Genomic DNA, 57,008 nt, shown 5'->3' with positions numbered 1-57,008 from the left:
GCACCGGGCAATGCGGGCCGGGCAAGTCGCTTCGCGGCAGACCGATGAAATGAGCGGGAAAAGTGCAGGCTTCTGTTGCCAGGTGCCTGCGAACCCCGCCTTACGCTGCTAGGCGCAAGGACTTAAGTTTCGGCAACCCGGACTGCTTAAGCAGCCAGAGCCATAGCCGGAGCACGGTTGTCGTTGGCAACTGTACAATTTTGGACCGATATCGGTGGTACCTCACCGAGACAAAGCCACCTCTTTACACGTTCGTCGATCCTGTTTCGGCCCCATCTGCCCCCAACGAGGGATGTTTGGTGGAGCCGCCGGGTACCGCCCCCGGGTCCGATCCGCTTATTACAGGCGCGTTTATGTCCATAGTCCCCGAAGGAACATGGCGAATATAGGGGGGCGGGCCCGGCTTGAAAAGGGGGCCGCGCGCGAAAGCGCGGCCCCCATCCCGGATCAGAAGCCGGACTTGATCATCTCGAAGGTCTCGGCGTGCTGCTCGCGCAGCGCGTTCGAGATCGGCAGCTGCGCCAGCACCGGCACCTCGATCTGCTCGAGCCCCGAGGCGGTCAGCGTCGCCTCGTCGATCTCGCCCAGCGCCGCGGCGTTGGCCGAACCGAAGCCCGCCTCCAGGAGCGGCATCGCCGCCTCGGGGGCCAGCATCGCGTTGATGTAGTCATAGGCGAGATCCTCCTCGCCCGGCGCATCCTTCATGTTGACATAGCCGCACAGCCACAGCGACGAGCCCTCAGCGGTCTCGCGCTGGAAGCCGATCGGGCGGCCTTCCTCGACCATGGTCGGATAGGTCTCGTTCCAGGCCCAGCTCACCAGCACCTCGCCGGTGGCCATCAGCTGGCTCAGCTCGGCCGGGTCGGTCCAGTAGGTGCGCAGGTTCGGATGCACCTCGCGCAGCCAGTTCGAGGCGGCCTCGAACTCGGCCTCGCCGGCCTCGGTCCAGTCCGTGGTGCCGGTGGCCAGATAGGCCAGCGCATAGGCGTCGTCGACATTGTCGGGCAGCGCCATGCGGCCCGCAAATTTCGGGTTCTTGAAGACCTCGAGCGAGGCCACGTCCTCCTCGGCGACCTCGTCGGGGTTGTAGGCGATGGCGGTGGAGCCGAAATCGGTCGGGATGAAATAGACCTCTTCGGTTTCGCCGCCGACCTGCTGGCCGGTCAGGTTCTGGTCGAGCGTGTCCCAAGCCTCGATCCGCGACGTGTCCCAAGGCTCGATCAGCCCGCTCTCGGTCCATTTGGTGACCGAGCCGGCGCAGATATGGGTGATGTCGGCCTGGAAACCGGCGCGCAGTTTCTGGAACGCCTCCTCCTCGTCGCCGAAGAAGGAATAGGTCGGCTCGCCATGCGCTTCGCCATAGGCGGGATGGAAGGACGGCTCCTCGAAGCCCGGGTAGTCGAGGATGGTGAGATTGCCGTCCTGCGCGGCGGCGGCGGTGGCGAGGGCGGCGAGGGACGCGGCTCCGAGAAGGCGAGATAGGATCATGCAATCGCTCCAGTTGGTTGCGCGGCTCCCGCGCATCTGCCGAAGCCTAGAAGCGGCCCCTCGCCGCATCAAGAGCGATGAGCGCCCCGGCGATTGCGCCGTGCCGCGCGACATGCATTCATGCCCGCAACGACAACGCGGCCCGAGGGAGGATTCCGATGTTCAAGGCGCTTTTGGTCGAGAAGGACGAGGCGGGCGCGACCCATGCCTCGGTGCAGGAGCTCGATGACGCCCGCCTGCCGGAGGGCGACGTGACCGTCGCGGTCGAATATTCCACGCTCAACTACAAGGACGGGCTGTGCATCGGCCCGGGCGGCGGGTTGGTGCGCAATTACCCGCATGTGCCGGGCGTCGATTTCGCCGGCACGGTCGAGGCCTCGGACGATGCCCGCTACAAGCCCGGCGACAAGGTGATCCTGACCGGCTGGCGCGTCGGCGAGGCGCATTGGGGCGGCTACGCCACTCGCGCCCGGGTCAAGGCGGACTGGCTGGTGCCGCTGCCCGAGGGGCTGTCGACCCGCGACGCGATGGCGGTGGGCACCGCCGGTCTCACTGCGATGCTCGCAGTGATGGCGCTCGAGGCGCACGGGTTGAAGACCGGGCAGGGGCCGGTGCTGGTCACTGGGGCGGCGGGCGGCGTCGGCTCGGTCGCCACCGCGATCCTCGCCTCGCTCGGCCACGAGGTGGCCGCGGTGACGGGGCGGCCGGAAACCGAGGATTACCTGCGTGATCTCGGCGCTGCCTCGATCGTGCCGCGCGCCGAGTTGAACGAGACCACAAAGAAGCCGCTCGAGAGCGAACGCTGGGCGGGCTGCATCGACGCGGTCGGCGGGGCGATGCTGGCGCGGGTGCTGGGCCAGATGAACCACGGCGCCTCGGTGGCGGCGGTGGGTCTGGCGGGCGGCGCTGACCTGCCGGCCAAGGTGATCCCGTTCCTGCTGCGCGGCGTGAACCTGCTGGGGATCGACAGCGTCATGCAGCCTTATGAGAACCGCGTCACCGCCTGGGAGCGGATCGCCCGCGAGTTGCCGATGGAAAAGCTGCGCGCGATGATCCGGCCGGCGCGGCTGGGCGATCTGCCCGAGCTGGGCGCGGAGATCCTCAAGGGCCAGGTGCGCGGCCGGGTCGTGGTCGACGTCGCCGGCTGAGACGCGGTGCCGACACGCATCGGTTGACCCCGTGACGCGAGGCGTCACGGGGTCGCATTCCGTGATATCATGTGACAGACACACGTTTTCTTGACCTCGGCCCCCCGGGCCTAGGTCTTCGTGTGACATCAAGCATGGGGGTGACGATGACGACGCCGGACACCGATCCAGACGCCGCGGAAACGACGCGGCTTATCGACGAGACCGATTACGAGGTCGGTCAGGACAACATTCAGACGCAGATCGGGCCTTTCGGGCTCGACATCCACAACCCGGTCTTCCTGATCGCGGGCCTCGGCATCGTGGCCTTCGTCTTGGGCACGCTGATGGTGCCCGAGGCCGCGACCGCGCTGTTCGAGAGCGTGCGCGACTGGCTTACCGCGAACTTCTCGTGGTTCTTCATCCTCGGCGGCAACATCTTCGTGCTGTTCGGCCTGTTGCTGATCGTGACGCCGCTGGGCTCGGTCCGGCTGGGCGGCGCGGCGGCGCGGCCCGATTACGGCTATGCGGGCTGGTTCGCGATGCTCTTCGCCGCCGGCATGGGCATCGGTCTGATGTTCTACGGCGTCTCCGAGCCGCTGTCGCATTTCTCGACCTCCTTCGCCGAGGGCGCGGGCAGCCCCGAAAGCTGGGCGCCGCTGTCCGGCGCCGAGGGCGACGCCGAGGCGGCGCGGCGGCTGGGCATGGCGGCGACCATCTACCATTGGGGCCTGCACCCCTGGGCGATGTATGCCGTGGTGGCGCTGGCGCTGGGTCTGTTCAGCTACAATCAGGGCCTGCCACTCACCATCCGCTCGGCCTTCTACCCGATCTTCGGTGAGCGGGTCTGGGGCTGGACCGGCCACATCATCGACATCGTCGCGGTCTTCGCCACGCTGTTCGGTCTCGCCACCTCGCTGGGCTTCGGCGCGGAGCAAGCGGTCGCGGGGATGGATTTCCTGTTCGGCACCGGTGACACCGCCGAGAACACCCGTTCGGTGTTCGGCCTGAGCTACAACAATCCGCTGTTGAACCCCGAGGGCGACGAGATCGGCCGCACCGGCGCCGGTCTCAAGATCCTGTTGATCCTCGGCATCACCGCCGTGGCCACGGTCTCGGTCATGGCCGGTCTCGACGGCGGCGTGAAGCGCGCCTCCGAGATCAACATGGTGCTGGCCTTCCTGCTCTTGCTGTTCGTGCTCTTCGTCGGCCCGACCGGCACCATCATCAGCACCTTCTTCGCCTCGCTCTGGGCCTATGTCACCAACTTCCCGGCGCTGAGCCAGCCCTTCGGGCGCGAGGACGCCAACTTTTCGCAGGGCTGGACCGCCTTCTACTGGGCTTGGTGGATCTCCTGGTCGCCCTTCGTCGGCATGTTCATCGCCCGGGTCAGCCGCGGCCGCACCGTGCGCGAATTCATGATCGCCGTGCTGCTGGTGCCATCGATGGTCTGCATCCTGTGGATGAGCGTCTTCGGCGGTACCGCGATCACCCAGGTGGTGGTGGACGGCTTCCAGGGCGCGGCCGAGGCGGCGCTGCCGGTGCAGCTGTTCGAGATGCTGAGCCAGCTGCCGCTGGCCACGATCACCTCGTTGATCGGCATCATTCTGGTGATCGTGTTCTTCGTGACCTCGTCGGATTCGGGATCGCTCGTGATCGACACCATCACCTCCGGCGGCAAGGTCGACGGCCCGCTGCCGCAGCGGGTGTTCTGGTGCGTCTTCGAGGGTCTCGTGGCGATCGCGCTGCTCTTGGGCGGCGGTCTCGCGGCGCTGCAGGCGATGGCGGTGGCCACTGGCTTCCCCTTTGCCTTCCTGCTTCTGATGATGTGCGTGGCGATCTTCATCGCGCTCAAGAACGAGCGCAAGAACCCGACGCCGTGATGAAAAACGGAGCGGCCCCGTCTTCGGGGCCGCTTCACGCGCCGCGCTTCGCCGCATTGCGGCGAAAAGGCGCCTGCGGGGGTTTTCGGCGCGAAGCGCGCGCCTATCATCCCGCCGCATGATGCTATTCCAGACCTTCTCCGATGTAGGCCTTGGCTGGCTGCCGGCCTGGGCCGTGATCCTGATCGATTTCGGCCTCGCCATCGCGCTGGCCTGCCTCGTCCATGCGCTGATCTACCGCGCGCTCGGTCGCTGGGCCCAAGGCAGCGCGATGTTCCGCCGCGAACTGGTGCGGCAGACGCGCGGACCCGCCCGGCTCGGCCTGATCTTCTTCTTCATGGCGCCCGCCGCCGCCGTCGCGCCGCTCTCGCCGTCGGATGAGCGGGGGCTGCAGCACCTCGTGCTGGTGGGGACGATCCTGCTCATCGGCTGGATCGCGCGGGTGGTGCTCGATGTCTGGGCCAAGCTGCATCTGCGTCGCTACACGCTCGACGCCGAGGACAATCTCCTCGCGCGCAAGCATGTCACCCAGACCAAGATATTCCTGCGCGTCGCCTCTGTCCTGATCTCCATCGTCGCCATCGCCACGGCGCTGATGACCTTCGAGGAGGTACGCCAATACGGCGTGTCGCTGCTGGCCTCGGCGGGGGCCGCTGGCATCGTCGCGGGCCTCGCGCTGCAGCCGGTGCTCAAGAACCTCTTCGCCGGGATCCAGCTTGCCATGACCCAGCCGATCCGGATCGACGACGCGCTGATCGTCGAAGGCGAATGGGGCAATGTCGAGGAGATCACCTCGACCTACGTGGTGATCCGGATCTGGGACTGGCGGCGGATGATCGTGCCGCTGAGCTACTTCATCGAGCAACCGTTCCAGAACTGGACCCGCGAGAATTCGACCCTGATCGGCTCGGTGCTGCTCTATCTCGACCATTCCGCGCCGATCGACCGGATCCGCGACAAGGCGCGCGAGATCACCGAGGCGAGCGCGCTGTGGGACCGCGACGTGTTCAACCTCGCCGTCACCGATTTCCGCGAACGGGTGATGGAGGTGCGGGTGCTGGCCTCGGCCCGCAATGCCGGGCGCGCCTTCGACCTGCGCTGCGAGATCCGCGAAAAGCTGGTGGCCTGGATTCAGGCCGAGATCCCGCACGCGCTGCCGCGCACCCGCGAGGAGCTGACGGTGCAGACCGCGCGGGCGGAGCATCCGGCCGAGCCGCTGCGACGCGACGGCGCGGCTTGATCGGCACGGCGGGGCGCTAGCTCGGGGCAAAAGCGCCGAGGAGTGACCCCATGCCCGCCCCGATCCTTCTGTGGTTCCGCCGCGACCTGCGGCTGGCCGATCACCCGATGCTGGCCGAGGCGGTCGAGACCGGCGCGCCGCTGATCCCGGTCTTCGTGCATGACGAGGTGGTCGAGGGGCAGGGCGCCGCGCCCCGTTTCCGGCTCGGTCTCTCGCTCGAAAGCCTCGCGCGCGATCTGGACGGCATCGGCTCGAAGCTGATCCTTCGGCGTGGCCGTGCGCTCGACAGCCTGCGGACACTGGTCGCGGAGACCGGGGCGCGGGCGGTCTGGTGGAGCCGCGCCTACGACCCCGAGGCGCGAACACGCGATGCCGAAGCCATGGAAGGTCTCGACGCGGAGGGCATCGAAACCCGCGATTTCACGGGCCATCTGTTGTTCGAGCCCGAAAGCGTCGAGACCAAGACCGGCGGTTACTACAAGGTCTACACCCCATACATGAAGGCGGTGCGCAGCCGCGATCCGGGCGACCCGCTGCCCACGCCGGCACGGCTGCCCGCGCCCGAAAGCTGGCCCGACAGCGAACGCCTCGACGACTGGCGGATGGGCCGCGACATGCGGCGCGGGGCGGACGTGGTAGCGCGCTACCTCATCGTCGGCGAGACGGCGGCGCGGGCGCGGCTCGACCGCTTCGTCGCGGAGCGGGTCGAGGATTACCACATTGCCCGCGACCGGCCCGACATCGAGGGCACCTCGGGCCTGTCCGAGAACCTCACATATGGCGAAATCTCGATCCGCAGCTGCTACCGCGCCGCGCTCGGCGCGCGCGAGGCGGGGGCGGGCGGGGCCGAGACCTTTCTCAAGGAACTGCTCTGGCGCGAGTTCGCCTATCACCTGCTGCACCACACGCCCCGGCTGATCACCCGCAACTGGCGCGCCGAATGGGACCGGTTCCCGTGGTCCGAGGATGGCGACAGCCCCGAGGCCACGGCGTGGAAGCGGGGCCGGACGGGGATGCGCTTCGTGGATGCCGCGATGCGCGAGCTCTACGCGACGGGGCGGATGCACAACCGCGCCCGGATGATCACCGGCTCCTATCTTACCAAGCACCTGATGACGCATTGGAAGATCGGCCATGACTGGTTCGCCGACTGCCTCGTCGACTGGGACCCGGCCAACAACGCGCTGGGCTGGCAATGGATCGCGGGCTCCGGTCCTGATGCCGCGCCCTATTTCCGCGTCTACAACCCCGAGAGCCAGCTCGAAAAGTTCGACCCCGACGGCGCCTATCAGCGCGCCTGGATTGCCGAGGGCCAGGCCGATCCGCCGCGAACCGCGTGCGACTTTCTCGAGGCGGCGCCGCGCCGCTGGGGGCTGTCGGCGGACATGCCCTATCCCGACCCGATCGTCGGCGCGGCGGAGGGGCGCGACCGCGCGCTCGCGGCCTATAAGGGGCGCGATAGCTGAGCCTTGCCATGCATTTGCCGGTCACGCGCCAGGTGACAAGCCCGCTTCGATCCGTAATCTGGATCGTGAGAACGGGGAGGCGCGCGACCGATGATCCTGACCGGCACCGAGGGGCAGAGCGGGCTGCCACGCTATTTCGCGCAGGTGTTCGAACTGACGCGATCGATCCGCCGCGGCCGGCTCGACATCGTGCTGCCCGACGGCCGCCGGTTTCGCGCCGAGGGCGAAGCGCCGGGCTTCGCCGCCGAGATCGCCGTCCACGACCCGGACTGCTTCGCGCGGTTGATCCGGGAAGGCGATCTCGGATTTTCCGAAGCCTATGTGGACGGGGCCTGGTCCTCGCCCGATCTGCTGGCGCTGCTCGACCTCGTGCATGACGAGGTGGATGTGCTGTTCGACGGCTTCCCCGGCCACCGGCTGCTGCGCGCCTATGAGCGTCTGCGCCACTGGCTGCGCTCCAACACGAAGTTTCAGGCCAAGCGCAACATCCGCCACCATTACGATCTCGGCAACGAGTTCTACGCGCTCTGGCTCGACCCCTCGATGACCTATTCCTCGGCGCTGTTCGAGGGCAGCCAGCAAAGCCTCGAGGCGGCGCAGCGGCGCAAATACGAAAGCCTCATCGACCGCATGGGGGTACGCCCCGGCGACCACGTGCTCGAGATCGGCTGCGGCTGGGGCGGTTTCGCGGAATACGCCGCCGCCGAGCGGGGGCTGAAGGTCACCGGACTGACCATCAGCCAGGCGCAGCTCGACTTCGCCCGCGCCCGCATCGACCGGGCCGGGCTGTCGGACCGGGTCGAGCTGCGGCTGCAGGATTACCGGGATGCGGACGGCCAGTATGACGGCGTCGCCAGCATCGAGATGTTCGAGGCGGTGGGCGAACGCTACTGGCCGGTCTATTTCGACCGGCTGAGCGCCCGGCTGCGCCCGGGACGCCACGCGACGCTGCAGGTGATCACCCTGCAGGATCAGCGCTTCGAGAGATACCGCGACGGCGTCGATTTCATCCAGAAATACATCTTTCCCGGCGGCATGCTGCCCAGCCCGGGTATCCTGCACCGGCTGAGCGAGCAGGCCGGGCTGCGGGTGACCGGTTCGCTCAATTTCGGCGAAAGCTATTCGCGCACGCTGCGACAGTGGCACCACAGCTTCAACACGCGCTGGGACGAGGTCGCACGGCTTGGCTTTGACGAAAGATTCAGGCGAATGTGGAATTTCTACCTGTGTTCCTGCGCCAGCACCTTCCGTTCCGGAAATTGCGACGTTACCCAGATCACCGTGACCCGTCCGGGCTGAACGCACCGCATATCGAGGAGAGCCGCCATGCCCACTGCGTCCAAGCTGGTCGGGGCCCTGCTGTTCGCGGCGCTGGGTTTCGTCGCATCGGTGCTGGCGCTGCCGCTTCTCGAGGGGCTGACGGTGAACCCGAACACGCCGCAGATCAACGCGGTGATCGGCTTTTGCATGGGCTGGTTTATCGCCGGGCCGCGCGCCGGGGGCGGTCTTCTCGACGGCGTGAGCAACGGGGTCACCACGACGGTCATCGGCCTTCTCACGGTGCTGGTGACGCATGGCGCGATCTTCGCGCTGCGCGCATCGTGGCGGGGCCGGTTTCGCGACCCGACGGATGCGATGGAGGCGATGGTGGATTTCATGCTGCAAAGCGCGCTTCGGCTCGTCCAACCGCAGGAAATTCTGCTGTTGGGGCTGGGCGGGATCGGCATCGGGCTGCTGCTCGAATTCACCCATTCCCGGGCCAGCTGAGCATGTCGGATCTGTTCGTCTTCGGGCCGCTCGCCGAGGCCGCGACATTCGAGGCGGTCACGGCTCGGCCGCTCGACGGGGTGCCGGCGCGGTTGCCGGGATACGCTCTGACCGGCGCGCCGGACGCCGACCCGTCGCTCGTCGCGCGCGAGGGGGCGGTGGTCGAGGGGCTGTTGGTCTCGCCGCTGCCAGAGCATGCGCGTGTCCGGCTCGATGCCTATGGCGTGGCGCTCGGCCATGAGACATTCGAGGCGCAGGTGGACTGCGTGGGCGGGGCACCGCGCATGGCCGAGATCCGCGCGCGGCGGGGCGGGGCGACCGGCCCGGACTGGGACGTGGCGGCGTGGCGGGACGGGCAGGGGGTACGATGGGCCCTCATGGCGGGCGAGATCGCCGATCATGCGCCACCTCTGAGCCCGACCAGCTTCGCCCGTCAGAAAGCGATGATCGCGGCCCGCGCCAGTTCCCGGTTGCGCGCGGCGGCCACGCCGGCCCCGGCGACGCTGCGCCACGAGGCGCAGGCGGACGATGTGGCGCTGCGTCTCGACGCCCCGCTTTCGGGCGAATTCTTCAAGCTCGCCACGATGCGCCTGTCGCATCGGCGCTTCGACGGAGGGCGCGCCGAGGCGCTGCCGCGCGAGGTGCTGGTGGGTGTCGATGCGACGCTGGTGCTGCCCTATGATCCGCGCCGCGACCGGGTGCTGCTGGTCGAGCAGTTCCGCAGCGGCCCGGCCCGGCGCGGTTCGACCAACCCCTGGAGCCTCGAGCCGGTGGCGGGCATCGTCGATGCCGGCGAGACGCCCGAGCAGGCCGGGTTGCGCGAGGCGCGAGAGGAGGCCGGGCTGCGGCTCGACGCGCTGATCCCGATCTTCGGGGGCTACCCCTCACCGGGGTCGAGCACCGACCATTTCCACTGCTTTCTCGCGCTGGCCGACCTGCCGCGCGAGGAAAGCTGGCGCGGCGGGCTCGACGAGGAACACGAGGATCTGCGGCTGCACGCCGTGCCCTTCGACCGGGCCATGTCGCTGACGCAGACGGGCGAGATCGACGTCATCCCGATGCTCGCCATGATGTACTGGCTCGCGCATCATCGTGCGCGGCTGCGCGCCGAAGCGGAGGGCGACGCGGCTTGAGTTCCTGAGCAGCGCTGCATATTGCTCGGGACAACACAGGAAAGGCTGCCCCATGGACATCAAATCCGATCTCGCCGCCGCCGTCGGCAAGACCCCCCTGATCCGGCTGCGCGCCGCCTCCGAGGCGACGGGCTGCGAGATTCTGGGCAAGGCCGAGTTCCTGAACCCCGGCCAGTCGGTCAAGGATCGCGCGGCTTTGTGGATGATCCGCGACGCGGTCGAGAAGGGCACGCTGAAGCCCGGCGGCACCATCGTCGAGGGCACCGCCGGCAATACCGGCATCGGTCTGGCGCTTGTCGGCGCCTCGATGGGCTTCAAGACGGTGATCGTGATCCCCGAGACCCAGAGCCAGGAAAAGAAGGACATGCTGCGGCTCGCGGGCGCCGAACTGGTGCAGGTCCCGGCCGCGCCCTATCGCAATCCCAACAACTATGTCCGCTATTCGGGCCGTCTCGCCGAGGAGCTGGCGCGCACCACCCCCGAGGGCGTGCTCTGGGCCAACCAGTTCGACAACGTCGCGAACCGTCAGGCGCATATCGACGGCACCGGCCCCGAGATCTGGGAACAGACCCAAGGCAAGGTCGATGGCTTCATCTGCGCCGTCGGCACCGGCGGTACGCTGGCGGGCGTCGGCATGGCGCTGCAGCCCAAGGGCGTGAAGATCGGCCTCGCCGATCCCGAAGGCGCGGCGCTGCACAGCTTCTACACCACCGGCGAGCTGAAGGCCGAGGGCGATTCGATCACCGAGGGCATCGGCCAGGGCCGGATCACTGCCAATCTCGAGGGCTTCACCCCCGATTTCAGCTACAAGATCCCCGATGCCGAGGCGCTGCCGATCGTCTTCGACCTGCTCAAGCATGAGGGCCTCTGCCTCGGCGGCTCTTCGGGCATCAACGTCGCCGGCGCGATCCGGCTGGCGCGCGAGCTGGGGCCGGGCCACACCATCGTGACGGTGCTGTGCGACTACGGCACGCGCTACCAGTCGAAGCTGTTCAACCCCGACTTCCTAAAGTCCAAGGGTCTGCCGGCGCCGGATTGGCTCGATCGCGGCCCTTCCTCCATTCCGGGCGTCTTCGAGGACGCATGAGCGCCCACGCGGCGGCCCGCAAGGGCGCGCGCCTTGCCCGGCGGCTGATGCTGCCGGCCTGGCTCCTGCTCGGGGCCGGTTCCGCCATGGCGCAGGGCATCGCCCCCGCGCCGGGTGGGCTGTTCGACGCGCCCGCCGATGCGACGACCGAGGCGCAGGCGGGCGAGGCGGAGCCCGTACCCTCCGATGCCCCGGCCGCCAGCGTCGAGGAGGCCCTGAGCCCTGAGGTAACCGGCGAGGCAGAAGGCGAGGCAGAGGGCGAGGGTGCCGAGGCAGAGGCCCCGGAGCTGACACCCGCCACGGCCTATGGTCCGGCCGATGCGACGCTGCCGGGGACCGGTCCGCTGGCCGAGGTGCTGGCCGAGGACGACGTGAACTGGGAAAGCTGGGAGCGCACGGCGGCGCGCAGCGAGGCCTTGTCCGAGCGCGGGCAGGGCTCCGATTTCGCGCTGCAGCGGCTGCGCGGCGATCTGGTGGTCTGGCGCGACCGGTTCCAGCAGGCGCGCGGCGCCAATAGCGGCCGCATTGGCACCGTCGAGGCGCAGCTCACGGCGCTGGGCGCCGCGCCCGAAGCCGGCGGCGAGGACGAGTCCATCGCGGCGCGCCGCGCCGCGCTGACCGAGCAGCTGATGCGGCTGCGCGCGCCGGTTCGGTTGGCCGACGAGGCCTATGCTCATGCCGACGGGTTGATCCGCGAGATCGACCGGCTGATCCGCGAGCGACGGGGCAGAGCGCTCGGCGATCGTGGGCCCTCACCGCTCAATCCCGGGCTCTGGCCTTCCGCGCTCGTCGTCGCCTTCGAGCGCGCCGAGGCGCTGCGGGCCGAGCTCTGGGCCGGCTGGACCTCGCCCGCGCGGCGGGTGGCGCTGGCGGGCGTTCTGGCCGAGGTGCTTTTCCTCGGGCTGCTGGGCGGCATCCTGATGCGTGCCGGCCTCTGGGCCCGGCATCTGCGCCGCCGCATTCTCGCAGCCGACCGGCGCGGCTCGCGGGCGCTGGGCTTCGGCGTGTCGCTGGCGCAGGTGGCGCTGCCCTTCGCCGGGCTGGTGCTGGTCGCCCGCGCCCTCGATCTTGCCGGGATGAACGGGCCGCGGGCGGGCGCACTGCTGGAGGTGCTGCCGCTGGCGGGTCTCGCGGTGCTGCTGGCGCGCTGGATGGCCGGGCAGTTCTTCGGCCCCGAGGCGGCGCAGCCGATCGCCGGCATCGCCCCGGCCCGGCAGACTCGGGCCCGAAGGCAGGCGATGCTGCTGGGCGGGACCATCGCCCTGACGCAGGTCTCGCAGGCGCTGATCGCCACCGCCGACGCGCCGGAGGGCGCCGAGGCGGCGCTCCTGTTCCCGCTGCAGCTTCTCGTCGCGGTGCCGCTGTTCCTGCTGGGTCGCACCCTGGCCGGGGTAGTGCATGACGGCGCACCCGCCACCGCTCCCGCCACGCCGCAGCCCGAGACCGCGCGCCGCGACACCACCAGCGTCCGGCAGGGGCTCCTGTCGCTTCTGGGCAAGGTCGCGATGGCGGTGGCGGTGATCTCGCCGGTGCTCTCCGTGCTGGGCTATGCCGCGCTGTCCGAGGCGCTTCTGGTGCCGGCGATCAAGACCATGATGCTGATCGGCGTGCTGGTGCTGCTGCAGCGGCTGGTCTTCGACCTGTGGACCGTCGCCACCGGCTCCGAGGATCTGGCCCGCGACGCGTTGGTGCCGGTGCTGATCGGGCTGTTCCTGATCCTTGCCGCGCTGCCGGTGCTGGCTTTGGTCTGGGGCGCCCGACCCGAGGATCTGGCCGAGGTCTGGACCCGGTTCCGCGAAGGCTATTCTTTCGGCGAGACGCGCCTTCAGCCCACCGACCTGATGTGGCTTCTGGTGATATTCGTGATCGGCTACGCGTTGACGCGGCTGGTCCAGCGGGTGCTGCGCTCGGTGGTGCTGCCGCGCACCAAGCTCGACCTCGGCGGCCAAAACGCCGTCGCGGTGGGCTTTGGCTATGTCGGCATCACCTCGGCGGCGATCCTTGCGATCACCACCGCCGGGCTCGACCTGTCGAACCTCGCCATCGTCGCCGGTGCGCTCTCGGTGGGCATCGGTTTCGGCCTGCAGAACATCGTCTCGAACTTCGTCTCGGGCATCATCCTGCTGATCGAGCGACCCATAGGCGAGGGCGACTGGATCGAGGTGAACGGCCAGTCGGGCTATGTGCGCGACATCTCGGTGCGTTCGACCCGGATCGAGACCTTCGACAAGACCGACGTGATCGTGCCCAACGCCGATCTGGTCTCGAACCACGTTACCAACTGGACCCGCGGCAACTCGGTCGGTCGGGTCATCGTGCCGGTCGGCGTGGCGCATGGCAGCGATCTCGAGAAGGTGCAGGAGATCATGCAGGAGGTGGCGGATTCCCATCCCCTCGTGCTCGCCAACCCGGCGGCGGCGGTGCTGTTCCGCGGCTTCGGCCCCTCGAGCCTGAACTTCGAGATCCGGGCCTTCCTGCGCGACATCAACTTCATCATCGCGGTGCAGTCGGAGATGAATCACGAGATCGCGCGGCGCTTCAGGGCGGCGGGGATCACCATCCCCTTCCCGCAGCAGGATCTGTGGCTCAGGAACCCCGAAACGTTGCGCGCGGCTGAAAACGCGGCAGAGGGGGGCGGCACGGGCTGAGGCCCCGCCGCCACGCCCGGATCATTCGGCCGCCTCGTGCCGCGAAGGGGTCTCGCGCGGTTCGGTCTCGGGCTCTGGCAACCCCTCGCGCGACAGCAGGATCGCGATCGGCCTGAGCGCCGGGATCTCCGAGCAGACGATCATCGCCGCCACGGTGATCGGCACCGAGAGGAACATCCCCGGGATGCCCCAGACCGCGCCCCAGAAGGCGAGGCTGATGATGATCCCGAACGAGGACAGCCGGAGCGCCCGACCCATCATCATCGGGTCGAGCACGTTGCCATTGATGAACTGGATCACCCCGGTGATCGCGAAGATCGCCCCCGTCGTCGCCGGATCGCCGAGCTGCACATAGGCCACCAGCGCCACCAGCGCCGTGGCGACGATCGAGCCGATATTGGGGATGTAGTTCAGGATGAAGGTGAGGATCCCGAGCGCCACCGCGAGATCGAGCCCGAACAGCCCCGCCAGCGCCCAGACCATGACCCCGGTCATCAGCGACACCAGCGTCTTGACCGCGAGGTAGCGGTTCACCCGGCGGATGATCGAGCCGATGATCCGTCCCACCCGGTCGGCCCGCACCGGGTCGCCCACGAAATTGACCAGCTTGGTCGAGAACCAGACCCGCTCGGCGAAGAGAAAGCCGACGAAGAGGATCACCAGCACCGTGCCCTGCATCAGGTTGCCCGCCTGGCTCGCCAGCGCCCTGATATAGCCGCCGAGCTCGACCGTCTGCAGCGAGTTGAGCACCGCGGCCTCGGTGTTCTGGCCAAGCCAGGAGAACAGCGCCGCGATCGCCTCCGGCGCGCGGTCGGCATAGCTTAGCGTGGTGAGCAGCACCGTGTTGATCTGCGCCAGCACGATCGAGGTCAGCGTCAGCAGCGTCGCCGCGATGGCGACGACGGCGGCGACGGAGGCGAGCCAGTTCGGGATCGCCAGCGGCCCGATCCGGGCCCGTGCGATGAAGCTGATCGCGTCGCTCATCAACGAGAAGATGACGATCGCGGTCACCAGCGAGATCAGCAGGAACCGCGCCTGCACTAGGAGAAACAGCACCACCGCGAAAGCGATGATGATCAGGGCCACGTCCTGCACGCGGTGCGGATCGCGCGGCAGGCGCATCCGGCTCGGCTGGGATTGCAGTGGCGTGCGGGGTGGTTCGGTCATCAAGGCGCTGTCTCGTCCGGTCTGTGCGGCATCCACTATGCGGGAGCCTTGCGGCGGGGGCAATCAAAGGCCGAAATTGCCGGGGTCAGGCCCTTGCATTGGCGCCGAGCCTTGGCTACTGAGCCCGCAACGGAGCGGTGGCCGAGTGGTCGAAGGCGCACGCCTGGAAAGTGTGTAGGCGGGAAACCGTCTCGAGGGTTCGAATCCCTCTCGCTCCGCCACTAACTCACAAATCTTCCTGTACACTCAGCGCGGTAAGTCGACCGTCGCCGAATGATTTGGAGCACGAGGGCCTGATGTTGCCCCGCGTGCCCAGCTCGTTGCCAGCAGGTCTTGCCCCGAGTGAAGGATCCGCATGCCCTGCGGCTCGCGGCTCTTCATGGGGGCGTAGCCCACGGTCGGCCGCGTCGCCGCCTCGTTGATCGCCCCGGCATCGTTCGTCAGCTTACGCGACCCCACTGGGTCACGGACTGCTTCGCTACCCGTCTTGCCATGATGCACGTAAGGTTTGACATGGGCGGGTTGTAGCAGCCGCACCTCATGTCCGAGCGCGAGAGGCTCTAGTCCCCGGTGGCAATGGATGCGTAATCTTCCACGGCGGCGAGAAAGGGGGACGCAGGCGAAAGGACGACAGCACTTCACTGCGGCAGAGTTTTAGCCTGCGCCATCGAGGTTCGCTGCATGGCTTGGGAATACCCGCCCCGCGAGATCGCGGCTGACGCTGATCGCCTCCTGAGGCATGGAAACGTTCCTTGTACTTGGCTCGTCGGCCAAATCATCGCGCATGTGCTAGTGCAGGGGCCGTTCACGGCGCCCGGTCAGGTGTGCGCCACCCAATTATGGAACGGTGCAGAACGACTTCGCTCCTCTCATCACAACAGGGCAGCAACCACTCCCGTGGCGGAAACGTGAACGCTATTGTGAATCCCCAGTAACGACATGCCCCAGCCTTGCACGAACCGGGGTTGATCAATCCACGGGCCGCTTCATCAACATCGCCAGAGACGATGGAAAGGCTATGAATCGGCTGTCATGCCACTGTTTATGGCGGGCGAGCGGACTCCAATTTGCATTCGCCGAGGTTCGAGCCCCGCAGGGTCCCGTCAGGCAGTTGCCTCTCGGAACTTCTCCGATCGATGCCCGGCGGCCCGGTGGAACATCGTGTCTTGGCGGCGGTCGCTAGCGCAGCGCCTTGGGTGGCTCGGGCGCCTGCGTCGTCATGTGGCTGCTGGAGGAGACACGCATGACGGCCCGCCGGTGCTTGTCGCGCATGACATCGAGCACCTCGACCGAATGGCTGCGCACATCCGTCAAGCGGCGGATGCGCGAGCCCGGTGATCCGATCGGGCGTAAACCGTGCTGTCGCAGTTCGGGCATGACGGCTGCCGCGTGTTCCAGAGCGTGCTCCAGATCGTCTTCGGCCTGAAGATAGGCCCGGTAGGCCCGGATCAGGGCGCGTCGTGCGGCCATGGCATCAGGGTTCATTTTCGCCTCCCTTGGAACAAGGAAACTCTGCTCACGATCAGGACCTATGACCCGGCTTCTGTCAACGCCGCAGGGGCCCGAAAGGGTGGTGCGAAGCGACCCCCAGCCTCAGCCCTCTGTTTTTTCTGTCAGAACATCTTCTAGGGGCGGGGTCATTCTAGGTCCCTTACCCTCACCTCGGCCACGAGCCTGTGGGCCAGGGCCCCGTCGCAAAGCTGGGTGGCCGGCGTGGTCACGGCCGCCGCTGCGGCCGCGGTGCCAGCCCGCAACGCCGCGCGAAAGCTTTGACCCTGCGCCAGGGCGAGCGCGGTCGCCCCGAGCAAGCTGTCTCCCGCCCCGACCGCACTGACGAGCTCGACCGGCGGGGCATCGCAAAAGAAGCTCTCCGTCGCGGATACGCCGAGCGTACCGCTGGCGCCGAGGGACAGGACCACGCGCCGCGCCTTGCCGCTCCGGACAAGATCTTTCCCGAACGCCGCAAGCTCGCGCGCATTCGACAGGCCGCGTCCGGCCAATTCGTCGGCCTCGGCTCCGTCCATCCGCAACAGGTCGAACGGCACCTCTTCAATGCTTGAGATCGCCTCTGCCAGGGCCGCGCCGGAGGTGTCGAGCAGCATCTCCGCCCCGCGTGCCTGGCACCGTTCCGCCAGGCGGACCAGAACCTCACCGGAGAGGCCCGGCGGCAGGCTGCCGGACACCACGAGCATCTGCTCCGGCCCGATCCGTCGCGCGAGTTCGTCGAAGAGCCTGTCGGTGGCTTGAGGCGGCCAGCCGGGCCCCGGCAGGACGAAGCGATATTGCGCCCCGCTGTCGCGTGCCGTGACTGCGAAGGATTGCCGGGTCAGCCCGGGCACGGAGATGGTCACGATCTCGACGCCCTCATCGGCAAGCAGTGCGGCGATCGTCTCGCCGGTCGCGCCGCCCAGCGCGACCATGGCGGTCGAGACGCCACCGAGCCGGGCGATCGCGCGAGAGACATTGATGCCGCCCCCGCCCGGATCGAGCCGCGGCGCGGCGCAGCGCAGTTTCCGGTTCGGCACGAGCGCTTCGGTTTCCGTCGCAAGATCAAGCGCGGGGTTCAGGGTCAGGGTCAGGATCTGGCGCATCGGCGGCTCATCGTTGAGGCTCCTTTCACGAAAGGGCTCAGGCGGGAGTTGAGACCGCGCACAGTCTATCGCCATCCGGCGCATGTTTCACCGACCTTGCGACTCGCGACTGGCACGTATCCGCCCGAAACGCGCTGCACGTTCATGCACGGTGCCGGGCCGCCTCATCCCGCCCTGTCTTGGCAATCGATGTCGATACAGGCGTACCCAGGACTGGTTTACGCCATCGCACCCGGTTCGAGAGCCCGAGCACCGGGCCTAGCCAGCTTCGTCTTTCCGCTTCCCGGCTCTCCTGCTCATTACGCCGAATTCACGCCTCGATCCCCGGTATGCGGAAGCGAAAGCACCCGCTTCCGGGGCCCACCTTGATCTCGCGCAAGCGACAGGAGCGTCGCGCTCGCCTATCCTGCGCATGCCGCCGACCGCTCCGGCGCCGTGTCAGGAAGCCAGCCGCAATGACCTCCATGCCCCCGCAGGCCCAGGCGAACGGCACGCCCCTCTGGCATGCGTCCGACACCGAGGAGGTCCTGGGAAGCCTCGGAAGCGGGCCGGAGGGGCTCTCCCCACCCGAGATTGCCGCCCGGCTGTCCCGCCACGGACCCAACCGTCTGCCCGAGCCGCCGGGGCGCGGCCTGCTTGCCCGGCTGCGGAGCCAGTTCGAGAACCTTCTCATCCTGGTGCTGATCGCGGCGGGCGCCGTCACGGCGCTGCTCGGCCACTGGATGGATTCGGGCGTGATCCTCGCGGTGGTGGTGCTGAACGCGGCGATCGGCCTGTGGCAGGAGGGCCGTGCCGAAAGCGCCCTGGCCGGGGTGCGTCGGTTGCTGTCGGAGACCGCCTCCGTGCGCCGCGCGGGCCGGCGCGAGACCATACCGGCCGCCGAACTGGTGCCGGGCGATATCGTGCTGCTCGAACCCGGCGATCGGGTGCCGGCCGATCTCCGGCTGATCGAGGCGCGCGGGATGCGGGCGCAGGAGGCCGTGCTGACCGGCGAGTCGGCCGCCGTCGACAAGAATACCGACCCCGTTCCAAAGGACGCCCCGCTCGGCGATCGCCGGTCCATGGCCTTTTCGGGCACGCTGGTCGCGTCCGGGCGCGGAACCGGGGTGGTCGTCGCCACCGGGCCGCGCAGCGAGATCGGCCGGATCGGCGCGCTCCTCGGTGGGGTCGAGACCACGGCGACGCCGCTGCTGCGCCAGATCGACCGCTTCGCGCGGCGACTGACGACGGTCATTCTCGGCGTCTGCCTGCTCGTCTTCGGCTACGCGGTCGGATTTGGCGGATACTCCCGGGAAGACGCGTTCTTCGCCATGGTCGGCATGGCCGTGGCCGCGATACCCGAGGGGCTGCCGGCGGTGATCACCATCGCACTGGCGCTGGGCGTGCAGCGCATGGCGGCGCGGCGGGCCATCGTGCGGCAGCTCCCGGCGGTGGAGACGCTGGGCGCCGTGACGGTGATCTGCACCGACAAGACCGGCACGCTGACGCTGAACGAAATGGTCGTGCGACGGGTCGTGACCGACCCGAGCGCCCCCGCCGCCGAGATCGGCGGCGAGGGCTATGCGCCCATCGGCGAGGTCGAGGGCGACCCGGCGGCCGTGGCTGCGCTGGCCCGGACCGGCCTGCTGTGCAACGACGCGCATCTGCGTCAGGACAAGTCGGGTTGGCGGGTCGAGGGCGATCCGATGGAGGGCGCGCTGCTGGCGCTCGCGGGCAAGATCGGCATTGAGGCCGAGACCGAGCGCGCCGCGCATCCCCGCCTGCACGAGATCCCCTTCGACGCCGCATGGAGTTACATGGCCGTGCTGACCGCCGGCACCGGCGGCGCGATGCTTCACGTGAAAGGCGCGCCGGACCGGCTGCTGCCGCATTGCGATTTCCAGCCCGGTCCCGATGAGGCGGTGCCCATCGATCGCGAGGCCTGGGCGGCACGGATCGAGGCGCTCGCCGCCAGTGGTCACCGTGTACTCGCCTTCGCCGTGAAGCCCGTCGCGGCGTCGGGCGAGATCGGTCATGCCGACATCGGCGGGCTGAGGCTGCTCGGACTTGCCGGGTTCATCGACCCGGCCCGCCCCGAGGCGATCGCGGCGGCGGCGGATTGCCGGCGCGCCGGCATCGCTGTGAAGATGATCACCGGCGACCACGCCCTGACCGCGCAGGCGGTGGCGGCCGAACTCGGTCTCGACACGAGGGGCGGCGCGCTTACTGGCCGAGAGATCGAAGCGGCGAAGGATGCCGATCTGCGCCGCATGGCGCGCGAGGCCAACGTCTTCGCGCGCGCCGCCCCCGAGCACAAGCTGCGGCTGGTCGAGACGCTGCAGGCCGAGGGGCACGTCGTGGCGATGACCGGCGACGGGGTGAACGACGCGCCGGCGCTGAAACGCGCCGATGCCGGGATCGCCATGGGCATCAAGGGCACCGAGGCCGCCAAGGAGGCCGCGCGGGTGGTGCTCACCGACGACAACTTCGCCTCGATCGTCGCTGCCGTGCGCGAGGGCCGCACCATCCACGACAACATCCGCAAGGTGATCGCGTGGAACCTGCCGACCAATGGCGGCGAGGCGCTGGTGATCATCCTTGCGATCCTGATCGGGTTGCCGCTGCCGATCACGCCGGTCCAGATCCTCTGGATCAACATGGTGACCGCCGTGGCTCTGGGGCTGACGCTGGCCTTCGAGCCACCCGAGCCGGGCGTGATGGCGCGCCCGCCGCGCCGCCCCGGCGCGGCGCTGCTCGACGGCGAGATGATCTGGCGCGTGGCACTGGTCTCGGTGCTGTTCGGGCTGGCGGTGTTCGGCCTCTCGGCCTGGGTCATGGCGCGGGGCGAGAGCCTCGCCTATGCCCGGACGCTCTCGGTCGACCTGCTGGTGGTGATGGAGATCTTCTACCTGTTTTCGGTGCGCTACCTGCACATGACCTCGATTACCGTGACCGGGCTTCTGGGCACCCGTGCCGTCTGGTTCGGCGTGGCATTGGCAGTCGTGGCCCAGCTTCTCTTTACCTACGCCCCGCCGCTGCAGGCGGTGTTCGACAGTCGGCCCGTGGCCCCGGCCGACGGGGCCGTGGTGCTCGGCATGGGAGTGGCGCTGCTGCTCGTGCTCGAGGCCGAGAAGCTTCTGCGCCGCCGCTGGCGTGCCCCGATGCGGCTGCAAGGCGATCCGGATCCGCGCCGAATCCGTTCGAACTAGGCCTCGCTCGAGGCCTTATAGCCTTGCCTCCTGCCAACACTTGGAATTCAGCTCCTCGGGCGCGTCATTCGCCTATGGGAGCGGACAGGCGGTGGCACGGAACTCGATCGCAGCGAAGATGGTGGGTTCGAGCAAATCGCACCGGTCGGCCCGCGTCGGACAGCGCCCATCGGCCATGCAAGATCCGGCCTGGCCGCCGTCACAAGTTTAATCAGTGGAAAGCTGCGCGGCTTTGCAGGGAGCGCATTGCAGCAAAAGATCCCGACCGCCACAACGTCGAACTCCACATTCGTATCACCCTGTGAATCGCGTCCCGGCCCCCGGCGCCGTCGATGCTGTACCCATGGGATAACACTACTGGGCAGTAGAGCGATTGCGGGACAAGCCAAATTTCTGAGGCACCGCCGATGAATGCCGGCAGGATAAGGTGGGAGGTGCCAACTCCGCGCGGCTGCCGCTACGCGACGAGTATCGTCGTTCCCTCCCTGACTTCGAGGATCGACAATTGTCGGTCCACGAGGCCGGTCTCCGTGAAACGAAACGGGCCGAGCACCCCGTTGAAACCGGCGGAGCGATGCAGCCCCTTCGGGTCTTGCTGACCGAGGCGGCCGAGAAGGCGGGCCATGTTCGCCGCGTCGAAGGCAAGCCCCGCGGTAACGCCGGCTTCCCCGTCGATCCTTTCTTCGAGGCCGAGGGCAAAGGCTTCGAAGCTGATCGGATCCGGCCCCGCGAACCACGCCTGATTCAGAGCCCCTAATTGGTGCGGCGGGATCGTAGCCCATTGCTCCGAACCCAGGACCTGCAGGCCAGCCTCCTTCACCGCATCGACCATCGGCGCCAGGCCTGCGGAGGCCGCAGGAAGATACACCGCATCCGGAAGGCGCCCACCCGATGCTGCGGCCAGGCGGGAGGCGAGGCCTTCCGGGCCGGTCGCCTGGAGCGGATCCGAAAGGGTGATACCGAATTCGGGCGCCACCTTTCGCGCTGCTGCCACCGCCTGCTCTCCATATGCCCCGGGCGGGGCCACGACGGCGATCCGCCGCATTCCGCGCGCGGAGGCGAAACGCAGAACGGCCTTTGCCGACTGCAATGGGGTGATCCCGAATACATACAGGTTCCGGCCCGCGATCGCATCGTTGTTCGAAAAGGATATGACAGGTACGCGCGTTCCGACCGCTGCGGCGACCGCTTGGCTCTGGTTCGAGAATAGCGGCCCAAGGATCATGTTCGCGCCCGCTTCAACGGCTCGATTGGCTGCCGCCACCGCGCTCGTCTCATCGGCGCCCGCGTCGTGCAGGGCAATCTCGGCCCCGGGACCATCCACCGCTCCGCCAAGGCGGGCCGCTTCGGCCATGACTTGCCCGAGTTTGGCATGCTGCCCCGACAGCGGGAGCAACAAGGCTGTGCGTCCGGTCGTGCCGAGAGGGGGAAGCTCAGGCTCTCCGCTGGGACTGCAGGCGGAAAGTCCGAACAATGCCGGCATGGTCGCCAGTCCGCCGAGCAGCCGGCGCCGGCTAAGCCGAGGCTCGGTGGCCTGGCCGCCGAATGGTGTCTTCGGCAAGATGGACCGCGATGACATATGGGGGACCTCATGCTGCGCGTGGGTTCGGAGCGCTTTCGAGGCACCTCCTTCCGCGAGCCTAAGGAGCCCTTCGTGGCAAGTCGAGGGTCCGGGAATCCGTTCGATGGGGAAGGCCGAAGCCCCGGCGGCGCACTGTGGCGCGACTGCACCAGCCGGCATTGCGTTGGCTCGGAAAGTGGCATCAAAGTGAATCGAACCGGGGTTCGCGCTAGCCTCCGATGAAAGAGCAAGAGCAGCACAACACAACAAGGCTGATGGTGGATTACCTGGTCGCAGGCCTGAAGGGATGGTTCGGGCAATCAAATACCAGCCGCATTCCGCTGCCGCGCGCGGGTTGCCGTGATGCCATGCGCGCATGGCGGCTCGGCCTCGCCCGCTCCATGGCGGTCGCGGCGTGTCTCGCGATGGCTGCACCGGTTGCCGCCCAGACCGCCGAGCCCGGTACGGGCGAATTCGTGATCAATCTTCGCGAAGCGGATATTTCCGTTCTGGCGGAAGAGGTCTCGAAGATCACCGGGCGTACCTTGGTTCTCGATCCGCAACTGCAGGGCAGCGTCAGCGTCGTTTCCAGCGAGCGGCTCGACGAGGAGGGGGTCTGGGCGCTGTTCCAGTCGATCTTGCAGGTCCGGGGTTTCCTCGCCGTGCGTGCAGGCAATACGTGGCAGGTGGTACCGGCGGAACGGGCGCGGACGATCAGCGGCGCGCAGCCCGGATCCGAGACCGGCGCGCAGGACTTCGTCACGACGATGGTGCGGCTTGATCGCCTGCCTGCAGCCGAAGCGGTCAGGGTGCTCAGTCCGCTGGTCGCCGAATCCGGCTATATCGAGGGGATCTCCGATCCCAACGCGATACTGGTGACCGATACGCGGGCGAATGTGGACCGGATCACATCCATTGCGCGGGCGTTCGACGGAGCCGACGAGGCCCGCTCCGAGGTGATCCGCTTTGCCAATGCCGATGCCGTTTCGATCGGCCGGGCACTGGCCGAAGTGCTCGGTGACGACGCGACGGGCGCGCGGTTCTCGGTGAACCCGTCAAGCAACCAGCTCGTGGTCAGGGGCACGCCGGAAGAGATCAGCGAGATTCGGGAACTGGCGCGCTCGATGGATGTGGCCCAGCGCAGCAGCCCGCAGGCCGCCGTGTCCACCCGGGTGTTCCGGCTGAAATACGGTGACGCTGCCGTGGTCGCGGAAATCATCCGCGGCACGGTGGGCGATGCGATAGAGCCAGTCACGGGAACGGCTGTCATTGCTGCCGCGGGCGAGACCACCGAGGAAGGCGAGCAGGGCTTCGTACCCCTGGAGGCCGTGACAGTGACCCCGGAAGCGGTTGCGATCCAGGCCTCCGTCGATACGAATTCGATCCTGGTTCGGGGCACCGCCGCGCAAATCTCGGAAATCGGCCAGCTGGTCCATGCGCTCGATGTTCGCCGCCCGCAGGTGATGATCGAGGCGGCGATCGTCGAGGTCTCCGGCGAGGTGGCGGAACGTCTCGGCGTGCAGCTGGGCTTTGGCGATGCCACCCCGCCCGGGCAATTGGCCGCGACCTCCTTCGGCAATGGAGGGAATTCGCTGGCCAATGTGCTGATGGCACTGGGGGCGCCGAATTCGGTCGCGCTCTCCACCGGGCTTACCATGTCGGCGAGCGGCAACGACTTCGGCCTTCTGGTCCAGGCGCTGTCCCAGTCGAGCCGTGCCCGGCTGCTGTCGACGCCCAGCGTGACCACGCTGGACAACGAGCCGGCGACCATCGTGGTCGGTCAGAACGTGCCGTTCCGCACAGGCAGCTTCGTTACCGATGGAAATTCGGTCACCCCCTTCACGACGATCGAGCGCCGCGATGTCGGCATCACGATGGATGTCGTGCCGCGGATCACCGCCAGCGACGTCGTCCAGCTATCGATCAACCAGGAAGTCTCGAGCCTCGTGGGGACCACCGTCGAAGGGGCCGCGGATCTCGTCACCAATCGTCGGGCCATCAACACGACGGTTCTGGCCGACAACCGGGGGACCGTGGTGCTGGGCGGGCTGATCACCGACGATCGGACGAGCCAGGAGGGCAAAGTCCCCGGTTTCGGCGACGTGCCGGTGATCGGAAACCTGTTTCGGGCGCGCAACGGGCAGACCACCAGCCGGACGCTCTTCGTGTTCATGCGCCCGACCATCCTGCGGGAGCAATCCGACATCCGACAGGCCGCCGAGCAACGTTATGACCGGCTGCAGGCCGCCGATGTACGGCCGGTGCCCCGCACCATTCTGAATCGAAAGCCGGTGCGCCATCTCCCGCTCGAAATCGAGGGGCTGTATTGAGCGCGCGAGACGGATTTTGCGTCTCCATAGTCCGTTCGAAATGTCGAGTGCGTCCTAGCGAATGCAACCGAATCGCAGGGGCGCGTGTCGTGATCGGGTATTCGCGCGTGGACTGAACTCAGTCAGTGCTGGCAAGAGATCTGCAGCCTTCAACCCCGGCGGCTGATTCGAGAGCATGAGGGCAAGCCTTTCGATGTAGGGTCATTTCCGCCCCGGACTTCTTTCGCCGGTACCGAATCGCTGGATTGGGGTTCGCCTGCACGAGAAAAGGCCCGCGAGATCTTTTGGATCTCTCGCGGGCCGGTACCTTGCAAGCCACGGAGCTCCCGGGCGTGGGTGGCGTCGTTTTTCAGTGATGGTGCTCGCTCGGATCGTCCAGATCATGAGCCGCGTGACCTTCATGAGCGGCGTGACCCTCATGAGCAACATGACCCTCATGGCCGCCATGAGCGTGACCGCCATGACCAGCGTGACCATCATGCGTGGCGGCGGCCGGTTCCGCCACGCCCTCGAGGCGCAGGGTCTCGGTGTGCAGATACTGGACAAGATCCGCCGCGTCGTTCTCGCCCAGGCCGAAAGTCGGCATGCGGACCGCCGGATAGGCGGCGTCGAGCATGACCGCGATCGGGTCCCCCTCGGCCAGCATCCGGTCAGGCGACATGATGTAGCGCATCAGCCAGTCGCGATCCCGGCGCAGCGTCACGCCTTCGAGGTCCGGCCCGACGCGGACCCCGTCACCGATCGAATGACACGCGGCACAACCTTTTATGAAGAGGCCTTCGCCTTCCCGGTGGCGCGCGGCAAAGCGCTCGAGCGCCTCTCCCTCGACCACCTCGACTTCGGTCTGTGGCGGTTCCCAGTCGGGATCGAGCGCCAGTATCTCGGCGGTCGCCGTCACGAGGTTGCCCATCAGCGAGGAACGCCGCCATTCGCCCGTCAGGGGATTGCCGATCAGCATGTCGCTGCGATGGTCGCTCAGCTGCTTGCTGCGCTCGCCGAGCTTGTAGCGCAGCAGCGCCACTTCCTCGGAATCGCCGGTCAGAAAATACCAGCCGGGCCCCGTGCCGAAGGCCGCCGCATAGGCCGCGAGTTCCTCGGGCGTGTCTCGTTCCGGCGTGAGGGAGATCGAGACGAAGACGATCTCCTCGCCCATGCGTTCGCCGAGCCATTCATAGACCTTTGCAAGCCGCGCCGTGGCGAGGCCGCAGATGTCCGGGCAATCGAGATAGATGAAGTTGATGACGGCGATCCGCCCGTCCAGCACGTCGTCCACGAAGCGGACCCTCTCGCCCTCCTGTGTCAGGAGCGGCGTGTTCGGAAAATAGTCGAGCTCCCACCTGGCCTGGGCGGCAGGTGCGGTCGCCAGGATGGCGGCGACCGCGAGCCCGCGCAGCATGAACCCCGGTATCACTTCTGCCTCCTCGCCTTGCGCCGTGCGCGCTTGGACTTTTTCCGCGACTTGCGTGTCTTGCGCGTGGTTGACGGCTCGCTGGCAGCGACGCTGTTCATCGATGCCGCCATCTTTTCGTCATCATCGTCCTTGCCGACTCCCCCTTCGAAGTCGCGATCGAAGGGATTGCCCTCGGGCAGGACCTCGGGATCGACAAAGGTCACGCCGTACTTCGTCGGGTTCGGCGTTGGAACCACGCTGACGTGATACTTGGACTGCTTCGAATCATAGGGGTCGGTCAGCACGTCGTAGCGCGCCAGCATCGCCCAGTCCTCGTGCACGGTGTTGTGGCAATGGGTGACATAGGCGCCGCCATATTCCCCGAAGGTGACCTGGATCTTCACCTGACCCCCGCGGCCGGTGCGCCAGACATCCTTGCGGGCACCGCGCTCGAGCGCCGACAGCTTCTTGCGACCGCGGTCGATGGTAACACCTTCCTCGAAATGCAAGTGGATCGGGTGATCCCAGCCGCCGCTGCCGTTCTCGAGGATCCAGTGCTCGGTCTCGCCGGGCCGCGGGACCAGCATGCTGACCCGGTTGGCGTTGAGGAAATGGTTGGATTCGCCGTTGATCCGGACGGTCCAGCCAAAGCCTTCCCGGTTGCGCTCGTCGCAATCGGGGAAGCATTCATCCCTCAAGAGTTCGCCGGGCTCGTCGGTGCCCTTCCATTCGATATGGCGCACCCGGACCGGATCGATGATCGGGATCTGCTCGGTCAACTGCGATGGCACCCGGCTGTAGTCGGTGTCATTGGCGTAGTGCGTCTTGCCGGGGTTATCGACCGACTTGACGCTGTCGACGACGCGGAATTCAAGGAAGGTGCCGACCGCCGGGTCGTCGGTGTCCTGATCGATCGCGTCCTTCCGCGACAGGTACTCCTTCGGTCTCTCGCCGCTCTCGTGCTCGGCGACGTTGAGCATCCGGATCCTGCTGCCGATCGGGAACTGGCTGAAATCGACCACCACGTCGAAGCGCTCGGCCGTACCCATGGGATCGAGCTGGTTCACCGTGACCGGGTTGACCATGAGGTTGCCGTCGGTGGCGATCACCGTCATCGGCACCCAGCGGTTTCTCTGGTTGATCAGCCCGGGCCGGATGAATCGCGACATGCAGGCATTGAGCAGCCGGAACCGGTATTTGCGCGGCAGCACCTCGAAATACGGCTTGTAGGCGAAGTTGACGAGCATCAGGTCGCCGAGGAAGCCGTTGGTCTCGAAGATGTCGAAGAAGTACTGCCCGTCCTCGTCCAGCGCCGCGTCCGAGATCATCAAATTGACGTCGAAGTCGATATTGCCCCAGTCGAGCTCGGTGCCGCTTGGCAGCCGCAGGTTGACGCCATCATTGAGGCCCTCATGGCCGCGATCGGGGCCGCTATAGTAGTTCAGCGCACCCAGATGGCCCTTGTAGACGTTCTCGGCGGTGAAGAAGAACCGGTGGTCGTGGAACCACAGCGAACTCTGCAACTCACGGAAATCGCCCTTCACGAGGTTCAGTCCGCCATAGCCGTCAGGTCCCGAGGCGCGGGGGTCGGTGGCGTTGGTGTTGATCATGTCGGCCCGCGCCAGCGTCGTCGACCAGTGGTAGTCGTAGAACTGCCCGGTGAAGAAATGGGCGTTGGAGGCGCCGTCGCTGGCCGAAGCGTTGTGCGCGTTGTGGTTGTGCGTGGCCTGGCTGATCGAGCCAAAGCCGTTGTTCTTTTTGGGGTCATCCGGCACCTGGTTGTAGTGACGGAAGATCGCCGGCTCGCCATAGCGCATTTTCATCAGCGGCGGCGGCAGCACGGAATCCTCCTTGCGACCGGAATTGAAGGTCCAGACGCTGTCACGGTCCTGCTCCGGGAAATTCGGATGGAACGAGAACCCGTCGTCCAGCCGGCCGAGCGTCATGATGAAGCCCTTCTTCGGCAGGTATTCCAGCCATCTCTGATGCGCGAAATATTCGCCAGGCGGCCGGCCTTCCATCGGGCCGCCCGAGAATTTCGGATTGCGGCACTCACGGCCGTCCGACTCGGTAAAGTCGGTATGGTAGGACAGACGCCGCGCCGCCGGTTCCTCCAGATGGGACGGAAAGGCGAGCTCGGTCTCGCCGCCATTGGCGCGCGGCACGAGGTCGTGTGGCTCCTCCAGCCGCAGCCGCGGCATCGGCTGCGTGAAGGGCAGGGCGCCGAAGGTCGGGCTGCGCGGCACGCCGGTCGGCACGGCGGCGTAGGCACTCGTCGCGAAGGGGCTGAGGCCGTTGACGTTCGCCAGGGTGCCGAGGCCGGTGAAGATGCCCCACTTGAACAACTCGCGTCGGCTTACCTGACCCTGCGAAAGCGCCTTGACGATTTCGGCGCGATTGTTGCGAGCGTTTTGCGCTTCCTTTTTGCGGCGGCGCGAGGCGTGAGGCTTGAGATACATAAATCCCTCCCATGGGCGCTCCACAAATTGCGAAGCGCCGTGCGAATATTGCCTCTCCCGATGATTGGTTAACGGACGGAAACTGTCTATCGACTGAACGTCTTAAACAGAATTAGGGGCTTATGCCCCAATACAAGTGTTAACGGGGCTTGACGATTTACCGGGTATTCACGGCTGGGGTGAGTTTCCGAATTCCAGAAGCTGCGTCTCCAGCCGCCGCCCCGCGGCACCGGTGAAATTGCACGACGCGCAGCCGCCCCCCGCGCAGGCCGGGCATGACTGCGCGACTAGGCGCTGCGACAGCACCCCGCGCAGGACGTCGGAGACCATGTATCGTGGCACGCCGAGATCCTCGAGCCTGAGCGCCGCCCCTTCCGCGCTGTTGGTGTGCAGCGTCGACAGCACCATCCGGCCGACCTGCGCCGCCCGGCAGGCGATCTCGGCGGTCTCCGGGTCGCGGATTTCGCCGATCAGGATCACGTTCGGATCCTGCCGAAGCACGGCCCTGAGCACCCGGGCGAAGCTCAGCCCGATCGCCTCCTGCACCTGCACCTGCTGAATTCCTTCGAGATTGTATTCGACGGGATCCTCGACGGTGACGATCTTGGTCTTCGGCGTGTTCAGATGCGCGACGGCCGTATAGAGCGTGGTGGTCTTGCCCGAGCCGGTCGGGCCGGTGACGAGAAAGAGCCCGTTCGGTCTTTCGATCGCGCGACGGATGCCCCGGGCAATGTCCTCCTCGAACCCCAGCGCGTCCCAGCCGATCCTCAGCGCATGTGGATCGAGCACCCGAAGCACGATGCTCTCGCCACTCTGCGTCGGCAGGGAGGAGAAGCGGAAATCGATGACCCGTCCGGCCATCGGCAACGTGAGACGGGCATCTTGCGGCAGGCGACGCTCCGAGACATTGGCCGAGGCCATGACCTTGAGCCGTGCCAGTACCGCGGCGGGGCTGAGTTCGGACTGGACATCCTGTTTCACGAGCACGCCGTTGATGCGGAGCCTGACCGTGAGCGCATTGCCCGCGGCCTCGAAGTGGAGGTCCGACGCGCCGAGCGCGATCGCATCCGCGAGCTTGTCATTGACGAAACGGATGACCGGCCCCTCGGCCTCGGGTGGTTCCTCCGCCGTGTCGAGCCGTTGAATGCGCCGCCCGGTGGTGGAGCCGTCCTCGCGGACCTGCGAGAGAAGCTGGCGGATCGTGCGCCGCGTCGCGCCACGGATCTCCACCTCTCGCCCCAGGTGAAAAGCGATCTCCTGCCGAAGCTCGGCATCGGCGGGATCGGCCAACAGAACGACCTGCGCCTCCGCCCCGTCCAGCTCGAGCGGGACCGCCGCCCGGTCGGTCAGATACTTGGCCGATAGCCGGGCGATGGTGGCGACGTCCGGCCGCGTCCCGTCACCGGCGCGACCCTCTTCGAAACAAATATCGAGTTCGGCGCAAACCAGCGGCAGGAGCAGTTCCTCGTCGATCTGCCCGTGGTCGATCAGCGCCCTGTGGAGGGGAAGTCCTCGCTGCGCGGCCAGCTCGCGTGCCGCCTTCAGCGCCTCCGGCTCCAGCAGCCCAGCGACCGCGATGGCCTCGGCCAAGCGGGCGTCCCAGTCCGTTGCATAAGCCTTTCTTCCAATATCCACCGTCCCGGCCCGTGGTTTAGAATGCCTCAGCTAAGGGGATGACGGTGCAGACTGCTGTGTCAATCATGCGGACGGTATCAGTCATATGGGGCAAGGCCGGGCAGCGGCTTCGCGCTTTGCGGCATCTGCTGTTTCCCGATTGGCTGTTCGTCGCCGGCCTGCCGCCCCGCACGGCGCGCAGCATCGTGATCCGCAACACCCCGATCGGCGACGAGGAGAAGAGCCAGCTGCGTGCTTGCGGGCGAGGGCGCCAGCCCGTCGACCTCGTATTGGCCTCCGACATCATGCTGGAAAAACGGATCAGCCTGCCGCGCGCGATCCGTCGAGAGGCCGAGGCGGCGATCTCTGTGCGGCTTCGCCAACAGATGCCCGCCGGAGGGGCCGGTCTGCTCTGGGCAGTGGTCCCCGACGGACATGACGGAGACGCCATCGTCTACAGGGCCCTCATCGTCAAGCGGGCGGAAATATCGGACCTGATCGACGAAGTGCGGCGCATGGGATTCATGCCGCGGCGGGTCATCGCGGCCGGCGCGGCGGAGGCGAGGCCTTTCGTGGACCTGCGCCACGAGACCGACCGGCCGCAGCGGCTCTGGACGTTGATCGCCGCCTGCGTGCTCGTCGGAACGCTGGCCTGGGGTGGCTTCGGCCAGTGGCGGGAGCTGTCCGCGCTCGCGGCCCAAGCGGCTGCGCTCGAGATGGAGACGGCTCAGCTTCGGGAGCAGGCGGTCGCGGCGCGCGCACAGGCGACGACGCGTGACCAGTCGGTCGCGGAGATCGCCACGGAACTCGGGATCTTCAATCTCGAATATCGGCGGTTCCCGATCCTCGCGGACCTGACGGAGCGATTGGGCGACAACGTCCATCTGGAGGCGCTGCAGATCGATCGGGACGAGCTTTGGTTGGCGGGCCAGTCCGCCATCGACGTGGCCTCGTTGGTCGAGGCATTGGGCGACGCGCCATGGGCGCGACATGCCCAGATCGACGGCCCGGTCTCGGTCGATCCGGTGACGGGCCAAAGCCTGTTCGAACTGCTGGTCGTGCTCGAGCAGGGGGAGGGCGGAACATGAAGGGGGGACTTCTCGGCATGATCGCCCCCTTCCTGTTGGCGGGGCTGGGCGCCGCTCTCTTCGCCGCCGTGATATACCCGGGCGAATTGCGCCGGACCGCATTGGAAACCGATCTGCAGCGGCTGAGCGGTGAGCGGGATGGTCTGCTGCGGCGGATCGGCGTTTGGGAGAGGGCGGGGGAGGGTGCGGAACTGCCGTCGCAGGTGGTGCAAACCGCCGCCGATCAGAGCGACGCCGTGCTGACCTTGCAAAAGACCCTCGTGGAGCTGGGGCGACAGTCCGCGTTGGAGCTTTCCGCCTTTGCGGAGGCCAGGCCCCCCGCCGAACTGACCCGCCCCGCCGTCGCGGTCGAGATCGAGGGCAGGAGCGATTTCACCGCCTTTGTCCGGCTCCTTGCCGGTCTCGAAGCCGTCACGCCGCGTCTGGCGGTCTCGCATCTGTCGGTGCACGAGGCCTCGCGCGAGCGGGACCTTCGGGCAAGCGGGCCGGTCGAGGCACCGGTCCTGTTCCAACTCGTGGTTTGGGGCTTCTGGGTACAGGAGGAGGAGGCATGACCCTGTTTGCCGCCTGGCCCCCCACCGCGCATCTCGCGGTCATTGCCGGGTTTGGCGCGATGGCGGTGCTGCATCATCGGACACCTGAGCGGATCCTCCTGTTGGAACAGATCGATGTAGGCGCCGATGCGACGGTAGAGGCAGGGCCTACATTGGACATACCAGAGGCGCGGGATTACGCGGCTCTGCTCGTCGATCTCGCCGATCGGCCGCTGTTTTCGACCGGCCGCGCCGAGGACGCGGCAGATGCCGCGCCGATGCAGCCTGCCGCCGTGCCCGATGTCGCCCCCACCAGATCCGTTGCAGATCCTTCGACCGAGCTGCGCTTACTCGCATCGATCCTGCACCCGTCAGGGTCGCGGGCCCTGGTCGTGGCAAGCGGAAGGTCCGAGCCCGTCTGGGTGGGCGAAGGCGATTCCGTGGCGGGCTGGACGATCACCGCCATCACCCAGCGCAGCATCGTGATGCGCTCCGAGGCGGAGGCCTCGGAAAGGACCGTGAAGATGCTGGAGTGAAGCTAGTCACCCGCCGTCGGGACCTGCGCATTGCCATGGTCGCGCCGGCCGAGAGGGACCATGCCGATGCCGATGTTCTCCTATGTCGCCTATTCCGACAATGGCCAGCGCGAAGCCGGCGAGATCGACAGCGCCTCCGAGGGCGGAGCCTATGAAACCCTGCTCGCCATGGGCCTTTCCGTCGTCGAACTGCGTGACGCGGGCAGCCCGTCGCGCACCTCTTGGCTGCGCCGCGAGATCGCGCTGCCACGTCGGCCCCTGCCACTGGGTGAGCAGGCGCTTCTGGCCGAGCAACTCGCGCTTCTGTTCAGCGTGCGCCTGCCCATCCCGAGCCTGTTGCGGGTCCTCGGACATGGCTCGATGCGGCATTCCACGAGAACGCGATTGCAGCGGGTGATCTGGCTCGTATCGGAGGGTCTGCCCTTCGCGCAGGCATTCCAGCAGGTCGGTCCGCCCGTCTCGCCGGTCTTTCGGGAGTTGCTGGGTCTGGGTGAGGCCTCCAATGCCATGCCAGAGCTGTTGCGCGATCTTGCCGAGCTGTTGCGGCGTCAGCAGAAGCTGCGCGCCCATATCACGTCGGCGCTGCTCTATCCGATCCTGTTGCTGGTAAGCGGGCTGGCGTTGCTGCTGCTCGTGACGATGTCGCTCGCGCCGGCTCTCGCACCGCTTTTCGACGGCGAGGCGCGCCCCATGCCCGCCAGCCTGTCCCTGCTTCTGGGCCTGCGAGAGTTCCTGCTTCAGTGGTGGCCGGCGCTCCTGCTCGCAGGCGGGGCAGGCTGCGTTGCGCTGCTGGCAGTGGCTGTGCGGCCGACTGCCGGACGGCTCGCTCTGCGTTTGCCCTTGATCGCCCCGGTGCTGCGCGACGCGGCGCTCTTGCGACTGACCCGGGGGTTGCGCCTGTTGCTGAGGGCCGGGCTCACTCTGCCTGAAGCCCTAGAGGCCGTGGCCAAGGAAAGCGATATCCTCGCTCGGCCGGTGCGGGAGGCCGCCGCTGCACTGAGGCGCGGCGGGCGGGCGCATGGCGCTTTCGCCGAGCATGAGACCGGCCTGCCGACGCTGTTCGTCGAGCTTTTCCGTATCGGGGAGGAAACCAACCGGCTGGAGGAGGTTCTGGAGACGCTTTGCTCCGTGCTGGCCACGCAACTCGAACGACGCGTGCAAGGGCTGTTGCAGGCGCTGACCCCGGCGCTGACGCTGCTGGTCGGGGGGTCCATAGGCGGGCTTGTCTTCACCATCATGGATGCGGTGATGTCGATCAATGAACTTGCCTTCTGAACACCGTCGGCCCCGGTCGGGCTTCACCTTGATCGAGACCTTGATCGCGCTCGCGGTCTTGGCCGTCGTGGTCGGAGGCGCGCTGGAGTTCACGCGTCTCCTGATGCGCCAGTCCTTCGAACGCATGGAGCGTGCTTGGCTGGTGGAGTTGGCCCGCTCGATCAGTGAGGAACACCTGGCCACCCGCGGCGTATTGCCGGCCCGGGACGAGGGGCGGATCGGCGACTGGCAATGGTCGGTTTCGGAGGCGAGGGGCACGGCCGGGCCGGGCTTGGTCGAGATCACGGTCACGGCCTGGCCGGTTGGCGATCCGGCGCGCAAGGTCGATTTTCGCCACCTTGCTTTGGATGAGGTCGAGTCGTGACGATCAACAGGCCGCGCCACCTTCGACGGGGGACGAGCCTGCTCGAACTGTTGCTGGCGCTCGCCATGATGAGCGCGATCGCCCTCATCATGTCCGCCGCGCTGGGCCTGACGAGCCGGGCAGGGGTACGCTTCGCCGGTTCGGAGATCGGCACCGGGCTGCTGCTGAATCGAGACCGGCTGCGTCGCGTGATCGAAGACATGCCGCCCCAAGGTCGATTATGGGGCACGGACGGTCGTCTTGAGTTCGAAACCTCGATCGAAGAGCCGCCCTTCTGGCCCGGCGATCTGGTGCATGTGACCTTGGAACGCGCCACCGTCTCGGGAGGCGTCAGCCCGGTCCTCGTGAGCGCTGCCGCGCCCGGCTTGGCTTCCACGGATGGACCCCGGACCGATTTCGCGCTGGTCGAGCATTCGGACGGCCTGCAAGTTCGATACTGGGGTTCGCCAGTGCCGGGTATGCCGCCGGAGTGGCGCGAGGTGTGGCCCATGACGGCACCATTGCCGGAACTGGTACGGATCGAATACGACGCCGCGGGTACGAGCCTGCCGCCCTTGGTCGTTCGACCGGCGCGAAGCCTGTCTCAGGAAGTGATGTCGCTATCCTCCCGGCTGCCGCCGGGCTGACCGTCCCGACCGAGCGTGATCAAGGCGAAATCGCCCTCCGCGCTCGGGTACTGGTACAGGAACGGGCGGCCCCAGGGATCGGTGAGCGCCTCCTCCGAGTCGACATAGGGGCCAAGCCAATTTGCGGCCCCGACCGGCGGGGAAATCAACGCTTTCAGCCCTTCCGTTTCGGTCGGGTAGCGGCCCAGATCAATGTAATAGAGTTGCAACGCGCCTTTCAGATTGGCCATCTGGACGCTGGCGGCCTGCGCCTTGGCACGCCCGAAGCTGCTCATGAGCCGTGGCGCGCTCAGCCCGACCACGAGCGCGATGATCGCCAGGACCACCATGACTTCCAGAAGCGTCAGCCCGGCTTGCGCATTACGGGGTTTTCTCTTGTCGATTAATACCATGGCACACTCGAAATCTGTAAAAGGAACACAAGATAGATCGCGTAGGCCAAAAAGGGCCCGAAGGGAATTTCTCGCGGCACCTCGGAGAGCCCGAGCGGTTTGCTTGCCAGCGCCGCGATGATCCCGCCGAGGCATGCCAGGAACAGCGCCAGCCAAATATCCGCGAAACCGGTCCACAATGCGCCGGCACCAATCAATTTCGCATCCCCGATGCCCAGGGCTTCGCGGCCGCCGCGTTGATAAAGATGGTAACCCACGGTCCAGAACAGGGCCATGAGCGCCACGGCTGCGCCGAGTTCGACAAACCAGCGATGCGGATGAACGAAATACTGGAATGCAACGCCGCCAAGCGCGATGATGAGGACGGCTCCGTCGGGAATCTCGAACCGGCGCAGATCGGTCAGGCTCAACCAGATCAGGGGGAGTGCGAGGCCCGCGGCGAGAAGCGCCTCAAATCCCGCCGAAGCGCTCGCCGAGATGATCAGGAAACCGGCTGCATAGGCAAATGCGAGGGCAGGTACGGCAAGCAAAGCAGGGACGGTCATGAGGATTCATCCAGATGCTATCCGCCAGCCTAACCGAGGGGTTGTGCTCCTGGCAACGCTGTTGGGCGTCATGCTGGTCGCCGCGAGCGCGGTGGGACTGCAGCTCCGGGGCGCGTCCAATGCGAAAGTGCTGGCCGCCCTCGAACGCCGCCATGTCACGGCGCTGGATACGGCCTCCATCCGGGAATTGCTGCGCGCCCGTCTGAGCACGGCGGAGGCACGCGCCGACGGTCTGCCACCGCGCGATGGCAGTCCTGTGACCTTGGCCTATCGAGGCTTCGAATGGGAGGTGCGGCTGAACGACATCGACGGGTTGGTCGATCTATATCTGGCGCCGCCGGAGGTTCTGGCCCTGCTGCCGGTCGACGGCGTGGAGCTCTATCATCGGCGGGAAGCCATGCGGGCGTCCTTGCCGCCGGGCACGCGTTACGCGAGCGAGCGGCAGACGCTTGCCCGACTTGGATACGATGCCGCGACTCGGGCCGAACTTTATCCCCTGGTGACGCAGCTGGCCCGGACCGGCGGGATCAATCCCGATATCGCCCCGGATGCACTTCGGGAGAAAGCGCTGCGGCTGCAGGCACTGGACAGGGCAGGTGGTCAGGCCGCGGAACTGCGCATCCGCAGGCTTGGGCCGGAGGACCGCCCGCTCTAGCGATCGGCGATGCGGTTATTGGCCGGGGCAAGGGGGTCGGATTCAGGTGGCGACGGCGCGGCAAGGTCGCGATCTTGGCCGTTGGAGTTCGGCGAGGTGGCAGGCGGGTTCAGGTCGCGCTCCAGCATCGAATCCGACATGAGTTCGTCGATGAACTGGCTCAACAGTTGCGGGCGTCCGGAAACCCCGGCCTTGCGGTAGACCGCGCTGGTCTGCGCCTTCACCGTGCCGGGACGACTGTTGCGCAGATCGGCGATTTCACTGATCGACATTCCTTTGATCGAAAGCAGGGCGACGTCGCGCTCCGCCGGCGTCAGTCCCCAGTCGATAAAACGCTGTTCCAAGATCTGGGAAAAGGCGCCCGAAGCCGCCTGAAGCTGGGCTTCGACATAGGCGGTCCTTCGTCTGGCCTTGGACAGCGCCACGGCACCGAGAACGCTGCCGAGGATCAGCCCGATCGCCGCGCCAATTTCGATGAGTTCATGCGCAAGCCAGCTGATCGTGGTGAGTCCGAGCACCGAGATTGCGATATTGCCCAGAAAGAAGAGACCGCAGACGGCCTGCACGGCCAGCACCGCCGTCAGAGGCCAGCCCTGAGTCACGAGCGATGCCGGCGACAGGGGGCGATCAAGTCCTCATATGTCACCGATCTCCCCCTCGGCGGCCGCTGCGGTCATCATCGTCATCGTCATCGTCGTCATCACGATCAGCGTCGTCATCGTCATCATCGTCATCGTCATCGTCATCATCGTCACGATCGTCGTCGTCGTCATCACGATCGTCGTCGTCGTCATCCCGATCGTCGCCAAGGTCGATATCGCGGTCGTCGTCATCGCGATCATCGTCATCGCGATCGTCTTCGATGCGATCATCTTTGTCGGTTTCTTTCCCGCTGTCCCCATCCGAAGCGTTCGATGGCGAACGAACCCCGCTTGTCACCGGTCGGGAGCCGGAAGAGCCCGCGGCGCCATTGCCCGGTTCGACCAGACGCGGCGCCGTGCTGGCATCCCCGCGGCTTCGTTCCCGCACCCAGTAGTCGCGCAATATCTCACCGGTGGCTCCGTTGAAGACCAATTCGCGCTGCAGGTCATGCCGCCAGGCCAGAACGCGGGTCCGACCGAGAAGCGTCTGGGAAATCTCGATCCGCGTGAAGCCCTGAGCGATCAACTGCTGAACGATGGAATCCTGGATCGTCTGCGCCGCTGCCAGCTGTGGCAGGCTGGTCAGCAGCGCGGCCGCAGTCATCATCCGAACTGCGTTCCACCCATTGGCAATAATACCCATGCGCCTCTCATCCCGGGATGCGGAGAGCTGCCGGATCAAGTCCGGCAGCCCTTTCTCTCAGTCGGTTTCCAGATCGTCCAGACACCCGACGATGCGAGAGCCCTAGGCCGTTCTCCTGACCCATTCAGCGATCATCGTCATCGTCATCGTCATCGTCATCGTCATCGCGATCGTCGTCATCATCATCGTCGTCGTCGTCATCATCGTCATCATCGTCGTCGTCATCATCGTCGTCATCATCGTCATCATCATCGTCGTCATCATCATCGTCGTCGTCGTCGTCGTCGTCGTCGCGGTCGTCGTCGTCATCATCGTCGAAGCGGCCATCTTCGTCCCGCCGCCGCACATCGAGGAAGTCACGGTCCTCCTGCCGCAATTCGAAGCCGCTGCGCCGGTCGTCGTCGTCCGCTGCTTCGGTTTCCTGCTTCAGGATCCTCATCGTCGAGGAATCATAGATGACTTCGGTCTTCCGGTTTCCCGAGGTTGCTTCGACCTTGATCTGGTTCGGGCCCTCCTTGACCTCGACGCGGCTGTAACCAGCCTCCTTGTACTTCTGCAGAAGTGCCTCTCCGGAAGCAGAGACACCCCCGCCGCCGCCGCCGGTGTCACTCACGACGGGGCTTTCTCCGCCGCTCCGCCGTACCTCGACGAAATCACGGCTTTCCTGACTCAGTTCGAACCCGGCGCGCCGGTCATCCGCGCCGGCCATCTCGGTTTCCTGCTTGATGATCCTCATTGTGGCCGAGTCGTATATGACTTCGACCTTCTGATTTCCCGAGGTTGCCTCGACTTTGATCTGACTCGGGCCTTCCTTTACCTGAACGCGGCTGTATCCGGCCTCTCTGTATTTTTCCAAAAGGGCTTCGCCGGCGGGCGAGGCTGCAAGCGCGGAGGCGGATGCGGCCAGGAATGTGCTAGTCAACAGAATTCGTTTCATCGGAATATCCTTTTTGATCTCGGCAGGTGATCCGAGGGTCATTGGCCGGTTCGGCGGACGGCTGCGCCCCACGAGGAGATCGGGATTCGCTGTCGCTGGCTATCATCCGTAGGTTTATCGGATCAGAAAGCAGGGCGGATGCCGTGGCATAAACCTTGGTTTATGCTTGCCTCACGTTCGGGCTTATATGCTTCGTTTTGGCGGGGCGGACGAGGGAGGCCCTGCCAGTAGGGCGTGGGGTGGCATGCAGTGCCGTCGCTCGGGTCCTTTGTGAACCCGGGATTGTACCCCGGTCAGGCCGTCACGGTCCGAAGTGACAGCTAGCAAATAAGGTCGATTAATACCTTTGCCTCATTTTACGCGCCGGCCGGGTATTATATTTGTTAATGGTAATTCTTTCGATCTTTAGTATATTGACGGATAACTAATTCCAAGGTACTATCTTTGAGGGCCGAGGGAAGTATGGGGGTGCGAACCACAATACGGGACTACGGTGTGTATTTTTATTCAGTTTGACTTGTTGGTGGGTTTAAGGTCATGTCAGTGTCTATTTTAGCGCTTATTCCAGATACGAGTGAAGACAACGAAGTAGTCAAAGCCCTGCATGAATATAACGAGCAGAGCGCCAGCGACCGAATCTGCATTGCCTCGCCCGAGGAGGGATTGGTCGGGCTTCCGGGGCGCGTGCATTCCTATGGCATGCGCCTGGTGATGATCGACTCCGGTACATTGGCGCGAAAGGGCAGCTCTACCGTCATGATGCTGCAACGCCGCTATCCCAAGGCCAGCATCGTCTGTATCGGAGGCCGGTATTCCCGTTCCAGCGTCCTGAGCGCACTTTCGCTCGGCGTCCACGGGTTCATCGGGCGGTTCCAGTCGCCATCCCAGATCCGGCAAGCGATCGATATCGTGCTGAACGGTGGCATCTATCTTCCCGATCTCGCAACCGAACGCCCGCAGATCGAGGTCGTCGCCTCGTCCCGTAGCACTGGTGGACGGGATCACATCGCAACGACGGAACGGCGCTATCAGGAAGAACTGGGCCTCTCGCCACGCCAGGCGGTCGTCCTGGCCCTCCTGTCCGAAGGCATGACCAACAAGGCCATCGCCAGGCATCTCGATCTCGCCGAGGCCACGGTAAAGGTACATGTCAGCGCGATCTATCGCGCCCTGAGCGTTCGTAACCGTGCGGGCGCCGTGGCCGTCGCACTATCCCTGCCGCTTCGAGCCTCGGCTGATCTCGAAAGCCATTCGGAGGCTTCCGGACGCGCCTCCGGCGGGCTGTCGCCGGACCCGGTCTGACCTCCGGTCGCAAGAAGGCGCTGCTCCGCGGTCAACTGCGGAGCAGCGCCTGACAGGACCCGTCGTCGATACGCGATACCGCCAATACAGCCCCTGCCTTGGTGTCGGTGCGCCGTGAAGCCGGCAATGACTGGCCGCGGCACATCGCGGTCGCCGAAAGTCTCAGCGCGCGAGAACGAGCGGCATGCGCGCCGCGGTCAGCATCTCGCGCGTGGTGCCGCCGAAGAGCTGCTCGCGCAGCCGCGAATGGCCATAGGCCCCCATCACCACCGCCTCGGCGCCGGTGTCGAAGGCATGGCGTCGTAGCACCTCGGAGACACGGAACCGACTGCGCGCCAGGACCGAAACCTCCACCTTGACCCCGTTGCGCGCCAGAAACAGCGCGAGATCGCCGCCCGGATCGGAGCGGTCGCCGACCTGCACGTCGGGATCGACGATCACCACGTCGACGCAGCCCGCGCGGCGCAGCATCGGCAGGGCGGCGCGCACCGCGACCATCGCTTCGCGGCTGTCGTCCCAGGCCACCATCAGCCGGGAGGGGCTGGGCGCGATCTCGGCGCCGCCATCGGGAACGACGATCACCGGCAGCCCGCCGGTGAACAGCGCCGCCTCCAGCGTCGCGACCTGCAGCGGGCGCGCTTCGGGACCATAGGGCGCGGCGGCGACGATCCGATCGGCCAGCCGGGCGATGCGGCCGACTTCGTAACCGATGAGCCCTTCACGGATGTGGTGGCGATGCAGCTGCACATTGCCGCGATGCGCCGGGATCAGCGGCCGGATCTCGGCCTCCAACTCGCGGGCACGTTCGCGCGCGGCCTCCGGGTCGGGCATGGTCAGCATCAGCGCCGGTCCCGCCAGATAGGCGTCCGGCGGCGTGCTTTCGATCCCGAGGCAATGGATGTCGAGATGCGCCTCGTCGGTTTCGGTGAGCGCGAGCGCGGTGGCGATGGCGCCGCGATCCAGCGCGGCGTCGGTGGCCAGAACGGCGACGGTTCCTCGGGGCATGTGTCTCTCCTGTGAATGCGATGCGTCAAGGCTGCCGACTTGCATGCCCTCGCGCCTTGATCCCGATCAAGCCGACGGGCGGCGACGCTTGATCCAGATCAATGCGCCGCCGCGACGGAGCGGCGAGTGCTCGGGGCAGGGGCCGGTACGGGCCCGGAGGCATCGATGGAGCAGGACATGAAACCGATCATCACCGCGGCCGTGCTGACGGGGGCGGCGCTGCTGGGCGCCTGCGCCGTGCCGGAGCCGGAATTGCCCACGGGGCGCGCGCTCTTCATGGAGAACTGCGCCGCGTGTCATGGCGCGGGCGGGCGGGGCGACGGGCCGCTGGCCGAGGGGCTGCCGCGGCCCCCGGCCGACCTGACGCGGCTGCGCGCCAAGGGCGAGCCGTTCCCGATGGTTCATGTCATGTCCTATATCGACGGCTATTTCCGGCAGGACGACCCGGCGCCAGTGATGCCCGAATACTCGCAGGTCTTCACCGGCCCGACCCTGCATGTCGATACCGGCGACGGGATCCTCACGCCGACGCCGCAGCCACTGGTCGCGCTTTCCGACTATCTCGAAACGCTGCAGGAGGGATGATCCAGATCAAGGCGCGCCGCCGTGCTCCGTCGATACTGAAGACAGGAGGACCTCGACATGACGCTTACACCGCTGATGAAACGCGTGGCGCTGGCCAAGTCGCTCGGTCTCGTGTTCGGGCTTGCGGCGCCGGTGCTGCTGACGCCGGTTTCGGCGGCGGAAACCATGCTGGTGTGGGGCATCGTGCTCTGGTCGGTGATCCTCGGCGCGCTGGTTGGGCTGTCGGGACAATTCGACCGGGTGCCGGTGTTCGACTTCCACCTGCCGGCCGGCTTTAGCGGTGGCTGGATCGGGTTCTGGATGGGCTTGGTGTTGCTGCTCGTGGCGCAGGAGCCTTTGGGCGTCGTCTGGGCGCGCTCGGAATGGCTGCCGCAGCCGGGGCCGGGGGCTTGGTGGCTGATCGCCGAAGCGACGCTGATCGGCGCGCTGATCGACCTTGCGGTGACGGCGGTCACCGATCCGACGACCCGCGGCACCGGCCAGAGACGGCCGCGTCACTGATCGCCCATTTCAAGGGAGGAAACCCCATGCCCGGCATCCTGATGGCGAGCGATCTCTCGGCCCGGAGCGGCCATGCCCTCGAAAGGGCGCTGCAACTCGCGGCGACGCTCGGGGCCGAACTCGAAATTCTTCACGTGGTCGATGACAGCCTGCCGAGCCGCCTCGCCGAGGAGACAGGGCAATCCGCGTACGAGATGCTGTCGCGCGATACCGCCGGTGCGGCACGGGTGAACCTGCGCTTCGGCCATCCCTGGCGCGTGGTCGTCGACCATATCGCGCAGCGGCGCTTCGATCTGGTGGTGATGGGCGCGCATCGCGATCGCGGCATTCTCGACCTGTTTCGCGGCAGCGTGCTGCATCGCTGCGTGCAGATGTCGCAAGCCCCCGTGCTCGTGGTGTCGGACCGGCCGGTCCGCCCCTATGCCCGGCTGATGACCGCCACCAGCTTCGCGGCGCGCGATGCCGAGGCGGCGCGTCTCGCCGCGCGGCTGGCAAAGGGGGCGATGATGCGGCTCGTGCATGCCTACCGCGTGCCCTTCGGGGGGCTCGGCTACCGCATGGACGAGACCGGCGACATCACCAAGCACGACCGCGACGAGATCGAGGAGCCGATGCTGATCCAGCTCCGGCAGATGCAGGAGCGCCTGTCGCGGGATGGCGTCACGGTCGATATCGGGCTGATCGAGGGACGCGCGACGCAGGCCCTGCTCGATGCGATGGCGCGCGAGGAGATCGACCTGCTGGCCATCGGCCGACATGGCGCCGAGGGGCACGTGCCGATGACCATGGGCCGCGTCGCGTCGGAATTGCTGGCCCATCTGCCCTGCGACCTTCTGGTGCATCCGGGCCGTTTGCCGCAGGCGCGGTGATCGCGCCCCCGGGCAGGCTCGGGCGGACGCGTCGCCGAATGACCGCTGCCATGCACGGGTATTCTGCACCAGGCGGCTTGACCTGGATCAACGCGCTCTTGGACCGGCGGGGCTAGGGTCGATCCTGACAGAAGGGCGGATCCAGCGCCCGAACGGAGGCTTCGCTGATGCAAAGGATATTGATTGCCACCGACATGGCCGAGCAGGGCGATATCGCGCTGCGGCGTGGCGCGACGCTGGCCCGGGAATGCGGCGCGCAGCTCGTGCTGCTGCATGTCATGCAGGACGGCCTGCCGGACGATCTGCACGCGACCTTCGAGAGGGCGCTCATGGCGCGGCTGGAAGGGCAGGCCATCGGCCTGCGCGACCGCCTCGGCCTCGACGTGGTGGCGCGCATCGGCGTCGGCACCGACTGGATGGTGATCCTCGACCGGGTCGTGGAGGAGGGCGCCGATCTGCTGATCCTCGGCGCGCACCGGCATCCCGGCCTGATCGACCTGTTCCGCGGCACCACGGTCGAACGGGTCGCAAAGGCCTGCGGCGTGCCGCTGCTGGTCGCGCGTGACGACAGCGATCGGCCCTATCGTTCGGTCCTGCTTGCCACGGATTTTTCCTGCGCCGCGCGCGAGGCGCTCGTGGTCGCGCGCAAGCTGGCGCCCGCGGCACGCATCCGCCTGCTGCATTGCTATACCGTGCCGTTCGGCGGGGTGCTGCGCGGCACCGCGCGCGGCGCCGTGATGTCGGGTGAACGGCTGCGCGCGCGGGCCCGGGCCGAAACCGCCATGGAGACCTTTCTCGGTGGCATCGAGGATATCGTCGGCCCCTCCGACCGCGAACTGATCGAGGGCGAGACGGTTTCGGCGATCCGCGACGAGATCGGTTCCGCGCCGACCGATCTGCTGGTGCTCGGGACGCATACCCGCTCGCGGCTGTCCGAGGCGCTGCTGGGCAGCGTGGCGCGCGGCCTCATGGCGGACCCGCCCTGCGACATCCTCGCCGTGCCGCCCTCGATCCCCGACTGACCCCCTGATTCATCTGATCCTCGAAAGGAGACGATCCATGACCTGCCGTACCATCGCCCTGTGCTTTGCGGATGGCGCGAGCGCCCCGACTCTGGCCCGGACCGGCGCCGCGCTTGCACGGCAGCATGGCGCGCATCTGCTCGGGCTTCATGTGCTGCCCGATCCGGTCGTCCATGCCTCGGTCTCGTTGTATGTTACCGGCGAGATCCTGACCCAGATCCGCGCCGGGCAGCGCGACACGGCCCTCGAGATCGAAACCGCCTTCAAGGCGGCGGCGGAGGCCGAAGGCGTGACGCCCGAATGGCGCTGTCTCGAGGCACGCCTCGCCACGATCGGCGAACGTCTGTGCGAAAGCGCCCGCGCCGCCGATCTGGTCCTCGTCATGCGGCCCGAGAGGGATGCGGCGGGCCGTCCGCAGGAGGAGTTGATCCGTAATGCGGGGCGCCCGGTGCTGATGATCCCGCCGGGCTACCAGCCCGGCGCGCTCGGAGCCTCGGCCGTGATCGGCTGGAGCGCCACGCGCGAGGCGACGCGGGCCGCGCATGACGCGCGCCTGCTGCTCGATGAGGGGGCCGAGGTGACGCTGCTCAGCGTCGAGAAGGCGCCGGACCCCGGCGAACAGGACTATCCCGCCAACGAGATGGCGGCGATGTTCAGCCGTCACGGCATGAAGGCGACCGTCACCCACAGGTCGCCGGGCGAGAGCCGCATCGCCGAGGTGATCGAGCGCGAGGCCTTCGAGACCGGGGCGAGCTTCATCGCCACGGGCGCCTTCGGGCATTCCAAGGCCTATGATTTCGTGCTGGGCACGGTGACGCGCGACCTGATGCAGCGCGCCAAGCGCCCGGTGCTGTTTTCGAAGTGAGGCGCGCGGCACCGATTTCGGGGTGGATCGATCCCGTGACCGGCGCGCGTCCCGCGGCCGTGAAAGGCCTCTCGATGCTTGACCTCACCTGCTCGCGCGGCCCAGTAGCGGTGAGGCCATCCAAGGGAGCGACGCGTGCCGATCTTTCAGGTCAGGGGACTTCGCATCCTGTTCGTGCATATTCCGAAAACCGGCGGCTCCTCGGTCTCGCGCTGGCTGGGGGAGGCCGGCGCCGAAGCGTTCCGGATTCCGACGCGCACCGCCCTTCCATGCCCGCCGCAGCATTTTCACGCCGAACTGCTGGGCGCGCTGTTTCCCGGATCGGGGTGGTTCGACTATGCCTTCGCGATCACCCGCCACCCGGAGGCGCGGATGATCAGCGAGTATGTCTGGCGCAAGTCCGGCGGGCGAAAGCTGCGCCGGTGGGGCGGGCTGCGCCGCCTGGCCGTCGCCGAGGTCTCGCCCGAAACGCGGGGTCGCGACTTTTCGCGCTGGCTGCGTCAGAACCTGCGGGCGGCCGAGCAGAACCCCTATCACCTGAGCAATCACCTTCGCCCGCAGGTCGAGTTCACCGATCTGCCCGGGCTCGAGATCTTTCGCTTCGAGGATGGGATGGAGCCGGTCTTCGCGCGGTTGTCGGAGGTGACCGGACTGGCCGCGCCACACGATCTGCCGCGGGAGAAGGCGACGGGCGGGCTGGAGGTGCCGATGCAGGCCGGAGACCGGGCGCGGATCGAGACGCGATACGCGATGGATTACGACCGGTTCGGTTATGGCCGCGGTGGGGCGGGCGGCGATTAGGCCTGCTCGGATCGGCCTTACGGGTGCCGGTCACGCGGATTTTTCCAGTCCGGTTTCGCACTAAAGCCTGTCGCGCCGCATGCGCCATCGCGTGCCGCGCGTCCGAAGAACCTGACAGCGCTCGCCAGTGCGACAGACTTGCGGATCGGGCGCTGAATTCGCGACGCGACACCTTCGGCACGGAGCTATCCGGACGGAGAAGTGTGCCCTCTTTGCAGCGGCTTCAGCCATGTCACGAAGGCTTCGCCGAAGGTCCTGCCCCGTCGGGACGGTATTCAGCCAAAGCGTGCGGGGGACTCACCCGCCAGTCGCGCGACCGAACACGGAACGCCCGGAACCGGGCATCGGAGCCGGGTTGTGTGCCATTCACGCACAACTCCCTGAAACATGATGCGTGACGCACCGTAAATCTCCGTGATTTGCCAGATCGTCGTCACCACATAATATGATGAAAGAAAAAGATTCGCCTGTGGGGGACGGGACCGCGCGACCAAGACGCGCCAACGGACGAGAGAATGGGCCGATGGATGTATTTACCCGCTACGCCGAAAGCTATGCGAACTCCCGAACCGAGGAGCTGACACTGCAGGAATACCTCCTGCGATGCCGGGAGGATCCATCGGTGCGTGCCACCGCTGCGGAGCGGATGATGCGCGCCATAGGCGAGCCCGAACTCGTGGATACGAGCCACGACCAGCGGCTCGGACGGATCTTCCTCAACCGTACCGTCAAGATCTACCGCGCCTTCGAAAGCCTCTATGGCAACGAGGAAGTGGTCGAACGGATCGTCGGTTTCTTCCGCCATGCCAGCCAGGGCCTCGAGGAGCGCAAGCAGATCCTGTACCTGCTCGGCCCGGTGGGCGGCGGCAAGTCCACCATCGCCGAGATCCTCAAGGCGTTGATGGAAAAGGAGCCGATCTACGTTCTCAAGGCCGGCGACCAGATCAGCCCGGTCTTCGAAAGCCCGCTGGGCCTGTTTGACCGCGAGCGTTTCGGCGATCTTCTGGAGGACAAGTACGACATTCCGCGCAGGCTCCTGACCGGGCTGATAAGCCCTTGGGCGGTGAAGCGGCTCGAGGAGTTCGGCGGCGACATCTCGCGCTTTTCGGTGGTGCGGATGCAGCCGTCGCGGCTTCGGCAGATCGGCGTCACCAAGACCGAGCCGGGTGACGAGAACAACCAGGACGTCTCGGCACTGGTCGGCAAGCTCGACATTCGCAAGCTCGAACACATGGGTCAAGACGACCCCGACGCCTATAGCTATTCGGGGGGCCTGAACCGCACCACGCAGGGCCTTCTCGAATTCGTCGAGATGTTCAAGGCACCGATCAAGGTGCTGCACCCGCTGCTCACCGCGACTCAGGAGGGCAGCTATACCGGCACCGAGAACATCGGCGCCATGCCCTATCAGGGCCTGATCATCGCCCACTCGAACGAGGCCGAGTGGCGCCAGTTCAAGAACAACCGCAACAACGAGGCTTTCCTCGACCGGATCTCGGTGGTGAAGATCCCCTATTGCCTGCGCGCCACCGAAGAGGCGCGGATCTACGAGAAGCTTCTGCGCGAAAGCTCGCTCGCCGAGGCGCCCTGCGCCCCCGAGACGCTGCCGATCCTGGCGCGGTTCTCGGTGCTCACGCGCCTGCAGGAGCACGAGAACTCGACGATCTATTCCAAGCTGCGGACCTATGACGGCGAGACGCTCAAGCACACCGATCCCAAGGCGCGGAGTCTTCAGGAATACCGCGACGCGGCGGGCGCCGACGAGGGCATGACCGGCGTTTCGACCCGCTTCGCCTTCAAGGTGCTGGCCGAGACCATCAACCATGATGTGGACGAGGTCGGCGCCGACCCGGTGCACTTGATGTACGTGCTCGAACAGGCGGTGCGGCGCGAGCAGTTCTCGGAGGAGACCGAGGCGCGCTACCTCGACTTCCTGAAATCCGAGCTGGCACCGCGCTATGCGGAGTTCATCGGCGAGGAGATCCAGAAGGCCTATCTCGAGAGCTATTCCGATTACGGCCAGAACTTGTTCGACCGTTACATCGCCTATGCGGATGCCTGGATCGAGGATCAGGACTACAAGGATCCCGACACCGGGCAGATGTTCGACCGGGACGTGCTCGAGGCCGAACTGGCCAAGATCGAAAAGCCCGCGGGCGTGTCCAACCCCAAGGACTTCCGCAACGAGGTGGTCAAGTTCGTGCTGCGCGCCCGGGCCGAGAACGAGGGCCGCAACCCCGATTGGCGCGGCTACGAGAAGCTGCGCCGGGTGATCGAGAAGCGGATGTTCTCGAGGGTCGAGGACCTGCTGCCGGTAGTCAGCTTCGGCGCCAAGCGCGACAAGGACACGGATGCGAAGCATGCCGAGTTCGTGGAGCGGATGGGCGAGCGGGGCTACACGCCGCGCCAGGTCAGGAGGCTCGTCGAATGGTACATGCGGGTGAACAAGGCCGGATGAGAAAGGGGCGGGCATGACGCATTTCATCGACCGCCGTCTCAACCCCAAGGGCCGCAGCACTCCCAACCGCCGTCGCTTCATCGGCCGCATCAAGGCGCATGTGCGCGAGGCGGTCGATGCCAGCGTGCGCAAGCGCGGCATCACCGACATGGAAGCCGGCACCGATGTCGCGGTACCGCGCGACAGCTTGAGCGAGCCGAGCTTTCGCCATGCCTCCAAGGGCGGCACGCGCGAGGGCGTGCTGCCGGGCAACCGGGAGTTCCAGGCCGGCGACGAGATCCCGCGCCCGCAGCAGGGCGGCGGCGGGGCGGGGCGCAAGGGGGCGCCGGATGGCGAGGGCGAGGATGATTTCGTCTTCGCCCTGTCGCGCGACGAGTTTCTCGACATCTTCTTCGAGGACCTCGAACTGCCCGACATGATCAAGCGCAGCCTCGCCGGCAGTTCGGTGGCGCGGCCGCGCCGGGCCGGGCTCTCGGTCACCGGCGCGCCCGCCAATCTCAATGTCGGGCGCACCATGCGCCGCGCCATGGGTCGCCGCATCGCCCTGCGCCGCCCCTCCGACGCGAAGCTCGAGGAGTTGCGAGAGCGGCTCTTCGCGCTCGAGGCGGTGTTCGAGCCCGACGCGGCGCAGCGCGCCGAGATCATCCGCCTTCAGGCCGAGATCGAGGCCCTGACCGCGCATCGCAAGCGGGTGCCCTATCTCGATCCGCTCGACCTGCGCTACAGCCATTTCGAGCCGCAGCCGGAGCCGCGCGCACAGGCGGTGATGTTCTGCCTGATGGACGTCTCGGCCTCGATGGGGGCGCGCGAAAAGGATCTCGCCAAGCGGTTCTTCGTGCTGCTGCACCTGTTTCTCACGCGGCGCTACGAGACGGTGGATCTGGTCTTCATCCGGCACACCCATCTCGCCTCGGAGGTCGACGAGCAGACCTTCTTCTATTCGCGCGAGAGCGGCGGCACCATGGTTTCGACCGCGCTGGCCGAGATGAACCGGGTGCAGTCCGAGCGCTACCCGGCCTCGGAATGGAACATCTACGCGGCGCAGGCCTCGGATGGCGACAATTACCAGGGCGACAGCCGCGACTGCCAGATCTGGCTCGAAAGCGAGCTTTTGAAGATCTGCCAGCACTTCGCCTATGTCGAGATCATCGGCGAGGCCGAGGCGCGGATCCTGCGCGACGCCGCGCGCGGCACCGAGCTGTGGATGGCCTATCGAGAGGTGGCCGAGCGCTGGCCCAACTTCGCGATGCGCCGGGTCGCCGGTCCGGCCGACATCTATCCCGTGTTCCGCGATCTCTTCGCCCGCCGCACGGAGGCCGCCCATGGCTGATCTCCTGTTCGACGGTCCGGACTGGAACTTCGACACGCTCAGGCGCACCACCGAGGCGATCGAGCAGATCGCGCTCGAGGATCTCGGGCTCGACGTCTATCCCAATCAGATCGAGATCATCTCGACCGAGCAGATGCTCGACGCCTATTCCGCCACCGGCATGCCGCTGATGTATCGCCACTGGTCCTTCGGCAAGCAGTTCATCCACCACGAAAGGCTCTACTCCAAGGGCGTGCAGGGGCTGGCATACGAGATCGTCATCAACTCGGATCCCTGCATCTGCTACTGCCTCGAAGAGAACACCATGCCGATGCAGGCGCTGGTGATCGCCCACGCCGCCTTCGGTCACAACCACTTCTTCAAGTCGAACCACCTGTTCCGGCAATGGACCGACCCGCGCGGCATCCTCGACTATCTCGATTACGCCCGCAATTTCCTCGGCCGGTGCGAGGAGCGGCACGGGCCGGGTCGGGTGGAGCGGACGCTCGACGCCGCGCATGCGCTGATGAGCGCCTCGGTGTTCCGCCATCGCCGCCCGGCGCAGCCCTCGCTCAGGGCCGAGGCCGAGCGGGCCGAGCGGCGCATCGAGGAGGACGAACGCGCCGCGCATTACCTGTGGAGCCGGCTCGAACGGGAACGGCGGCCGCATGATCACGAGAACGCCGCGGCCGAACGGCGCCGCATGCTGGGCCTGCCGGAAGAGAACCTGATCTACTTTCTCGAACGCCACAGCCCGGTGCTCGAACCCTGGCAGCGGCAGGTGCTGCGGATCGTGCGCAACCTCGCGCAGTACTTCTACCCGCAGCGTCAGACCCAGGTGATGAACGAGGGCTGCGCCTGCTTCGTGCATTTCCACATCCTCAACAAGCTGCACGAGCAGGGACGGATCGGCGACGGCGCGATGCTCGAGATCCTGCACAGCCATTCCAGCGTGCTGTTCCAGCCCGGTTACGACCACCCGGGCTATGGCGGCATCAATCCCTACGCGCTGGGCTTCGCCATGATGCGCGACGTCCAGAGAATCTGCGAGGCCCCCGAGCCCGAGGACCGCGAATGGTTTCCCTCGATCGCCGGCTGCGGCGACTGGCGCGGCGTGCTCAAGGATGCATGGGCCAATTTCCGGGACGAAAGTTTCATCCAGCAGTTCCTGAGCCCGAAGGTGATGCGCGACCTGCGGCTCTTCGCGCTGCGCGACGCCGAGGCCGAGGACACGCTGAAGGTCACGGCGATCCATGACGAGGCGGGCTACCGAGCGCTGCGCGACACGCTGGCACGCGGCTACGACCTGTCGAACCGCTCGCCCGATATCGAGGTGATCGACGCCGACCTCGCCGGCGACCGGGTGCTGCGGCTGCGCCACGTGCTGCGCAACGAGGTGCCGCTCGATCCGCGCGAGCGCGAGGCGACGCTCGCCTGCCTGCGCGAGCTCTGGGGCTACGAGGTGGAGATCGACGAGATGACGGGCTGAGCCACCCGAACGCATGCTTCAAGCAAAGATATTTTAAGCTTGAAATGAATCGGGGCGCATCTTAGCCTCCTCGCAACAGCTCGGGGAGGGGCCATGAGGATCGCGTGCATCGGGGGAGGACCGGCGGGGCTCTACTTTGCCATATCGGCCAAGCTGCGCGACGCGTCGCACGAGGTGGTGGTGATCGAGCGCAACCGCCCCGACGACACCTTTGGCTGGGGCGTGGTGCTGTCGGACGAGACGCTCGACAACCTTGCCGCCAATGATGCGGCCTCGGCCGAGGCAATCCGCGCGCATTTCGCCTATTGGGACGATGTGGCGGTGGTGAAGGGCGGCGAGCGCATCGTCTCCACAGGGCACGGCTTTTGCGGCATCGGCCGCAAGCGGCTGTTGCTGCTGTTGCAGGGCCGGGCGCGCGAACTGGGCGTCGAGCTGCGCTTTGAGACCGAGGTCGGGTCCGCCTCCGACTACGCCGCCGATTACGATCTCGTGGTCGCGGCCGACGGGCTCAACTCCAAGACCCGCAACGAGTTCGAAGAGGTCTTCCGTCCCGAGATCGACCGCCGCCGCTGCCATTTCACATGGCTCGGCACGACCCAGACCTTCGCCGACGCTTTCACCTTCATCTTCGAGAAGACCGAGCATGGCTGGGTCTGGGCGCATGCCTACCAGTTCGAGCCGGGCACCGCGACGTTCATCGTCGAATGCGCGCCCGAAACCTTCCGGGCCTGGGGCTTCGACAAGATGAGCCAGGACGAGTCGATCGCCGTCTGCGAGAAGATCTTCCGCGATCATCTGGGCGGTCACCCCCTGATGTCGAACGCGCGCCATATCCGCGGCTCGGCCTGGATCAACTTCCCCCGGGTGCTGTGCGAACGCTGGTACACCGACAATATCGTGCTTCTGGGCGATGCCGCCGCCACGGCGCATTTCTCGATCGGCTCGGGCACCAAGCTGGCGCTCGAATCCGCGATCGCGCTGGCGGACGAGATCGCCGCCGCGCCCGACCTCGCCACGGCCTTCGAAAGCTACGAGGAGGCGCGCCGGATCGAGGTGCTGCGGCTGCAATCGGCGGCGCGCAACTCGATGGAGTGGTTCGAGGAGGTCGGCCGTTATCTCGATCTCGACCCGGTGCAGTTCAACTACTCGCTGCTGACCCGCAGCCAGCGGATCAGCCACGAGAACCTGCGCCTGCGCGATGCCGAATGGCTGAAGGGCGCCGAGCGCTGGTTCCAGAGCCGCGCCGGGTTGCCCGAGGACGCGCCCGTACGCGCGCCGATGTTCGCGCCCTACAGGCTGCGTGGCATGGAGCTGAAGAACCGTGTCGTCGTCTCGCCCATGGCGCAGTACAAGGCCAAGGATGGCTGCCCGACCGACTGGCATCTGGTGCATCTGGGCGAGCGTGCCAAGGGCGGGGCGGGGCTGGTCTATACCGAGATGACCTGCGTGTCGGCGCAAGGCCGGATCACGCCCGGCTGTCCGGGTCTCTACGCCCCCGAGCACGAGGCGGCGTGGTCGCGGATCACCGACTTCGTCCATGCCGAGACGGATGCGAAGTTCTGCTGCCAGATCGGCCATTCGGGGCGCAAGGGCTCGACCCAGCTTGGCTGGGAGGAGATGGATGCGCCGCTGAAGGCGGGCAACTGGGAGACCATCTCGGCCAGCCCGATCCCGTGGTCGGACAATAACCCGGCGCCGCGCGAAATGACACGCGAGGACATGGACGAGGTGACAGCGCAATTCGTGGCCTCGACCGAGATGGCCGCGCGGGCGGGCTTCGACATGATCGAACTGCACGCCGCGCATGGCTACCTCGTCTCCTCCTTCATCTCGCCGATGTCGAACCGGCGAAGCGACGCATATGGCGGATCGCTGGAGAACCGGCTGCGTTGGCCCCTGGAAGTGTTCCGCGCCATGCGCGCGGCATGGCCCGACGACAAGCCGATGTCGGTGCGCATCTCGGCCAATGACTGGGTCGGCGACCACGGCGTGACGCCCGACGAGGCGGTCGAGATCGCCCGCGCCTTCCATGAGGCCGGCGCCGACCTGATCGACGTCTCTGCCGGGCAGACCAGCATCGAGGCACGGCCGGTCTATGGCCGGATGTTCCAGACGCCGTTCTCGGACCGCATCCGCAACGAGGCGGGCATCGCGACGATGGCGGTGGGCAACATCTACGAGGCCGATCACGTCAATTCGATCCTGATGGCGGGGCGCGCCGATCTGGTGGCCATCGCCCGTCCGCATCTCGCCGATCCCTACTGGACGCTGCACGCCGCGACCGCGATCGGCGATCGGCACGCGGCGTGGCCCGACCCCTATCTGCCGGGCCGTGATCAGGCATGGCGGCTGGCCGACAGGGCCGAGCAGATGGTGGGAGCGGTCTGATGCGGCTTGCGGGACACCACGCGCTGGTCACCGGCGGCGGCACCGGGGTGGGGCGCGCCATCGCGCTCGCGCTGGCCGCCGAGGGGGCGCGCGTCACGATCACCGGGCGGCGCGAGGCGCCGCTCGTCGAGACCGCCGGGGGGCAGGCGGAGATGGGATGGATCACGGGGGACGTGACGCGCGCCGGCGACATGGCGCGCGTCGTGGAACAGGCGACGCGAGAGCGCGGCCCCGTGACCATCGCCATCGCCAATGCCGGCGCCGCCGAGAGCAAGCCCTTCGCCAAGACCACGGCGCAGGACCTCGACGCGATGCTCGCAGTCAACCTGCACGGGGTGTTCAACCTGTGGCAGGCGGTGCTGCCGGGCATGCGCGAGGCGGGCCGGGGGCGGCTGATCGCCATCGCCTCGACCGCCGGGCTCAAGGGCTACGGCTACGTTTCCGGCTATGTCGCGGCCAAGCACGCGGTGGTGGGGCTCACCCGGTCGCTGGCGCTGGAGCTGGCGCGCACGCCGATCACCGTCAACGCCATCTGCCCCGGCTTTGCCGAGACGCCGATGCTGGAGGAGAGCATCGACAACATCGTCGCCAAGACCGGGCGGAGCCGCGACGAGGCCGCCAAGGCGCTCGCCTCGGGCAACCCACAGGGCCGCTTCGTGCAGCCCGAGGAGGTGGCCGACGCGGTGCTGTGGCTCGTGGGCGACGGCGCAAGCGCGGTGACCGGTCAGGCGATTTCGGTGTCGGGGGGCGAGACATGAGCGTGGACGTGCAGGCCAAGACGGGCAAGACGCGGCTCAGGCTGTGGCTGAAGCTCCTGAAGACCTCGAACGCGGTCGAGACGGCGCTGCGCGACCGGCTGCGCACCGAGTTCGGCACAACGCTGCCGCGCTTCGACGTGATGGCGGCGCTGGCGCGCAGCCCCGAGGGGCTGAAGATGTCCGAGCTGTCGCGGCGGCTGCGCGTGTCGAACGGCAACGTCACCGGCATCGTCGACCGGCTCGAGGTCGAGGGCCATGCCGAGCGCCATGCGGTGGCAGGCGACCGCCGCGCCATGGAAGTGCGGCTGACCGGCAAGGGCCGCGCGCATTTCGACACCTTGGCGACCGCGCACGAGGCTTGGGTCAACGAATTGATGGGCGCGATCACCGAAGCCGAGGCGGCGCGGATCATGGAGGATCTCGACCATGTGGCCCGCGATCTGGAGGAGAAGCGATGAGCGCGCATTTCAAGCTGGAGCGCGAGGGCGCGGTCGCTGTGGTCCGGCTCGACCGGCCCGAGCGCAAGAATCCCTTCACGTTTCAGAGCTACGCCGCGCTGCGCGACTGGTTCCGCGATCTCGCCTCGGATGAGGAGACCCACGCCGTGGTCGTCGCGCCCAATGGCGGCAACTTCAGCTCCGGCGGCGATGTCGAGGACATCATCGGGCCGCTCACCGAGCTCGACATGAAGGGGCTTCTGGGCTTCACCCGGATGACCGGCGATCTGGTCAAGGCGATGCTCACCTGCGGCAAGCCGGTCATTGCCGCGGTGGATGGTGTCGCGGTTGGAGCGGGGGCGATCCTCGCCATGGCCTCGGATCTGCGGATCGCCACGCCGGAGGCGAAGACCGCCTTCCTGTTCAATCGCGTCGGCCTCGCGGGCTGCGACATGGGGGCCTGCGCGATGCTGCCCCGCATCATCGGGCAGGGGCGGGCGGCGGAGCTGCTCTATACGGGGCGGGTGATGAGCGCCGATGAGGGCGAACGCTGGGGCTTCTACAACCGCCTCGTCGGGGGTCACGAGTTGGAGGCCGAGGCGCTGAAGCTGGCGAGCCGCATCGCGGCAGGACCGCGCTTCGCCAACATGATGACCAAGACCATGCTGCTGCAGGAATGGGACATGGGACTGGAGCGCGCGATCGAGGCCGAGGCGCAGGCGCAAGCGATCTGCATGCAGACCCAGGATTTCCGCCGCGCCTACCGCGCCTTCATGGCCCGCGAAAAACCCGTCTTCGAGGGGGACTGACATGGCCGACAAGAGCTATCTCGACTGGCCCTTCTTTGAAGAGAAGCACCGCGAGCTGTCCGAGGCGCTGGAGCATTGGGCCGGGCGGCGGCTCTCGGGCATCGATCACGCCGACACCGACGCGACCTGCCGCGATCTGGTGGCGCGGCTCGGGCAGGGCGGCTGGCTGGAGCACGCGGCCTCCGAGGACGGCAAGCTCGACGTGCGCAGCCTGTGCCTGATCCGCGAGACGCTGGCGCGCCATGACGGTCTCGCAGATTTCGCCTTTGCCATGCAGGGGCTGGGCTCGGGCGCGATCTCGCTCTTCGGTTCGTCCGAGCAGAAGGCGGAATGGCTGCCCAAGGTGCGGCGCGGCGCGGCGATCTCGGCCTTCGCGCTGACCGAGCCGCAATCCGGCTCGGACGTGGCCAACCTCGCCATGACGGCGCGGCGCGACGGCGACGGCTGGGTACTCGACGGTGAGAAGACCTGGATTTCGAATGGCGGCATCGCCGATCTCTACGTGGTCTTCGCCCGCACCGGGGAGGGGCCGGGCGCCAAGGGGCTTTCGGCCTTCATCGTGCCGGCCGACACGCCGGGACTGCGCGTGGCCGAGCGTCTGGAGACCATCGCGCCGCACCCGCTGGCCCGGCTGGCCTTCGAAGGCGTGAGGTTGCCCGAAAGCGCGATGATCGGCGAGCCGGGGCAGGGCTTCCGCATCGCGATGTCGGTGCTCGACGTGTTCCGCTCCACCGTGGCTGCGGCGGCGCTGGGCTTCGCACGCCGCGCGCTGGATGCCAGTCTCGACCGTGCGGCATCGCGCGAGCTGTTCGGCGCGCCGCTGTTCGAGATGCAGATGGTGCAGGGCCACATCGCCGAGATGGCGCTCGACATCGACGCGGCGGCGCTGCTGACCTACCGCGCCGCCTGGACCAAGGATAGCGGCGCGCCGCGCGTCAGCCGCGAGGCGGCGATGGCCAAGCTGTTCTCGACCGATCAGGCGCAGAAGATCATCGACGCGGCGGTGCAGATCCATGGCGGCGATGGCGTGCGCGCGGGCTCGGTGCCCGAGACGCTCTACCGCGAAATCCGCGCGCTCAGGATCTACGAGGGCGCGAGCGACGTGCAGAAGATCATCATCGCCCGCGCCGCGATGGCCGCGCACGCAGGCTAGGGCAGGGACCGCGCCGCCGGGGAAGGGGAGAGCCCCGGCGGTGCGGATCAGGGGAGGAAAGACAGATGCTGGGACCGACGGCGCACGAAGACAGCTTCTCGCGCGACAACCTGCCGCCATTCGACCAGTGGCCCGAGCTTCTGCTCGACGGCTTCGAATACCCCGAGCGGCTCAATGCCGGGGTCGAGTTGTGCGACCGGCTGGTCGAGAAGGGCTTTGGCGACCACACCGCGCTGATCGGCAATGGCCGCCGCCGCAGCTACAAGGAGCTGATGGACTGGACCAACCGCATCGCGCGGGTGCTGGTCGAGGATTACCACGTGAAGCCCGGCAACCGTGTGCTGATCCGCTCGGCCAACAACCCGGCGATGGTCGCCTGCTGGCTCGCCGCGACTAAGGCCGGGGCGGTGGTGGTCAACACCATGCCGATGCTGCGTGCGGGCGAGCTGTGCAAGATCGTCGACAAGGCCGAGGTGAGCCTCGCTCTCTGCGACACGCGGCTGATGGACGAGATGGTGGCCTGCGCCAAGCAAAGCCCGCATCTGGAAAAGGTGGTGGGCTTCGACGGCACCGCCAACCACGATGCCGAGCTCGACCGCGCCGCGCTCGACAAGCCGGTGACCTTCGAGCCGGTGCAGACGGGGCGCGACGACGTGGCGCTTCTGGGATTCACTTCGGGCTCGACCGGCGTGCCCAAGGCAACGATGCATTTCCACCGCGACCTGCTGATCATCGCCGATGGCTACGCCAAGGAAGTGCTCGGCGTCACCCCCGACGACGTCTTCGTCGGATCGCCGCCCTTGGCCTTCACCTTCGGTCTGGGCGGGCTCGCGGTGTTTCCGTTGCGCTTCGGGGCGGCGGCGACGCTCTTGGAAACGGCCTC

General features: G+C 67.0%; 48 protein-coding genes, 1 tRNA gene and 1 other RNA gene (1 of these 50 only partly in view). 35 read left to right on the top strand and 15 right to left on the bottom strand.

Features of this window, described 5'->3' with window-relative positions; translation table 11 throughout:
- Positions 1 to 61: 61 nt before the first annotated feature.
- Positions 62 to 415: a transfer-messenger RNA gene (gene ssrA / locus ACRAQ3_RS10005) on the bottom strand.
- Between the two features lie 32 nt (positions 416 to 447).
- On the bottom strand, positions 448 to 1,488 hold the full coding sequence (locus ACRAQ3_RS10000; RefSeq protein WP_269395902.1) for an ABC transporter substrate-binding protein: 1,041 nt from the start codon (positions 1,486 to 1,488) through the stop codon (positions 448 to 450).
- A gap of 158 nt (positions 1,489 to 1,646) precedes the next feature.
- On the opposite strand from ACRAQ3_RS10000, the gene acuI reads away from it, so the two are divergent.
- The 9 genes from acuI to ACRAQ3_RS09955 all read left to right on the top strand — a co-directional run bounded on the left by acuI (position 1,647) and on the right by ACRAQ3_RS09955 (position 13,839).
- Positions 1,647 to 2,636 carry an acryloyl-CoA reductase gene (acuI, locus tag ACRAQ3_RS09995; protein ID WP_269395901.1) on the top strand — a complete coding sequence of 330 codons (990 nt, stop codon included), beginning with the start codon at positions 1,647 to 1,649 and terminating at the stop codon, positions 2,634 to 2,636.
- A 146-nt stretch (positions 2,637 to 2,782) separates the two neighbouring features.
- The gene (locus tag ACRAQ3_RS09990) at positions 2,783 to 4,498 is read left to right on the top strand and encodes a BCCT family transporter (protein ID WP_269395900.1); all 1,716 of its coding nucleotides are present in this window, start codon (positions 2,783 to 2,785) and stop codon (positions 4,496 to 4,498) included.
- Between the two features lie 118 nt (positions 4,499 to 4,616).
- On the top strand, positions 4,617 to 5,738 hold the full coding sequence (locus ACRAQ3_RS09985) for a mechanosensitive ion channel family protein (RefSeq protein WP_432254524.1): 1,122 nt from the start codon (positions 4,617 to 4,619) through the stop codon (positions 5,736 to 5,738).
- A 50-nt stretch (positions 5,739 to 5,788) separates the two neighbouring features.
- Positions 5,789 to 7,204 carry a cryptochrome/photolyase family protein gene (locus tag ACRAQ3_RS09980; protein WP_432254523.1) on the top strand — a complete coding sequence of 472 codons (1,416 nt, stop codon included), beginning with the start codon at positions 5,789 to 5,791 and terminating at the stop codon, positions 7,202 to 7,204.
- 90 nt (positions 7,205 to 7,294) lie between these two features.
- A complete protein-coding gene (locus ACRAQ3_RS09975; protein ID WP_269395897.1) occupies positions 7,295 to 8,503 on the top strand; it encodes an SAM-dependent methyltransferase in 1,209 nt (402 codons plus the stop codon).
- Between the two features lie 27 nt (positions 8,504 to 8,530).
- Positions 8,531 to 8,971 carry a TrgA family protein gene (locus tag ACRAQ3_RS09970; protein ID WP_269395896.1) on the top strand — a complete coding sequence of 147 codons (441 nt, stop codon included), beginning with the start codon at positions 8,531 to 8,533 and terminating at the stop codon, positions 8,969 to 8,971.
- Between the two features lie 2 nt (positions 8,972 to 8,973).
- Positions 8,974 to 10,104 (top strand): NUDIX domain-containing protein, encoded by a 1,131-nt coding sequence (locus tag ACRAQ3_RS09965; RefSeq protein WP_432254522.1) that lies wholly within the window; start codon positions 8,974 to 8,976, stop codon positions 10,102 to 10,104.
- Between the two features lie 52 nt (positions 10,105 to 10,156).
- Positions 10,157 to 11,191, top strand: a complete 1,035-nt coding sequence (locus ACRAQ3_RS09960) for a cysteine synthase A (protein ID WP_269395894.1) — start codon at positions 10,157 to 10,159, stop codon at positions 11,189 to 11,191.
- Positions 11,188 to 13,839, top strand: a complete 2,652-nt coding sequence (locus tag ACRAQ3_RS09955) for a DUF3772 domain-containing protein (protein WP_432254521.1) — start codon at positions 11,188 to 11,190, stop codon at positions 13,837 to 13,839. The genes ACRAQ3_RS09960 and ACRAQ3_RS09955 overlap by 4 nt, the downstream gene beginning before the upstream one ends.
- 21 nt (positions 13,840 to 13,860) lie before the next feature.
- On the opposite strand, the gene ACRAQ3_RS09950 is transcribed toward ACRAQ3_RS09955, so the two are convergent.
- Positions 13,861 to 15,006 (bottom strand): AI-2E family transporter, encoded by a 1,146-nt coding sequence (locus ACRAQ3_RS09950; protein ID WP_373568004.1) that lies wholly within the window; start codon positions 15,004 to 15,006, stop codon positions 13,861 to 13,863.
- Between the two features lie 131 nt (positions 15,007 to 15,137).
- On the opposite strand from ACRAQ3_RS09950, the gene ACRAQ3_RS09945 reads away from it, so the two are divergent.
- Positions 15,138 to 15,227: transfer RNA gene (locus tag ACRAQ3_RS09945), tRNA-Ser, on the top strand.
- A 958-nt stretch (positions 15,228 to 16,185) separates the two neighbouring features.
- Here ACRAQ3_RS09945 and ACRAQ3_RS09940 read toward each other — a convergent pair.
- Together ACRAQ3_RS09940 and ACRAQ3_RS09935 are read right to left on the bottom strand one after the other, a co-directional pair.
- On the bottom strand, positions 16,186 to 16,491 hold the full coding sequence (locus ACRAQ3_RS09940) for a hypothetical protein (protein WP_085895816.1): 306 nt from the start codon (positions 16,489 to 16,491) through the stop codon (positions 16,186 to 16,188).
- A gap of 152 nt (positions 16,492 to 16,643) precedes the next feature.
- Positions 16,644 to 17,597 carry a 1-phosphofructokinase family hexose kinase gene (locus ACRAQ3_RS09935; protein WP_432254520.1) on the bottom strand — a complete coding sequence of 318 codons (954 nt, stop codon included), beginning with the start codon at positions 17,595 to 17,597 and terminating at the stop codon, positions 16,644 to 16,646.
- A 455-nt stretch (positions 17,598 to 18,052) separates the two neighbouring features.
- On the opposite strand from ACRAQ3_RS09935, the gene ACRAQ3_RS09930 reads away from it, so the two are divergent.
- Positions 18,053 to 20,785, top strand: a complete 2,733-nt coding sequence (locus ACRAQ3_RS09930; RefSeq protein WP_432254519.1) for an HAD-IC family P-type ATPase — start codon at positions 18,053 to 18,055, stop codon at positions 20,783 to 20,785.
- A 457-nt stretch (positions 20,786 to 21,242) separates the two neighbouring features.
- Here the strand turns inward: ACRAQ3_RS09930 and ACRAQ3_RS09925 are convergent, their stop codons facing one another.
- On the bottom strand, positions 21,243 to 22,268 hold the full coding sequence (locus ACRAQ3_RS09925; protein ID WP_432254518.1) for a penicillin-binding protein activator: 1,026 nt from the start codon (positions 22,266 to 22,268) through the stop codon (positions 21,243 to 21,245).
- A gap of 317 nt (positions 22,269 to 22,585) precedes the next feature.
- On the opposite strand from ACRAQ3_RS09925, the gene gspD reads away from it, so the two are divergent.
- Complete coding sequence (gspD, locus tag ACRAQ3_RS09920) at positions 22,586 to 24,676, top strand: type II secretion system secretin GspD (protein WP_432254517.1); 2,091 nt, start codon at positions 22,586 to 22,588, stop codon at positions 24,674 to 24,676.
- Positions 24,677 to 25,025: 349 nt separating this feature from the next.
- On the opposite strand, the gene ACRAQ3_RS09915 is transcribed toward gspD, so the two are convergent.
- The 3 genes from ACRAQ3_RS09915 to ACRAQ3_RS09905 all read right to left on the bottom strand — a co-directional run bounded on the left by ACRAQ3_RS09915 (position 25,026) and on the right by ACRAQ3_RS09905 (position 30,115).
- Entirely contained in the window at positions 25,026 to 26,087 is a 1,062-nt protein-coding gene (locus ACRAQ3_RS09915) for an SCO family protein (RefSeq protein ID WP_432254516.1), read from the bottom strand.
- Complete coding sequence (locus ACRAQ3_RS09910) at positions 26,084 to 28,549, bottom strand: multicopper oxidase family protein (protein WP_432254515.1); 2,466 nt, start codon at positions 28,547 to 28,549, stop codon at positions 26,084 to 26,086. Before ACRAQ3_RS09910 ends, ACRAQ3_RS09915 begins: the two co-directional genes overlap by 4 nt.
- A 144-nt stretch (positions 28,550 to 28,693) precedes the next feature.
- Positions 28,694 to 30,115 carry a GspE/PulE family protein gene (locus ACRAQ3_RS09905; RefSeq protein ID WP_432254514.1) on the bottom strand — a complete coding sequence of 474 codons (1,422 nt, stop codon included), beginning with the start codon at positions 30,113 to 30,115 and terminating at the stop codon, positions 28,694 to 28,696.
- Between the two features lie 110 nt (positions 30,116 to 30,225).
- On the opposite strand from ACRAQ3_RS09905, the gene ACRAQ3_RS09900 reads away from it, so the two are divergent.
- From ACRAQ3_RS09900 to ACRAQ3_RS09875, 6 genes are all read left to right on the top strand, one after another.
- Entirely contained in the window at positions 30,226 to 31,227 is a 1,002-nt protein-coding gene (locus ACRAQ3_RS09900) for a PilN domain-containing protein (protein WP_432254513.1), read from the top strand.
- Positions 31,224 to 31,781, top strand: a complete 558-nt coding sequence (locus tag ACRAQ3_RS09895; RefSeq protein ID WP_432254512.1) for a GspMb/PilO family protein — start codon at positions 31,224 to 31,226, stop codon at positions 31,779 to 31,781. Before ACRAQ3_RS09900 ends, ACRAQ3_RS09895 begins: the two co-directional genes overlap by 4 nt.
- A complete protein-coding gene (locus ACRAQ3_RS09890) occupies positions 31,778 to 32,296 on the top strand; it encodes a hypothetical protein (RefSeq protein WP_432254511.1) in 519 nt (172 codons plus the stop codon). Before ACRAQ3_RS09895 ends, ACRAQ3_RS09890 begins: the two co-directional genes overlap by 4 nt.
- A 66-nt stretch (positions 32,297 to 32,362) precedes the next feature.
- On the top strand, positions 32,363 to 33,571 hold the full coding sequence (locus ACRAQ3_RS09885) for a type II secretion system F family protein (protein ID WP_432254510.1): 1,209 nt from the start codon (positions 32,363 to 32,365) through the stop codon (positions 33,569 to 33,571).
- Positions 33,555 to 33,935 (top strand): type II secretion system protein, encoded by a 381-nt coding sequence (locus tag ACRAQ3_RS09880; RefSeq protein WP_432254509.1) that lies wholly within the window; start codon positions 33,555 to 33,557, stop codon positions 33,933 to 33,935. The genes ACRAQ3_RS09885 and ACRAQ3_RS09880 overlap by 17 nt, the downstream gene beginning before the upstream one ends.
- Positions 33,932 to 34,561 (top strand): hypothetical protein, encoded by a 630-nt coding sequence (locus tag ACRAQ3_RS09875; protein WP_432254508.1) that lies wholly within the window; start codon positions 33,932 to 33,934, stop codon positions 34,559 to 34,561. The genes ACRAQ3_RS09880 and ACRAQ3_RS09875 overlap by 4 nt, the downstream gene beginning before the upstream one ends.
- Here the strand turns inward: ACRAQ3_RS09875 and gspG are convergent.
- Together gspG and ACRAQ3_RS09865 are read right to left on the bottom strand one after the other, a co-directional pair.
- The gene (gspG, locus tag ACRAQ3_RS09870) at positions 34,519 to 34,953 is read right to left on the bottom strand and encodes a type II secretion system major pseudopilin GspG (protein WP_269395877.1); all 435 of its coding nucleotides are present in this window, start codon (positions 34,951 to 34,953) and stop codon (positions 34,519 to 34,521) included. The two genes, ACRAQ3_RS09875 and gspG, sit on opposite strands and share 43 nt — an antisense overlap.
- The gene (locus tag ACRAQ3_RS09865; protein ID WP_432254507.1) at positions 34,944 to 35,498 is read right to left on the bottom strand and encodes a prepilin peptidase; all 555 of its coding nucleotides are present in this window, start codon (positions 35,496 to 35,498) and stop codon (positions 34,944 to 34,946) included. Before ACRAQ3_RS09865 ends, gspG begins: the two co-directional genes overlap by 10 nt.
- Positions 35,499 to 35,559: 61 nt before the next feature.
- Here ACRAQ3_RS09865 and ACRAQ3_RS09860 point away from each other — a divergent pair, with 61 nt between their 5' ends.
- A complete protein-coding gene (locus ACRAQ3_RS09860) occupies positions 35,560 to 36,153 on the top strand; it encodes a hypothetical protein (RefSeq protein WP_432254506.1) in 594 nt (197 codons plus the stop codon).
- Here ACRAQ3_RS09860 and ACRAQ3_RS09855 read toward each other — a convergent pair.
- The 3 genes from ACRAQ3_RS09855 to ACRAQ3_RS09845 form a co-directional block, all read right to left on the bottom strand.
- Positions 36,150 to 36,755 (bottom strand): helix-turn-helix transcriptional regulator, encoded by a 606-nt coding sequence (locus ACRAQ3_RS09855; RefSeq protein WP_432254505.1) that lies wholly within the window; start codon positions 36,753 to 36,755, stop codon positions 36,150 to 36,152. The genes ACRAQ3_RS09860 and ACRAQ3_RS09855 overlap by 4 nt on opposite strands.
- 40 nt (positions 36,756 to 36,795) lie before the next feature.
- Complete coding sequence (locus ACRAQ3_RS09850; protein ID WP_432254504.1) at positions 36,796 to 37,437, bottom strand: hypothetical protein; 642 nt, start codon at positions 37,435 to 37,437, stop codon at positions 36,796 to 36,798.
- Positions 37,438 to 37,561: 124 nt separating this feature from the next.
- The gene (locus ACRAQ3_RS09845; RefSeq protein WP_432254503.1) at positions 37,562 to 38,374 is read right to left on the bottom strand and encodes a hypothetical protein; all 813 of its coding nucleotides are present in this window, start codon (positions 38,372 to 38,374) and stop codon (positions 37,562 to 37,564) included.
- A gap of 537 nt (positions 38,375 to 38,911) precedes the next feature.
- Between ACRAQ3_RS09845 and ACRAQ3_RS09840 the strand changes: the two genes are divergently transcribed.
- Positions 38,912 to 39,676: a LuxR C-terminal-related transcriptional regulator gene (locus tag ACRAQ3_RS09840; RefSeq protein ID WP_432254502.1), complete on the top strand. Its 765-nt coding sequence runs from the start codon at positions 38,912 to 38,914 to the stop codon at positions 39,674 to 39,676.
- Positions 39,677 to 39,838: 162 nt separating this feature from the next.
- Here ACRAQ3_RS09840 and ACRAQ3_RS09835 read toward each other — a convergent pair whose 3' ends face one another.
- Positions 39,839 to 40,681, bottom strand: a complete 843-nt coding sequence (locus tag ACRAQ3_RS09835; protein ID WP_432254501.1) for a universal stress protein — start codon at positions 40,679 to 40,681, stop codon at positions 39,839 to 39,841.
- A 177-nt stretch (positions 40,682 to 40,858) separates the two neighbouring features.
- On the opposite strand from ACRAQ3_RS09835, the gene ACRAQ3_RS09830 reads away from it, so the two are divergent.
- The 15 genes from ACRAQ3_RS09830 to ACRAQ3_RS09760 form a co-directional block, all read left to right on the top strand.
- Complete coding sequence (locus ACRAQ3_RS09830) at positions 40,859 to 41,266, top strand: c-type cytochrome (RefSeq protein WP_432254500.1); 408 nt, start codon at positions 40,859 to 40,861, stop codon at positions 41,264 to 41,266.
- A 57-nt stretch (positions 41,267 to 41,323) separates the two neighbouring features.
- Positions 41,324 to 41,767 carry a hypothetical protein gene (locus ACRAQ3_RS09825; RefSeq protein ID WP_269395868.1) on the top strand — a complete coding sequence of 148 codons (444 nt, stop codon included), beginning with the start codon at positions 41,324 to 41,326 and terminating at the stop codon, positions 41,765 to 41,767.
- A 26-nt stretch (positions 41,768 to 41,793) separates the two neighbouring features.
- Complete coding sequence (locus tag ACRAQ3_RS09820) at positions 41,794 to 42,636, top strand: universal stress protein (RefSeq protein WP_432254499.1); 843 nt, start codon at positions 41,794 to 41,796, stop codon at positions 42,634 to 42,636.
- 167 nt (positions 42,637 to 42,803) lie between these two features.
- Positions 42,804 to 43,658, top strand: coding sequence for a universal stress protein (locus ACRAQ3_RS09815; RefSeq protein ID WP_432254498.1), 855 nt, complete (start codon positions 42,804 to 42,806; stop codon positions 43,656 to 43,658).
- 37 nt (positions 43,659 to 43,695) lie between these two features.
- Entirely contained in the window at positions 43,696 to 44,523 is an 828-nt protein-coding gene (locus ACRAQ3_RS09810; protein ID WP_432254497.1) for a universal stress protein, read from the top strand.
- Between the two features lie 135 nt (positions 44,524 to 44,658).
- Positions 44,659 to 45,324, top strand: a complete 666-nt coding sequence (locus ACRAQ3_RS09805) for a sulfotransferase family 2 domain-containing protein (RefSeq protein ID WP_432254496.1) — start codon at positions 44,659 to 44,661, stop codon at positions 45,322 to 45,324.
- Between the two features lie 523 nt (positions 45,325 to 45,847).
- Complete coding sequence (locus ACRAQ3_RS09800) at positions 45,848 to 47,782, top strand: PrkA family serine protein kinase (protein WP_269395863.1); 1,935 nt, start codon at positions 45,848 to 45,850, stop codon at positions 47,780 to 47,782.
- Between the two features lie 13 nt (positions 47,783 to 47,795).
- A complete protein-coding gene (locus ACRAQ3_RS09795) occupies positions 47,796 to 49,112 on the top strand; it encodes a YeaH/YhbH family protein (RefSeq protein WP_432254495.1) in 1,317 nt (438 codons plus the stop codon).
- Positions 49,105 to 50,580 (top strand): SpoVR family protein, encoded by a 1,476-nt coding sequence (locus ACRAQ3_RS09790; protein ID WP_432254494.1) that lies wholly within the window; start codon positions 49,105 to 49,107, stop codon positions 50,578 to 50,580. Before ACRAQ3_RS09795 ends, ACRAQ3_RS09790 begins: the two co-directional genes overlap by 8 nt.
- A 93-nt stretch (positions 50,581 to 50,673) precedes the next feature.
- Positions 50,674 to 52,968 (top strand): bifunctional salicylyl-CoA 5-hydroxylase/oxidoreductase, encoded by a 2,295-nt coding sequence (locus ACRAQ3_RS09785; protein WP_432254493.1) that lies wholly within the window; start codon positions 50,674 to 50,676, stop codon positions 52,966 to 52,968.
- Positions 52,968 to 53,726, top strand: a complete 759-nt coding sequence (locus ACRAQ3_RS09780; RefSeq protein ID WP_432254492.1) for an SDR family NAD(P)-dependent oxidoreductase — start codon at positions 52,968 to 52,970, stop codon at positions 53,724 to 53,726. Before ACRAQ3_RS09785 ends, ACRAQ3_RS09780 begins: the two co-directional genes overlap by 1 nt.
- Positions 53,723 to 54,184, top strand: coding sequence for a MarR family winged helix-turn-helix transcriptional regulator (locus ACRAQ3_RS09775; protein WP_432254491.1), 462 nt, complete (start codon positions 53,723 to 53,725; stop codon positions 54,182 to 54,184). Before ACRAQ3_RS09780 ends, ACRAQ3_RS09775 begins: the two co-directional genes overlap by 4 nt.
- Complete coding sequence (locus ACRAQ3_RS09770) at positions 54,181 to 54,972, top strand: enoyl-CoA hydratase family protein (protein ID WP_432254490.1); 792 nt, start codon at positions 54,181 to 54,183, stop codon at positions 54,970 to 54,972. Before ACRAQ3_RS09775 ends, ACRAQ3_RS09770 begins: the two co-directional genes overlap by 4 nt.
- A gap of 1 nt (position 54,973) precedes the next feature.
- Positions 54,974 to 56,125 (top strand): acyl-CoA dehydrogenase family protein, encoded by a 1,152-nt coding sequence (locus ACRAQ3_RS09765; protein WP_432254489.1) that lies wholly within the window; start codon positions 54,974 to 54,976, stop codon positions 56,123 to 56,125.
- A gap of 65 nt (positions 56,126 to 56,190) precedes the next feature.
- Positions 56,191 to 57,008 carry the 5' portion of an AMP-binding protein gene (locus tag ACRAQ3_RS09760; RefSeq protein WP_432254488.1) on the top strand. The gene runs 805 nt beyond the window's last position, so the window shows 818 of its 1,623 coding nt (coding positions 1-818); it begins with the start codon at positions 56,191 to 56,193; its stop codon lies beyond the right edge, outside the window.

The organism is Limimaricola sp. AA108-03 (genome assembly GCF_050847355.1).
Classification (GTDB): Bacteria; Pseudomonadota; Alphaproteobacteria; order Rhodobacterales; family Rhodobacteraceae; genus Limimaricola.
The sequence above is the reverse complement of the archived record's forward strand: the minus strand, read 5'-3'. Positions and strand labels throughout refer to the sequence as shown.

Coding starts and splice junctions, on each gene's coding strand:
- ACRAQ3_RS10000 (WP_269395902.1), bottom strand. CDS start 1,488: ATGATCCTATCTCGCCTTCTCGGAGCCGCGTCCCTCGCCGCCCTCGCC.
- acuI (WP_269395901.1), top strand. CDS start 1,647: ATGTTCAAGGCGCTTTTGGTCGAGAAGGACGAGGCGGGCGCGACCCAT.
- ACRAQ3_RS09990 (WP_269395900.1), top strand. CDS start 2,783: ATGACGACGCCGGACACCGATCCAGACGCCGCGGAAACGACGCGGCTT.
- ACRAQ3_RS09985 (WP_432254524.1), top strand. CDS start 4,617: ATGATGCTATTCCAGACCTTCTCCGATGTAGGCCTTGGCTGGCTGCCG.
- ACRAQ3_RS09980 (WP_432254523.1), top strand. CDS start 5,789: ATGCCCGCCCCGATCCTTCTGTGGTTCCGCCGCGACCTGCGGCTGGCC.
- ACRAQ3_RS09975 (WP_269395897.1), top strand. CDS start 7,295: ATGATCCTGACCGGCACCGAGGGGCAGAGCGGGCTGCCACGCTATTTC.
- ACRAQ3_RS09970 (WP_269395896.1), top strand. CDS start 8,531: ATGCCCACTGCGTCCAAGCTGGTCGGGGCCCTGCTGTTCGCGGCGCTG.
- ACRAQ3_RS09965 (WP_432254522.1), top strand. CDS start 8,974: ATGTCGGATCTGTTCGTCTTCGGGCCGCTCGCCGAGGCCGCGACATTC.
- ACRAQ3_RS09960 (WP_269395894.1), top strand. CDS start 10,157: ATGGACATCAAATCCGATCTCGCCGCCGCCGTCGGCAAGACCCCCCTG.
- ACRAQ3_RS09955 (WP_432254521.1), top strand. CDS start 11,188: ATGAGCGCCCACGCGGCGGCCCGCAAGGGCGCGCGCCTTGCCCGGCGG.
- ACRAQ3_RS09950 (WP_373568004.1), bottom strand. CDS start 15,006: ATGACCGAACCACCCCGCACGCCACTGCAATCCCAGCCGAGCCGGATG.
- ACRAQ3_RS09940 (WP_085895816.1), bottom strand. CDS start 16,491: ATGAACCCTGATGCCATGGCCGCACGACGCGCCCTGATCCGGGCCTAC.
- ACRAQ3_RS09935 (WP_432254520.1), bottom strand. CDS start 17,597: ATGCGCCAGATCCTGACCCTGACCCTGAACCCCGCGCTTGATCTTGCG.
- ACRAQ3_RS09930 (WP_432254519.1), top strand. CDS start 18,053: ATGACCTCCATGCCCCCGCAGGCCCAGGCGAACGGCACGCCCCTCTGG.
- ACRAQ3_RS09925 (WP_432254518.1), bottom strand. CDS start 22,268: ATGCCGGCATTGTTCGGACTTTCCGCCTGCAGTCCCAGCGGAGAGCCT.
- gspD (WP_432254517.1), top strand. CDS start 22,586: ATGAAAGAGCAAGAGCAGCACAACACAACAAGGCTGATGGTGGATTAC.
- ACRAQ3_RS09900 (WP_432254513.1), top strand. CDS start 30,226: ATGCGGACGGTATCAGTCATATGGGGCAAGGCCGGGCAGCGGCTTCGC.
- ACRAQ3_RS09895 (WP_432254512.1), top strand. CDS start 31,224: ATGAAGGGGGGACTTCTCGGCATGATCGCCCCCTTCCTGTTGGCGGGG.
- ACRAQ3_RS09890 (WP_432254511.1), top strand. CDS start 31,778: ATGACCCTGTTTGCCGCCTGGCCCCCCACCGCGCATCTCGCGGTCATT.
- ACRAQ3_RS09885 (WP_432254510.1), top strand. CDS start 32,363: ATGCCGATGTTCTCCTATGTCGCCTATTCCGACAATGGCCAGCGCGAA.
- ACRAQ3_RS09880 (WP_432254509.1), top strand. CDS start 33,555: ATGAACTTGCCTTCTGAACACCGTCGGCCCCGGTCGGGCTTCACCTTG.
- gspG (WP_269395877.1), bottom strand. CDS start 34,953: ATGGTATTAATCGACAAGAGAAAACCCCGTAATGCGCAAGCCGGGCTG.
- ACRAQ3_RS09865 (WP_432254507.1), bottom strand. CDS start 35,498: ATGACCGTCCCTGCTTTGCTTGCCGTACCTGCCCTCGCATTTGCCTAT.
- ACRAQ3_RS09850 (WP_432254504.1), bottom strand. CDS start 37,437: ATGGGTATTATTGCCAATGGGTGGAACGCAGTTCGGATGATGACTGCG.
- ACRAQ3_RS09845 (WP_432254503.1), bottom strand. CDS start 38,374: ATGAAACGAATTCTGTTGACTAGCACATTCCTGGCCGCATCCGCCTCC.
- ACRAQ3_RS09840 (WP_432254502.1), top strand. CDS start 38,912: ATGTCAGTGTCTATTTTAGCGCTTATTCCAGATACGAGTGAAGACAAC.
- ACRAQ3_RS09835 (WP_432254501.1), bottom strand. CDS start 40,681: ATGCCCCGAGGAACCGTCGCCGTTCTGGCCACCGACGCCGCGCTGGAT.
- ACRAQ3_RS09830 (WP_432254500.1), top strand. CDS start 40,859: ATGAAACCGATCATCACCGCGGCCGTGCTGACGGGGGCGGCGCTGCTG.
- ACRAQ3_RS09825 (WP_269395868.1), top strand. CDS start 41,324: ATGACGCTTACACCGCTGATGAAACGCGTGGCGCTGGCCAAGTCGCTC.
- ACRAQ3_RS09820 (WP_432254499.1), top strand. CDS start 41,794: ATGCCCGGCATCCTGATGGCGAGCGATCTCTCGGCCCGGAGCGGCCAT.
- ACRAQ3_RS09815 (WP_432254498.1), top strand. CDS start 42,804: ATGCAAAGGATATTGATTGCCACCGACATGGCCGAGCAGGGCGATATC.
- ACRAQ3_RS09810 (WP_432254497.1), top strand. CDS start 43,696: ATGACCTGCCGTACCATCGCCCTGTGCTTTGCGGATGGCGCGAGCGCC.
- ACRAQ3_RS09800 (WP_269395863.1), top strand. CDS start 45,848: ATGGATGTATTTACCCGCTACGCCGAAAGCTATGCGAACTCCCGAACC.
- ACRAQ3_RS09795 (WP_432254495.1), top strand. CDS start 47,796: ATGACGCATTTCATCGACCGCCGTCTCAACCCCAAGGGCCGCAGCACT.
- ACRAQ3_RS09790 (WP_432254494.1), top strand. CDS start 49,105: ATGGCTGATCTCCTGTTCGACGGTCCGGACTGGAACTTCGACACGCTC.
- ACRAQ3_RS09785 (WP_432254493.1), top strand. CDS start 50,674: ATGAGGATCGCGTGCATCGGGGGAGGACCGGCGGGGCTCTACTTTGCC.
- ACRAQ3_RS09780 (WP_432254492.1), top strand. CDS start 52,968: ATGCGGCTTGCGGGACACCACGCGCTGGTCACCGGCGGCGGCACCGGG.
- ACRAQ3_RS09775 (WP_432254491.1), top strand. CDS start 53,723: ATGAGCGTGGACGTGCAGGCCAAGACGGGCAAGACGCGGCTCAGGCTG.
- ACRAQ3_RS09770 (WP_432254490.1), top strand. CDS start 54,181: ATGAGCGCGCATTTCAAGCTGGAGCGCGAGGGCGCGGTCGCTGTGGTC.
- ACRAQ3_RS09765 (WP_432254489.1), top strand. CDS start 54,974: ATGGCCGACAAGAGCTATCTCGACTGGCCCTTCTTTGAAGAGAAGCAC.